Below are 57,671 nucleotides of genomic sequence, written 5' to 3'. Positions count from 1 at the left end.
GGATAACTAAGTTACTACACTTTTTGCAAAACCAATTACGTTTTTACCGTAAACTTTGTACGTTTGTCGATAAATTATTCCAATTTAGTATTTTTCTTGAAGTATTATTCCTACTTTTTTAACATTTAAAAAATTGAATACCAGTAATTTAGTACTTGTTTAAGGATATCGACGAAAGGATAAACAACGGGGAATATTCACCTCAATACAATTATAAAAAGCTTAAATACCCCTTGTTTTGGAACATAAATACTTAATAATAAGTTGATTGATTAATAAGTTTTAGTCATTTTGTGGAGAGGATAGAAGCGAAAATGGGAAATTATTTACTAGTAGATATAAATAAATGTTATATCATTTTAGAGATAAATAATGAACTTAAACGATGATATTGGTATTTTTATCCTGTTTTTGGTATTGAGAGTCCTTTAATCTTTCGTAGAATTTGGAGATGATATTTATTTAATTATTTCCGTTTATTCCTAAACGCATTTTTTTGATCATTTCTTCAAAATATAATATGGACCAAATGATCTTATTGGTATCAGAATAAGGGACTAACTCTTTTATTGTATTTTCTGTATATTCAAATGCTCTATCTGCAATTTCATTATTTTTTTCTACAACTTTAAGATTGTCTGAATCTTCTTTGATTCCAACATCAGATAAACTTGTACCTGGTTGGTTAGACAACGATAAATATGGTAGGACAATGAAAATTTCTCTAGTGCGTTCAATATATAGTTGTATCAAATCTCCTTTATTCAAGCTTTCCAGTTCATCAATTGTATGAAATTTATTGATGAGCTTATTATTTTCAAAGAATACTCCTTTTCTTCCGTTTTGAGCATAGGTGCTCAAGCTTATTATAATCAACGTGAGTGTAATTATTTTTTTCATTTAATTCGATTTGATGGTTTGTATTTATTGTGTGTTTATTGGATTACCATGTAATTATTGATAGGTTTTTTTAGCCTGAAATCTGGATTTCCTTTATCCAGAGGATCACTAAAAACTTCTTCTGGGCTTTGGAATGTCTTGGTAAACCTATTATACTTGAGTAGATTGTTAATATCGTCTTTTATTTTGTTTTGAGTGATAACACCACCTTTATGAACATTAAAAAAACTATTATCCATTTTAAATCCTTGTTCTATCATACGTAGAGTTGAAAAGGTTTTATCCAATTTGACAACATCAGAAAAACCAGAAATGTTAGAATCATTTATATATAATTCTGCTAAATTGTTTACTGATATAGCTGCTCTTGTATGGCTAAAATTACTTTGATCAGCCAAGGTGATGATCGTGGCTCCTGTAATATCAACACTTGTAAGGCTCGTAGTGTTTTCAAAACCTATTCTGTTGTGATAACCGTCAATTTCTATTGCATAAGAACCATTATTACTGGTGATATATGGATGGCGTATCGCTATTATATTGGTAAGTTCACCTTTGTATCCTTGCGTAAAATCAAAATCATCATCGTTGGATTTAAGAGAAACTAGATTTTTAGAAATGGTTGCTCCACCGTTCCATTCAAAAGAATCATCAGCAGAAAAACTTACCATAACATTTTCAATAATAGATTTTTTTCCTAAAGCATATAATGAAAGCCCATTTGATGATTTACCTGCATATTCTACTCTTACATATCTTAAAATGGTAGTTTCTTCATCTTCATTCTCACCACCATAAGAAGTGTATAATGGATCAAAATCACCTTTTATATTAGTTTCTTTATTTATGGTATTAGTATTGCCAGATCCAATAATAGTAATTCCTCCCCAATCTCCACTTTTTCTTGAATTTCGGGATTTATTAGAAGTAAATACAATTGGATATGCTTTACTGCCATTTGCGATCAGTTTAGCACCTCGGGATATAACAAGATTGGCTGGATGTTCAGTATCTGCTCTTAATATAGTACCTTCTTGTATAGTGAGTTTAGCATTATTAACTACATAAATATCTCCAGACATTAGATAAACGATATCATTTCTTAAATAAGTATCTTCAGATATAATCTTAGGTAAGATCTGATCATATTCAGGGTAATGCGTATTGTTTGGTTCAAAATTAGTCCAATCTCTAGTCCATTTCATATGGTTATCATAGAATTGACTTTGTGCAAAACCTGAAATGATAGTTACTAATAGTAAAGCGGTAATTAAATATTTCTTTTTCATAGCTCAATTTTTTTGATTCTAAGAATATTTTTGCTCACGGTTAGATGAGATAGGGTATTCAAAAACAAGCTTAATTAGATTAGAAAACACTAGTTATGTCGATTATTAGAATTCAAGATTACAGGAAAGACTAAGTATTAACATTTATTTTGCTATTTGTAGTTTCCAAGACCTATGTATATAAATAAAAAAATCAGCTCATATGAGCTGATTTTTTTATTCGATATGTTTTGAAATTCTATTTAGAAGTTACCGTTAGCTCCTATTCGAATTTTTTTGATAATTTCTTCAAAATATAAAATAGACCATATGATTTGCTCTGTATCTGCATATGGAATAAATTCTGATATTAAGTTACTTGTACTCTCAAAAGCATCGGTAGTTGTTTCATGATGCTTGCCTAAGATTTTTAAGTTATCTGAGTTTTCTTTGATTCCGATATCTCCGAGACTTACACCTGGTTCGTTGCTTAAAGCAAGGTAAGGTATAATAGTAATAATCTCATTTGCACGATCTGTATACAATTTAATAAGTTGTCCCTTTTTAAGATCTTCCAGTTCATCTATTGTATGAAACTTGGTAATTTGAGTTTGTTGATCAAAAAAGATATTTTTTTTTGATTGTGCAAAATTTGTACTTGCCATAAAAAGAGCAAATAATAAAAGAGTAATCGATTTCATTTATTAGGTTGATTGGTTAGTTTTATTCCAAATTTACTGCTTTACGGTGTAATTGCCAAGGGATTCTTTTAAAGAGAAACGGGGGTTTTCATCATTTAAAGGATCTTGAAATAACTCCTCTACATTTTTAAATTGAGTAGTAAACATATTGTACTTAAGGATTTTTTGAGCATCATCTTGAGATGCATATTTTACCTTTACAGCTGTACTATGAACATTAAAAATACTGTTTTCTAAAGAAAATGATTTTTCAAGATCTGCATAAGTTTGATAAGATTTGTCAAACTTAATAACATTAGCAAAGCCTGATATACGAGATTCGCCCATGCTTAATCTTGCTAAATACTTGGAAGAAATAGCCGCCGAAGTATGTTGGTAATTACTTCTGTCAGAAAGATTAATTAATGTAGCATTTCTAATTTTTACAAAAGACAATAATTCTGGGCTTGAAAAGCCTTGTTTTTTGTCATACCCATCTATCTCAATAGCATAAGAACCACTAATATCTGATATGTATGGATGTCTTACTGCCAAAATATTGAAGAGCTCTCCTTGATATCCTTGAGTAAGATCAAAGTCATCATCTTTTGCTTTATATGAAATTAGGTTTTTTAAATTGGCTAATCCTCCGTAACATTCATATGAATCATCTGCAGAGAAACTTACCATAATATTCTTGATAATAGAGTTTTTGCCTAAAGCATATAATGATAGCCCATTAAGTTCTTTGGACTGGTTGATTTTTTTTCCTGCATATTCGATACGTATATACGATAGTATAGCAGTCATTTCATTAGGCTTTGTTCCTCCATAGACAGAGTATTGAGGTAAAAAATTTCCTTCTAATACGCCAACTCCAGAAGGTGAACTTGTTTTTCCTGATCCTGCAATTACGATTCCTCCCCAATCTCCGGCTTTTCTGGATTTTGGTGCTTTGTCTGAGGTAAAGATAATAGGGTTTACTTTAGAACCTTTAGCAATAAGTTTGGCGCCTTTAGTTATTACTAAACTTGTTTCATTTTCAGAGTCACATCGAATGATCGTCCCTTCTTGAATTGTTAACGTAGCATTATTGGTAACATAAACATTACCTGACATTAAATATACAGCATCATTAGACAAATATGCGTCATTATCGATAATGGTGAGTAATTTTTCTTCTGGTTTAGGATAATCTTCATGATTAGGATCAAAATTTGTCCAACCTTTTGTCCATCTCATTTGATCCTGATTAAGCTCTTGTTGTGAGAAAGATATTAAGAAACTGAAAAGAAAAACGAATAAGGGTAGGGTTTTTGGTTTCATAACAATGGGGTTATTTGGTTTTTGGAGTAAAGTTATCATTGTAGGATTCCTACGTGATAATTAAAACTTTACTAAATAGTTAATTCGATTTTAATAAAATTATTGTATTACCCTTTCATTTTTTGTTAACATAAATTAACAAAAAGAAGAAATGACATACATTTTATAAAACATTATCTATTGATTAGTAATAATTTATATAAAACATTTCCAAATAAATAATCCCTTGTTTTTTTGAAGTTTTCTACCCTAATTTAGAAATAAATTTATGGTGAAGCTTTACCTTAATATTAATTTTTGGTTTTAGAACTATCTTTTTTCTTTTTCTTCTTTTTGAAAAACCCTCCTAATATATCTTTTGCAGTTTCTTTAAGCTGATCATCAGAATTTGTATTATCTGTTTTAGTAGAATCTTTACTTTTATTTGAACCTCCTAATAAATCTGTAATGGTTTTAGTTCCTTTTCCAATAATTTGCTCTTTTGCTTTTTCTTTTTGTTTACTAATGATTTGCTGTGTTAACTGAGATATAGCCTGATTTGTATTAAGACTTATTTTTGGATTAGTAAAGTTACCTGTAACTCCTACAGGAAGTGCAATTGTCATTGATTTTGCTTCTTGTTCATTAAGCTGCGACACTAACCCACTAATATCATTTCCTAAATACTTGGCAGGAACATCTAGTGAAACATTGTAATTCATATTAGAGTCAAAACCATGGCTGCCACTTGCTGTAATTTTTATATCATCAATAGTAAAATCAAAGGGCTTTACATTAATTTGCCCATCATCAAAGCTTAATTTAGTTTTTATATCCTTAAGATTTAGTTTGTCAAGATTTAAAAAATTAAGTTCGCCGTCAAGTTTAGATAATAATGGAGTCCCTTCGGCATTTACTTTAGCATTTAAAATTTCTGCCAGGGCATTTCCCTTTAAAGAGGTTAAAACTGGTGTCAGGTCATTTTTAAGGTCTCCATTAAGTTTTATTTGGGTAGTGAGTGCTCCTGTTAAAGCTTTAGCAATTGGAGCCAGACCTTTTATCAATTCCAGACTATTAAATGATTTAGCAATATTGACCTTACTTAAGTCTAAACTCATCGCAAAAGACGGTACTTCTGATTTAGTAGAAACATTACCATTAAAAGCTAATCCTCCATCAAAAATATTGGAGGTTACATTTTCTAGATAGGCGGTTTCATCTTTAATTTTTACACTTCCTTTGGTGTTTTTTAATTCTAAATTGTCGTAGATTACTTTTTTAGCATCAAAGTTAAGTGTGGCATTTAGAAAAGAAGGGATTTGAAGAGCTCCTTCTTCGTTTGCGACTTCTTTTTCTTCTTTTTCATCTGTATCGGATTCTGCTACCATAAAATCATTAACGGCAAAAACATTAGAATTTACATCAAACTCACCTTTAAGATCTTGTTTGGAAAATAAGAAGCCCATCAGGTTATGAATTGTTCCTTTAGCTTTAAGGTCTGATTTTCCGGTATTAGCATCCAGCGTATTAAGTGTTATGACGTCAGGATTAAAACTAACATCTGCATTAGAAATCTTAATTTCATTAGGTGTTTCTGGTGAAGAATAACTAAATCCAGAAATACTTGCATTTCCAGAGCTTTTTACATTTTGATACTGCTCTTTTTCTAGAGATTGCATATCAAAATGAGTTTTGATATCAGCTTTTACAATTCCATTAAGATCTTGTTCTAATTGTAGTGGATATGCCTGATCGAGGTTAGACAAATTAAGTGTTCCGTTAACGGCCATATCAACGATCATGTTTCCCGTAAGATTTAGTAAACTACCTTTGGCAGCAAAGGTGTCCTGATCAATTCTAAAAGTAAGATTACCGATCTTAACAAAAGTGTCATCAACTAAGCCGGTATCATTTTTAATTTGAGTATCGATAGTTATATTACTTACGCTTTTTGGTAAATCAGGATATTTGAAAGAAGCATTATTAGATAAAATCGTAATGTCCATTTTAGGAATGTAAGTATCATCCGCAGTTCCCTTAATCATACCTTGTATAGAAAAATCTCCCGAAGTCTCTACTCCGTCCAGGTTTTTTGCATAAGTTTCAGGAATCACAGCTAAGAAATTTTTAAAATCAGAACTAGGTGTTTTAAAACTTAAATCTACTTCTGTATGCTTTTCAAAAAGCTGAACAAAACCATTAAATTCCAATGGTAATTGATTAATTAACGCTTTGTTTTCCATAAAAGAATATTTTTGATTCTCAAGATCTAACTCAATTGCTGCGTCTAACTGTAATTTGTTTTTATTTAGGTATTTAGTGTCTCCTAATCCAAAAGAAGCTTCGGTATCAGAGTGTGTATTTAAAATTACCTTTTCGCCAGAAACCGCTCCATCACCTTTATGATTAAGATCTGTTAATTCTAGAATAGTACCGCTCTGATCATCTTTATATAGAATATTACTATGGTTAACCTCATAATGTTCTAAGGCAAAGGTAAAAGAACCGCTTTCTTCTTCTTTTGGAGTTGGTTCTGGTGTTTCACTTTGTTTTCTTGCAATATCAAAATTAGAATTACCTAATGAGTCCGTCTTAATTGCAATATGAGCTTCATCAATGATAAACTCTTTTACACTTATTGGTTCTGAAGCATCTTTAAATAATTCGTTTATCGACATATCCAATGCTATCTTTTTTGAATATACCAATGTGTCTCCCTCAAAAGGTTCATAATTAATAATAGATAACTCATCGATCTCTACAGATGCTTGAGGAAAACTTCTTAAAAGACTAATGTCAATATCAGCAAAATCTACCTTAGCATTCACATGCTCATTAATCATATAGCGAACCTTATCCTGAATGGTTCCTTTAAATAAAAAAGGTATTGAGATAATAGCAATTATAAACAATAGTAAAACTATACCGAGGATTTTGAGGGCTTTCTTCATGATAATTAGGGTTTTGTATCAAAGTAACGATTTACAAAGATAGTATGTTGCTTTTCTAGAGTTAACTATTTGTTAGATTTTAATATTCTAATCTTAATTCTTCACCATGTTTTAATTTGAATCTTTTTCTCAAGAAAAATACTGTCATATACAAAAGAGGTGTGTCTAAAGTAGCTACGATTACTTTAAAAAGAAAACCACTCATCACAAAAGGAATAAAATTATCCCAGGAAAAAATCCCATTGAGGCATAAAAGCGAAATAATCGTAACGCTGTCAACCAGTTGAGAAAGAAAAGTAGAGAAATTGTTTCTTATCCAAAGATGTTTTCCTTTGGTAACGCGTTTCCAGAAATGAAAAATTTTGATGTCAATATACTGTGCAAAAAGATAGGCAGTCATTGAGGCAAACACAGAAATCAGACTTTTACCAAATACCAGGTTAAAAGTGTCATTGTCAACCTGAATATTAGGATCAGTTCCAGGATCAATGTAGGCATTTACAGCAGAAGCTGAGTATATTATTAATAATGAAAATATAGAAGCAAAAATCCCTGCCGTAACCATAAGGTTAGCCTTTTTTTTGCCATAGATTTCACTAATAATATCTGTGATTAAAAAAGTTAAAGGATAAGGTAATAAGCCAACACTTATAGTGAAGGTGTAAATGCCAAAAAAATCCCATTGAAAAAATTTTTGGAAAATAAGATTGCAAACAACAAGAGAAGAAATAAATAATGCACCAAGGATTATGTAAATTCTATAGGCTGCTATTTTGTCTTTGAGTTCTAAGGTATTTTCGTTCAAAATGAATTGTGTTATGAATACTTCACGCAAAAATACGGTGAAGTGGTTTTGTTTTGTTTAATTTGCTCTTAAAAATAAGGACTTCTGATCAGAATCTAAATATCCGATATTGAAAACATCTCGTCTTATACATATTTCATTAGGAAGTAACATAGGTGATCGCCTGGATTATCTTCAAAAAGCAATACATAAAATCTACAATAATATTGGAGATATTGTTTCGATATCTTCTGTGTATCAAACCCCAGCGTGGGGATTTAGTAGTGAAGATTTTTATAATGCCTGTATCTCTGTTCAAACATTTTCTACAGAAAATGAAGTGTTAGATCAATTATTAGAGATAGAAAATTTTTTGGGAAGAAAAAGAACAGATACTAAAGGATATGAAGCACGCACTATAGATTTAGATATTATTTTTTCTTCTGAAGGGATTATAGAGACAGCTTCATTGACTGTTCCTCATCCCTCATTACAGGATAGAAAATTCGTACTTGCACCGTTAGTAGATATAGGATCTAATATAGAGCATCCGATATTAAAAAAGACAGTGGTACAGATATTAGAAAATACTAAAGACACTTCTCACATTGAAAGAATTAATGACAAACTCATAAATCCTAAAGAAGCTTATGATTTATCGAGATTTCAATATCTTACTATAGAAGGTAATATTGGTGCTGGTAAAACTAGTTTAGCGCAATTGATAGCAAAAGAATTCAATGCAAAACTTATCTTAGAGCGTTTTGCAGATAATCCTTTTTTGCCAAAGTTTTATGAAGATATGGAGCGCTATGCATTTCCTCTAGAAATGTCTTTCCTGGCGGATCGTTATCAGAGGTTGCAAGATGATATAGCTCAATTTGATCTTTTTAAAGATTTTGTGGTAAGTGATTACGATGTTTTTAAATCCTTAATTTTTGCAAAAGTTACTTTGCAAGAAGAAGAATTTACATTGTATAAAAGAGTCTTTGATTTAATGTGTAGAAATCTATCTAAACCAGGATTGTATGTGTATTTGTATCAGAATACAGAAAGGTTGTTAGAAAACATCAAGAAAAGAGGAAGGGATTATGAACAGAAAATCCCTCCAGAATATTTAGAAAAGATTAATAAAGGATATTTACAGTTTATAAAATCTCAATCAGAATTTAATGTAAAAGTTATTGATGTTTCAGAAAAGGATTTTATAGCCAATCGATATGATTATATTTCAATTCTTGAAGAGATTGCTATGTAATAATTAAAATAAGTTGTTTTCTATATTTTGTCCATCTATAGAAAACAACTTATCCCAAAACATTAAACTTTTTCCTGAAGTTGTTTGGCTACTTTTTGGACTTCATCCAATACTCTTAATAAGTTACCACTCCATAATTTTTCAATTTCTTCTTCCTTATAACCTCTTTTAACAAGTTCTAGAGTAACATTAAATGTTTCGGAAGCATCACTCCAGCCATCAATACCGCCACCACCATCAAAGTCGGAGCTTATTCCTACGTGATCGATACCTATTTTCTCTACCATATAATCAATATGATTCACAAAATCTATAACATTCACAGCAGGAGGGAGATCGTTCATTTTCTTTTCTTTTTCTCTTCGGATAGATAACATTTTCATGTAAAAGTCATAGTATTTTTCTTTTTCTTCTGTACTTAACTTCATTACTTCTTCTCGTTCTATCCACTTGACACCCATAGAATCAGCTATCTGTTTAGCAATTTCTAATTCTTTTTTATTCCTTTTTTCAAATTTTTCAGTATTCAAATAAGATGTAAAAGCCACGGTTTGCACAACACCACCATTTTCTTTTAACCATTGTAGTTGTTCATCATCAAGGTTTCGACTGTGATTACACAACGCTCTGGCTGAGGAATGCGAAGCAATAATAGGAGCTTTTGTGAGCTCGATCATTTGACGCATAGATTCTTTTGATGGATGTGAAACATCAATCATAATTCCCGTTTTGTTCATTTCTGCAATCACTTGCTTACCTAGATCACTAAGTCCGTTATGTAACCAAACCCCATCAGCTTCACCAGTATTAGAATCGCATAATTGGCTATGCCCGTTATGCGAAAGTGACATATATCTAGCTCCTAGATCATGAAACTTTTTTACATTGTTAATATCAGTTCCTACTGGATACCCATTTTCAATACCTATCATAGCCACTTTTTTACCAGAAGCATGAATACGACGTACATCATCTGAGCTGAGAGCAAGTTCAATTTTATCAGGAGCGATTGTATCCGTCAGTCTGTGAATAGCTTCAAATTTGGACATCGCGATCTCATGTGCTTTTTCATAACCTGATGGAGTCAAAGAATCTTGACCAGTATAAACAATAAACCAGGCAACATCTAACCCTCCTTTATTCATCTTTGGTAACGTGACTTGAGAAGAAAGATCCTGAGTATAATTAATTGAATCGGTAAAGTTTTTAATGTTGATATCACAGTGTGTATCTAGGGTAATAACATTTTTATGAATTTCTTTGGCTTTAGTAACTATTTGCATTTCTGTTAGGGTATCATTTTTTGGTTTTTCCTGTTTGCAGGAAATAAGAAATAACATCAAAGCGGTAAAAATGGATATGTGTTTCATTTTAGATAGAGATTGTGTGTTAATGTATTATTAGGTTAAACTTACAAAAGATATCTCAGATTATTTTATGTAGAACAAAGGCAATTTGCAAAAATGAGATTTTGTATTGAGGCGCTTATTTTTTGGTTTAAAAATAAAAACTGTTTGAAGAATTAATCCTCAGACAGTTTTATATATCAAAGAAGCCTTGCTGAATTTATAGCCGTATTTCTATAGTTTATTAAACAGATCCCAAATTACCACACCGGTACTTACAGAAATATTTAAAGAATGCTTACTTCCGTATTGTGGAATTTCAATGATTTCATCACTTTCAGAAACAACTTCTTGTTGCACTCCTTTTACTTCATTACCAAAAATAACTGCATAAACTTGATTCGATTCTGGAGTGAAATCTTGTAACATTGTGGCATTTTCTGCCTGTTCTATAGATAAGGTTTTTACATTTTGTTTCTTAAGATCACGTATAAGAGTAAGTGTGTCTTTTTGATGTTCCCAATCCACAGTATCGGTTGCACCTAGTGCCGTCTTTTGAATATCTTTATGCGGAGGTGTTGCCGTAATACCACAGAGATAGATTTTTTGAATAAGAAAAGCATCTGCAGTTCTAAAAACAGATCCAATATTATTTAAGCTTCTAATATTATCCAGAATGATAATAAGAGAGCTTTTTTTTGCAGCTTTGAATTCTGCTATGGTTTTACGATCAAGTTCGCTGTTTTTTAGTTTACGAGCCATTCTTTAAAGATGCAAATTTTACTAATGAATTATCTGAGTTTATTCAGAATTTGCCAAAGGTATAATTTTCTAATGCATGTTAGGAGTTTAAAATAAACTTAAAGTATAGATAATATGTTTTTTATAATTTCTAAGTCTTTTTGTATTTTTTTTAGCTTCTTTATTATTCGTAATGATTTTAAAAATTGATATTAATCAACTTTTTTATTGATAGATGTAGTCATTAGTATCAGAGATAACACATATATTACTTAGATGTTTTAATTTTTCTTTAGGATAAGACAGGCTATAAATAAACTACAAAATCTAACATCCTATATTTTGTTCAAAACAGAGGTTACTTTTGTCTTTTTGTTTAATTTTATCCTGATAACCAACTTATAAAATCATGGAACAACATGTTAATACACAACAAAAATTATTGAAAATCTTAAGAATTTCTACTTTCCTTATTTTTATTGGAAGAGCCTATCAACATATTGTTTGGGATGCACCTTATCGAACATTTTTGTGGGATGAAGCTATCTTAAAGAATATTGTTGAAAATGTTTTTGGGGTTACTTGGAATGAGTATGTGACCAGTCTTTCTGCGGCCAATAATATCTCGCTTTCGATTAAAATGGTTGGTGTTTTTTATATCCTTTGTGCTATAGTAACCTTGCTTGTAAAACCAAATATGAAGAAGCTCGGTAAATTCTTTTTACTAGGTGGAAGTATAGGGCTTTTTGTTTTAGCAGTTTTATATTGTAAAGAGAAGTTTTTTCATGTAGGGCAATTTTTTGAGTATGCAATTCAGTTTATGAGTCCTGTATTGCTTTATCTATTAATGTTTACCAAGGTGTCTTTTAAAAAAATAAGATTAATTGCACTAATTGCTATTGCCCTTACTTTTAGTTGTCATGGTTTGTATGCGATTGGATATTATCCCAGACCTGGAAGCTTTATTGATATGACCTTAAATACTTTGCCAATTAGCGAACCGGGTGCACATTTAATGCTAAAAATAGCAGGAGTTCTGGATTTTGTAGTAGCTATAGCTATTTTCATTCCCAGGATATCATATGCAGCTTTGGTGTATGCTTTTATTTGGGGAGGATTAACTGCGATGGCTCGACTTGTAGGGCATTTTCATGTTGAATTCTTAGCAAATTCTTTTAGTCAATGGACCTGGGAAATGTTGATTAGACTACCTCATGCGTTGATTCCCTTATTTGTCATGATAGCCGATAGGCCTGAAGTCAGATTCTTAAAAGGAAATCTATTTAAAAACAAACCTCAAACGGCATTGTGATATTAGAGTTTTGTTGATTTTAATAAGATATACTAAACTAAAAGTTATTCTTATGTAAAAAAAACTGCCTGAAGTTAATTTTTCAGGCAGCTTTAGTTTACTAAGAGTATGGGAAAACTACTTCTTAATAAACTTAGAACTCACTTCTCCTTTTTTAGTTTTAATTATTACAAAATAAACTCCTGCATTTAGATTGTCGATATTATATGTTGTGTTAGCAGATTCAAAACTAACCTCACTGATCTTTTTCCCTAAAATATCCTTTATTACTGCTTTCGATTTTTGATTTTCGTTATAGTCAGGATAAGCTATATGCAATAATCCAGATTCTATAGGATTTGGATATACACTTAGATCAAATGAATGAATATTTGCATCGTCTGCGGTATTTACAGTTTGTATTGATCGAACAGTTATAGCATGTGGGTTATCAATGACAACAACATTTCCTCCAGAAGGATTCCAGATATCTATATTTGTGGGTAGTGTAAATAAGTTACTGTCGCTTAATTGTCCGACACTAGTTGCGTTATCCACTTTGATAGTTCTCAATTCGATTTTATTTTGATCTATCCACAACCATTTAAATTGATTAAATGATCCCGCCGCTCTGGTCCAGTTTTTGGTATCCGAAGCATTTCTTAGTGGAGCGCCCCAACATCCTTCACCAACATATACTGCTCTTTTAGGATCGTTATCAACTCGTATAAAACCTTCATCACTTCCTGCAGCTGTTGAAGGCTTAACAGGCCAGGTTCTTTTTACAACATGAGAATCACTCTCCATGACTAATTGAACTGCATGAGTATAAAAAGGTATAGACCAGGCATCATATTGGTCATTTTGTTCGGATTTACCAGGTTCGTGTGGTCTGGTTGATCTATGATACTGTGCTATTGCCCAAGTATGATTTGCTGCATTAGCGGTAAGATCATTTGCTAACCAGGTTCCTTGTGTTCCAGCAGGAGTTACTTCTGTATTGAGTGTATATGTTCTCATTAGATTTCCTCCAAAACTTAAGGCATAGTACTCTCCTCCAGCTGTGGTTGGTATATCAAATAAATCTCTGATATCGTTAGAACTTTCATGATTACCTCTGGCGGCTACTACAGGAATCATTCTACCATCAGATCCTACAGTTAATTGCCAGTCATTAAACCAGTTTTGCCATTGAGAGCTAGAAGAAGAGCTCGTCATGTCTCCACCAAATAACACAGCGTGTGGTCTGATTTTGGCCACCAATCTATTGGCATTTTGTCTTGGAGTGCGATTATTTCTAGAATCTCCTCCCGCAATTATAGATAGTCTTGTAGTAGGGTCGTTAGGAGCGGTTTTGAACCAGTATCTTTTGGATACACCTTCACTATCTTTGATTACAAAATAATAAGCAGTATCTGATTGTAATCCTGTTAGCCTAGTATAATTATTACTCATCCCTTTACTGGAGACAGTTCTATCAACAGCTTTGCTCAGAGGATATGAGCTGTAACTTAAACCAAAATCAGTAGGGCCATAATGTACAACAGGATTTGTTCCTCTCACTTGATTCCATCCTATAACCATTGTTGTAGAAGGATCATCTCTCCAGGTGAGTCGATACTTTTCTGTAGAAGTACTTACAGAAATTACCTCAGTAAATGTTGCGGTTACTGTTTTATCAGCATTCATAGTTAAAGACTCAGGATTGGTATTACCCGTTAGGTCACCGCTCCATCCTGCGAATTCCCAACCTGAAGTTGGTGTTGCGGTTACTGAAGCAATTTCTCCAGAATTATACGTTCCGCTGCCACTTACAGTTCCTTGACCAATAGTATTAGTGGTTAAGGTGTATTGTACAACATTGGTAGTGGTTATATTAATAACACTACTATTAGCTGAAACATTACCCGCAGCATCTTTAGCTCTAACAGTAAAACTATAAGAGGTGTTGGCTGTAAGTCCGGTTACATTATAACTAGTAGTTGTAGATGAACCAACAATTGTAGTTCCTTGATATATATCATATTCTGTTACACCGATATTATCTGTAGAGGCATTCCAGCTCAGATCTACAGATGTATTTCTGATATTGGATGCTGTAAAGTTTGTTGGCACAGAAGGAGCCTGAGTATCTACAAATTGAGTGTAATTAGCATATATAGAATATCTAAAATCACTTTGAGATCCAGTGCCATAATTTGAAGGCATATTGTTTCCGCTTGTAGACCAAGTTGTTCCAGCAGCACTATATCTTCCCGGGCTTCCTGTTACATAAGCAACACCAGGATTGGTAGAAAGCATCCAAGCTAACCATATAGTTTCACCATTACTAATTGTAACAGGGTTTTCTAAAGCTATGGTTTGCCAACCTGTGGTTGAATTAATGGTTGTTATAGAGGTTTGACCTATTTTGTTAGCAGGAACTCCGTTGTTATCTGCGTAAACACCTAGTTGCATATCTCCTGAGCCTCCTGTGACATGAATAGCTATGCTTTGCAGTGTTCCGTTTTCGGGCATAGTGTAAGGCATTGCTCTTCGATCTGCATGAGTAGATGTACTGGTTCCCACAGTTGTAATTCCTACTGTAAATAATTGAGTAGGAGTAGTGGTGGTTGTAACATTTAAAGAACTGCTATTTCCTGAGGTGTTTCCGGCGGCATCTTTAGCATTTACAGTAAAACTATATGCTGTTTCTGCAGTAAGCCCTGTCACACTATAGTTAGTTGAGATAGGGATTCCGATACTGGTTCCATTCTGGAATATTTCATATCCCGTGACACCTACATTATCTGTAGAAGCAGTCCAGGAAAGATCTATAGTTGTTGAACCAATATTAGAAGCTGTTAGATTCGCAGGAATGCTTGGGGCTTCATTGTCTGGTACAGATGAGATAATACTTAAATTATCTACAGTCATATCACTGGTAAAATTATCACCCGTAGTTCCTTTTATTTGTAGTTTTATCACACTACCACTATATGCAGCTAAGCTTACGGTTTGAGTATTCCAGTTATTTCCTTGATCCCCTGTTAAGCTCCATATGGTTATCCAGGTGATTCCATCATCAGTAGATGCTCTCATTTCGAGTGTACCCATAGCTGCACCGAACATATGATAATCAAACTTCAGTTCAGGATTAGGTTGATTGATAAGGTCGATACAAGGACTTGTCAACAGTGCTACTTTATTAGGGAACCCTGTTCCATTTCCTGTTGCTTCTGTGTAGATATAATTGGTTCCATCAGATGCAGCAGAAGGTCCAGTATTGTTAGATGGGGTTCCTGCACTATCAACGATCCAATTAAGATCATCATTAGTTTCTTGTGTCCATACTCCAACACCGGATTCAAAATTTTCATTGTAAGGAAAACTAACTATTCCTGCACAAGCTGGTGGTGCTGTAGTAGTTATATTTACAGTATTACTATTTCCTGAGGTATTTCCTGCAGCATCTTTAGCATTTACAGTAAAACTATATGCCGTTTCTGGAGTAAATCCAGTTAAATTAAAGTTAGTTGAGGTAGCAGTTCCGATACTGGCTCCATTTTGGAATATTTCATATCCAGTGACACCTACATTATCTGTAGAAGCTGTCCAGGAAAGGTCTACAGTTGTTGAACCAATATTAGAAGCTGTTAGATTCGCAGGAATGCTTGGGGCTTCATTGTCTGGTACAGATGAGATAATACTTAAATTATCTATTGTCATATCACTGGTAAAATTATCACCTGTAGTTCCTTTTATTTGTAGCTTTATCACACTGCCGCTATATGTAGCAAGGCTTATAGTTTGAGTATTCCAGTTATTCCCCTGATCTCCGGATAAGCTCCATATGGTTGTCCAGGTGATTCCATTATCAGTGGATGCTCTCATTTCGAGTGTACCCATAGCCGCGCCAAACATATGATAATCAAAATTCAGTTCGGGATTAAGTTGATTAGTAAGGTCGATACAGGGACTGGTTAACAGTGCAACTTTATTAGGAAACCCTGTTCCATTTCCTGTTGCTTCTGTGTAGATATAATTGGTTCCATCAGATGCAGCAGAAGGTCCGGTATTGTTAGATGGAGTTCCTGCACTATCAACCACCCAATTAAGGTCATCATTAGTTTCTTGTATCCATACTCCCACACCGGATTCAAAACTTTCGTTGTAAGGAAAACTTGCTATTCCGGTACAGGCAGGTGGTGCTGTAGTCGTAATATTTACGGTATTACTATTTCCTGAGGTATTTCCAGCAGCATCTTTAGCATTTACAGTAAAGTTATAGGTTGTCTCTGCTGTGAGTCCAGTTACATTAAAATTAGTTGTAGTAGCAGTTCCTATGCTGGTTCCGTTTTGGAATATTTCGTATCCGGTAACTCCAACATTATCTGTAGAGGCATTCCAGGAAAGATCTACAGTTGTTGAACCAATATTAGAAGCTGTTAGATTGGCAGGAACACCTGGAGCTTCATTATCAGGAACTACATTAGTGTTTACTCCATTTGCTACTAAAGAAAAATCTTGAGAACCATTGCTCAATGTGCCTTTATGCGTTATGGTAATGGTATATGTACCTGCTGCCAGAACAGCATCGATTTTTTCAACATTATCTCTAAAATTATCTCCTCTCTGGGCTGGATCTGTATAGTTATTAAAACTTGCATTAGGAACCATTACCCAAGGTGCATACGTGTTTCCGTTACCAGTTACTCGCACATCTAAATCATTTACTAAGACTGGATTGGTTCCTGAACCTGTAGTTCCAGCAGGATCATTCCATACAATGGTTAGTGCTAATGGTGTTGATCCATCAGAAGTGATGGTTTTTGTATACGTACTTCCATTATTAAGTGTTAACTCTTCTATGATAGAAGAAGTTCCATTATTACTAATTACTTGTGCTGCTCTTTCAGCATTTACTAGTCCCCAACCACTGGCAAAATCAGGTCCGTCATTTGCTCCTATTTCATCAGCAGTGTCTATGATCAAAGCTTTTGCTGTAGCTGCTTTCATATATACATTATTGAGGTTTTTATAATGCTGTTGTAGTAAAGCTATTGAACCGGCTGTAGCAGGAGTTGACATAGAAGTACCGCTTTTTGTACCATAATCTGTATTACTTGCAGAATCTGAAGAATAGACTGTTGTACCGTTATTAGTAATATCGGGTTTGATTCTCCAATCATCAGGCGGACCATATGAACTCGAACTTGACATATTTACAGATCCTGGCCCTGTGTAATTTAAAACATCATTTGAGTTACCAACCACCAAAAGGTTTTTAGATACCTGAGTGCTTTTAACCACACCATAGGTATTTCCACTATTTCCAGCTGATTTACAATGTAAGTAAAATGGAGCGTTGTATATAACTTCGTCCATATCTCTGGCAACGGCGTTATATTCTCCTGCAGTTCCACCTGGAGTATTAGAATTATTAGCTAATATTCCTCCAGCGGCAGCAAAAGAAGCTGTTTCAGCAACCATTCCAGAAGCAGTATAGTTTTTTATCGATGCACCAGAAGCCATTCCCCTGGCATTTGAATCTACACCTGATGCAATCAGAGTACCTCCGGTATGTGTCCCATGACTGGTAACAGAACCTCCATCACCGCCATTAGAAGCTCGACCTCCAAACTCTACGTGAGTGGGTCTGGCATAACCGCTTTCCCATACTCCAATCTCGATTCCATTACCAGATAGATTTAAGCCAGAAGACCCTCCTTGCCAAATTTTGTCAGTACGCCCAGTAATTGCGGCATTTACATTATCATCATATGCATATATGGGGGTTCCGTTCTTGTCAAATCCAAAGAGCACGCCTAAACGGCCATCTTCAGTAATGCTAGTGACAGAAATTTTTTGCTTAGTAGCTCTAGCTATATTGGCTATGTCTAGGTTGTTGGATCTGACTATAATCTTTTGCAGATTTTGCAGATTTGTCTGTTTTTTTATATTCTCTCGATCATTACTATTTTGGGCATTTAAGAATACTGAAAATAACAACAATGGAATGAGGAGGAATATATTCTTCCTTGATTTCATAAATAGAGTTTTTAAAAAATAAAATTTGTGTTAGAAAATTGGTTTTAAGATTTTATAAGAAAATCTTTATGTCTGAAATGACATTAAGGTCGGGGATAAATAAATTGTTCTTTTGTAAACAAAGATCTTTTGAGTTTGCATAATTTTTAAGTTGATTTAAAATTAAATTGGTTATAGCGTCTATAAATTAAGACGCTTAAAAGTACAACTAGCCCCTAGTTTAAATCTTTCTTTTTTTTAAAATAAAAGTTTTGTTATCAGTTGTTTATGCTGAAAAGCCTTTGTGGCGGGCAATTGAGAAGTTTTGTTTTTTTTGATTTTATTCAAAGATTATTGACCGAATAATGAGAATGAATAAATAAGTCAAAAGGAAGATTGATTTTTATCAATTTGTGTTTTGATTTATGTCAAAAAAATATTTTGTTTATTCTTTTTGAGAAGGAAAATTTTCTTTGGTTTGAATTTTTTAGCATAAAAAAACTGTCCAAAAAAAGTTTTTTGGACAGCTTAACAGGTTGTGGGGTGAATGTATTATTTTTTTATTATCTTCTTTGTAATACTTCCTTTTTCTGTTTCGATATGAATAAAGTAAATCCCGGAGCTCAGATTGCCTGTGTTGTATTGAGTTATTCCAGATTTAAGGTTGATTTTGTCAATTTCTTTCCCTAGAAGATTTCTTACTATTGCTTTCTGCTCTTTGGTTTCTTCGTGTTTTATAAATAATACTTCGGATTCTATAGGATTTGGATATATGTTGAACTTTTTTTCTAATACTATGGATTCAACATTTAAAGGATTACTATCGACACCGTGAATTATTAAGGAGAAATCTTGTGATCCATTAGTTAATGTTCCTTTATGAGTGATTGTAACTGTATATGTTCCTGCAGATACTGATGTATCTATTTTTTCTACATTATCTCTAAAATTATCACCTCTTTGCGCAGGATCTGTATAATTGTCAAAGCTGGCATTAGGAACCATTATCCAAGGAGCATACGTGTTTCCATTACCAGTAATTCGAACATCCAAATCATTAACCAGTACTGGTGTGTTACCCGAACCTAGCGCTCCAGAAGGATCATTCCAAGCAATAGTGAGAGATAAGGGGACAGAACCATTAGATGCAATTGTTCTGGTGTATGTTTCTCCGTCGTTCAAAGTCAATTCATCAATAATTGAAGTGTTACCATTATTACTGATTACTTGCGCAGCTCTTTCAGCATTTACCAGTCCCCATCCGCCTGCAAAATCTGGACCATCGTTAACTCCTATTTCATCGGCTGTACCGATAATTAATGCTTTTGCAGTTGCAGCTCTCATATAGGCGCTATTAATGTTATTGTAGTGTTGTTGTAATAAAGCAATTGTTCCTGTTGTAGCTGGTGTAGAATAAGAGGTGCCCGAACTTGATTGGTAGTCATTATCTCCAGTATCAGTTGAAGAGTATACACCTACACCATTATTTGTAATGTCGGGTTTGATTCTCCAGTCATCAGTTGGTCCGTAGGAACTAGAGGAAGACATAGATACTGAAGATGGACCAGTGTAGTTAAGTACATCACCACAATTTCCTACTACTAGTAGATTTTTTGCGATCTGTGTAGATCTCATGATTCCGTAGTTATTTCCATCATTCCCGGCAGATTTGCAATGTAGATAGAATGGCGCATTATAGGTGAGATTATCAATATTACGAGCATTAGTATCATATAAACCACTGGTGCCAGAAGGCGAATTAGAGTTGTTTGCCAGAATTCCGCCTGCAGAAGCAAAGTTTGCAGCTTCCAGAATTAATCCAGAAGCAGAATAATTTTTAATGGTTGCTCCAGAAGCCATTCCTCTAGCATCCGGATCAACTCCTGTTGCGATCATAGTACCTCCGGTGCGAGTTGCATGACCAGTAATAGAAGCTCCATCACCAGCCGATGCACGTCCGACCAATTCAACATGGGTATCTCTTGCTTTTCCACTTTCCCAAACACCTATTTCGATACCTGCTCCAGTTAAATTAAGTCCTGAAGAACCTCCTGTCCATATTTTATCAGTACGACCTGTGATAGCGGCATCTGCATTATCATCAAACGCATATACTGGTTCCCCATCTTCGGTAAAAGAATATAATACCCCCAATTGCCCATGCTCATTTGTCACTTGCAAAGGAACATCCTTTTTGGCTTTAGCTCTATTAGTTTCGAAATCAGTTTGCACCTTTTGAGTTAATTCTAAAAGTGCTTGAGTATTGGTTTGTGTTTTGATGTATTCTCTATCCCGATTATTTTGTGCTTTTATCCATTGAGTAAAACACAAGATTAATATGAGTACAAAAAGATTCTTACTGAATGTCATAAGTTTAGCTTTTTAATTTAATAAAGATAAGTTTGTTGAGGTATCGGGTATTAGATTCTTAATATTAACTATGTTAAAACTTTTTTGATGTATAGTTCTATAATAGAAGACGTATAAAAAAGCATTTACCCTTATGTTTGTGCACTTTTTATTTTTTACTAGACAGATAACTTATTTTGTTTTTTTAAATGTGAATAAATATGAATAACTCATATGAGCAACATTTCTAAAGAAAAGAGAGAATACCTACTTTAGCAAAAGTTATTAAAATAGATGCTGAATGGCTGTGAAAAAAGAGAAAAAAGTAACTCCGTTAATGAAACAATACAATGCGATCAAGGTTAAATATCCTGATGCGCTTTTGTTATTTAGGGTTGGAGATTTTTATGAAACCTTTGGAGGAGATGCAATTAAAACAGCTGCAATTCTCAATATTGTATTGACTAAAAGAGGAAATGGTAGTGAGCAAGAAACAGCGCTTGCAGGTTTTCCACATCACTCTTTAAATACATATTTACCAAAACTGGTTAAAGCTGGTGAAAGAGTAGCAATTTGCGATCAATTAGAGGATCCAAAACAAACCAAAACCATTGTTAAACGTGGTGTTACAGAATTAGTAACTCCGGGAGTTGCTCTTAATGATGAGGTTTTACAAAGTAAAACCAACAATTTTTTATGTGCTTTGCATTATGGAAAAAAGGAATTAGGAATTGCTTTTTTAGATGTTTCAACAGGAGAGTTTTTAACAGCGCAAGGTGATGTTGCTCACATGGATAAATTGATGCAGAACTTTAATCCAAGTGAAGTTTTAATTACTAAACCTAAAAAACAAGATTTTTGTAATGATTTTGGTCAAAATTATCATTCCTTCTTTTTAGAAGATTGGGTTTTTAAGACAGATTATGCGCATGAAACTCTGAATAATCATTTTGGAACTACTTCATTAAAAGGTTTTGGTGTAGATCATTTAGATAAAGGGATTATTGCTGCAGGAGTGATCTTACATTATCTAGGAGAAACTCAGCATCATAAGCTACAACATATTACGGCAATACAGCGTATTGCTGAAGATCAGTATATCTGGATGGATCGTTTTACGATACGTAATCTTGAATTATATCATGCTAATGCGGCTAATGCAGTAACACTATTGGATGTTATTGATAAAACGATTTCTCCTATGGGTGGTCGTACCTTAAAACGTTGGTTGGCATTACCTCTTAAGAATAGTTCAGGGGTTCATAAGCGCCATGAAGTAGTACAATATTTTTTAGATAATCCGGTATTACTTGAAAAAATTCAACATCAAGTTAAACAGATTGGAGATATTGAACGATTGATATCTAAAGTAGCTATTGGTAAAGTAAATCCACGAGAAGTAATTCAACTTAAAAATTCATTAGAAGCTATTGTTCCTATTAAATCACAAGCTTCAGGTAGTAATAATGAAGCTCTAAAAGTTATTGGAGAAAATCTAAGTGATTGTGAATTGCTTCGTTCAAAGATTAAGGAAACCCTTAATGAAGAAGCACCTGTTAACATATTAAAAGGCAATACTATTGCTGATGGGTATCTTGACGAATTAGATGAATTACGTTCTATTGCATATTCTGGAAAGGATTACCTGGATAAAATGCTGGAGCGTGAGTCAGAAGCGACAGGTATTACATCATTAAAAATTGCTTCTAATAATGTTTTTGGATATTATATTGAAGTAAGAAACACGCATAAGGATAAAGTTCCTGATACCTGGATTCGTAAACAAACTCTGGTGAATGCTGAGCGCTATATTACAGAGGAGCTTAAAGAATATGAAGCTAAGATCTTGGGGGCAGAAGAAAAGATTCTTGCTCTGGAGCAGCAATTGTTTAATGATTTGGTCATTTGGATGAATGAATATATTAAACCTGTACAACTCAATGCCTCTTTGATAGGTCAGTTAGATTGTTTATGTTCTTTTGCGCAATTGGCAAAAGAAAATCAATATGTTAGACCGTTAATAGATGATTCACACGATTTGGAAATCAAAAATGGCCGCCATCCGGTTATTGAAAAACAACTTCCGCCAGGAGAACAATATATAGCTAATAATGTGGTATTGGATCGAGATCATCAACAAATGATCATGATTACGGGGCCTAATATGAGTGGTAAATCAGCTATTTTGCGACAAACAGCATTGATTGTATTATTAGCTCAAATGGGATGTTTTGTGCCTGCAGAAGAAGCTAAGATAGGAGTAGTTGATAAAATATTTACTAGAGTAGGAGCTAGTGATAATATTTCGATGGGAGAATCTACATTTATGGTAGAAATGAATGAAACGGCTAGTATTCTTAACAATATTTCTGATCGTAGTTTGGTGTTGTTAGATGAAATTGGTAGAGGAACCAGTACCTATGATGGAATTTCAATTGCGTGGGCTATTAGTGAGTTTCTACACGAACATCCTGCAAGACCTAAAACGTTATTTGCAACACATTATCACGAGTTAAACGAAATGTGTGAGACTTTTGCAAGGATAAAAAATTACAATGTATCTGTTAAAGAGCTTAAGGATACGGTATTATTTTTGCGTAAACTGGTTCCAGGAGGTAGTGAGCATAGTTTTGGAATTCATGTTGCTAAAATGGCTGGAATGCCTCAGCAAGTATTGCACAGAGCAAACAAAATGCTTAAAAAACTTGAAAAATCTCATAGTAGTGAGGAGTTAACAGATAAAATTAAAGATATACAAGAAGAAGACGAACTGCAATTGAGTTTCTTTAATATGGATGATCCATTGCTTGAAGAAATCAAAGAAGAAATCTTAGATATCGATATTGATACACTTACTCCTGTAGAAGCATTGATGAAATTAAATGAGATTAAACGTATGTTAACCAGGAAGAAAGCATCGCAAGTGTAAATTTTTTAATACTTTTTTGCAAAAAGACTTTGGTATTATAAGAATTGTATTAAATTTGCATCCGCAATAACGAATTGCCGAGTTCTTAAAAATAACTGCGAAAGTAGCTCAGGGGTAGAGCATCACCTTGCCAAGGTGAGGGTCGCGGGTTCAAATCCCGTCTTTCGCTCTGAGACAATATATATACCAAGCTGAAGTGGTGGAATTGGTAGACACGTTGGACTTAAAATCCAATGGCCTGTAAGGCCGTGCGGGTTCAAGTCCCGCCTTCAGTACTCAAAAAGCTCCTTTTTTAAAGGAGCTTTTTTTATTTCCATAAGTTTGATCACTTTTTATTTCCATAAGTTTGATCACTTTTTATTTCCATAAGTTTGATCACTTTTTATTTCCATAAGTTTGATCACTTTTTATTTCCATAAGTTTGATCACTTTTTATTTCTCAATTGATGGTTGGTTTTAAAGAAATCTACACTTTAATAGATCAATTTTTTTAACAAGAAAATCTTTTTAAGTCATAAAGCGATTATTATCATAAACACATATGATTTTCCTTTTTCCTTTGGTATATAATAAATAGTTTTGTTAGAAATCATTTTGAAAATAGAACATGGCTTTAAACACTAAAAAAATACCGGTAACTATTATTACGGGTTTTCTGGGATCAGGTAAAACGACTTTAATACATAAAATCGCAAGAAATGCAAATGGCAGGCGATTAGCTATTATTGTTAATGAGTTTGGTGAGCTGGGAATGGATGGAGAAATCCTTAAAGGTAATGATTGTGGATGTGAAGAAGAAAATATATTAGAATTAAGTAATGGATGTCTTTGTTGTACGGTACAAGAAGAATTTTTGCCTACAATGCTTCAGTTAATGGAACGTAAGGAAGATATCGATCATATTATTATTGAAACTTCGGGATTAGCATTGCCAAAACCACTATTAAAAGCCTTTAATTGGCCGGATCTAAAACCGCAAATTACGGTGGATGCTGTTATTACTGTTGTTGATTGTGTTGGACAAGCTACAGGTGAAATTTGTGATAGGGATAAAGTACAGTCTCAACGATTAGATGATGAAAACCTAGATCATGAATCTTCTATTGAAGAGTTATTTGAAGACCAACTATCTTGTGCAGATCTTATTGTGATGACTAAATCTGATTTAATTAATGAAGAAGAGTATGTTCAGGTTAGAGATATTATTCAAAATAGAGTAGGTAACAATATAAAATTAATCTCAGCGGTAAAAGGTGATATACCTGTAGAAGTATTATTGGGGATTGATGCCAAAACAGAAGATCGTGCAGATAGTATACATTCTCATCATGAAGAACACCATCACCATCATGACCATGATCACGACCATCACCATCACCATGATCACGAACACGATGAAACCATAAATTCTATAGTACTTGAAGTAAAAGTACCGCATACGCCTAAACAATTAATTGATACACTAAAATCATTGGTGATTGATCATCATATTTATAGAATAAAGGGGATTATTCATGTTCCTGGAAAACCAATGCGTATGATCGTTCAGGGAGTAGCAGATCGTTTTGAAAATTACTTTGACAGGAAATGGGTTGAGGGAGAACTCAAAGCTACGCGTTTGGTAATTATAGGAGAGAAAATAGAAGAAGAAAAACTCCAGAAGGCATTAGAAGAAAAATTAATGGTAGGAACAGAAGTTTAGTATTATGAAAATATATACACGAAAAGGAGATACCGGTATGACTGGTGTTTTTGGAGGAAAAAGAGAATCTAAAGATTCTGCTAGGATAGAATGCAATGGAGCTTTAGATGAAGCTAATTCTACTATTGGATTGCTTCGATCAAAACTTGGGAATACTCATGAATGGCAATCTAACCTTCATAAAATCCAAAAAGATTTAATGGATATGATGTCACATCTGGCGAGACCATCAGATTCAAAAAAAGTAAACCCAAACCCAAAACCTGTTGATGGAGCAGAGTTTTGTGAACAGTGGTTAGATGAGATGGAGTCCAAAATAAGTTCTCCGTCCGATTATTTTTTACTACCTGGAGGAAATGAGATTTCGGCACTTTGTCATGTATGCAGGACTCAAATAAGAAGAGGAGAGCGTAGATTAATAACCTTGATGAGAGAGGATCCTGATTCTGTAGAAGAATATGTAGTAGCTTATATTAACAGGTTATCGGACTTGTTTTTCACTATGGCAAGAGCAGAAATGGATAAAGCAGGTGTAGCAGAAGAAAAATGGCAACTTTTCTTATATAAAAGAAAAAAGAAAAAAACAGAATAATTTGCAAACCATTTACGGTATCGCTTTGGGGCCTGGAGATCCAGAACTTCTAACCCTAAAAGCATTAAGAATCTTAAAAGAAGTCGACCTTATTTTTTATCCAGGCTCTGTTGCAAAGGGAGTAAAAAAGAGTTTTGTATACCCAATTTTACAATACCATGGTTTAGAAGATAAAGAACTCAAAGGTTTTTTTCTTGAAATGTCAAATGATAGAAAACAGGCTTCTGAGGTTTATGAGGCAACAGCAAAAGAAATAGCAATTGCCTCAAGCTCTGGAAAAAAAATAGCAGTTGTATGCGAAGGCGATATAAGTCTGTACGCATCTTTCTCTTATTTATTGACAAAGCTTCAGGAGTTACAAGTACCAGTGTCTTTAATCCCAGGAATTAATTCATTTTCGTTGGGAGCGGCAAGACATCAGCTTCCATTAGGTTTGTTAAATGATAAGGTAGCTGTAATCCCAAGAATAAGGAATATTCAAGAAATTGATAAGTACTTTCAGGATTTTGATACTTTAATCTTAATGAAGATTAGATCAGTATGGAAAGACATTCAATTAGAATTAGCACAGACACCATGGAAATGTTACTATTGTGAACGTTTAGGAACCAATGAAGAATATATAACAACAGATTTAGCGATGTTGACTCATAGAGAAATACCATATTTCTCACTATTAATTATAAAAAAATGATCAAAGTTGTAGGGCTTGGTCCAGGGCATTCAGACTATATAACGCCAATGGCTTCAAAAGCCATTTCAGAAGCTACAGTGATAATCGGTTATCATTATTATTTTCAATTTATTCAACACCTAATTCATAAAGAAGTTTTATGTATAGGTAAAGAGTTAAGTGAAGAAGAAAAAAGAGCAGATATTGCAATAAAACATGCCTTAGAAGGAGAAAATGTTATCGTGATAGGATCTGGAGATGCCAGTATTTACGCTATGGCGTCAATTGTTTATCAAAAGGTTGCCGAACAAAAATTAGAAATACCTATAGAAACTGTTCCTGGGATTTCAGCTTTTATTACAGCAGGAAGTAAACTTGGAGCTATATTAGGACATGATTTTTGTTGTATTTCATTGTCTGATTTAATGACACCTTGGACGACTATTGAGAAACGTATCTATGCTGCAGCACAAGGAGATTTTGTAACCGGGTTATATAACCCTAAGAGCAAAAAACGTTATTGGCAACTACAGGCGTTAAAAGATATCTATCTTAAATATCGGTCTAAAGAAACTCCAGTTGCAATATGTAAACAATTAGGTAGAACAGAAGAGGATATTAAAATTACAACCTTAGGACAGTTAGACGTTGATGATGTTGATATGTTTTGTGTGGTGTTGATAGGAAATAGCCAAACCTTTAAATATAAAGATCATTTAATTACACCTCGAGGATATCTCAATAGAAAACCAGAAACAGGAGTAGAGATTCAACAAGCAAGTTTTGCAGAAATAATAGATAAGATCCCTCAAAACGAGCTAGCAAAAGATGCACTATGGGCTGCTATCAGGTGTATACACACATCAGGAGATTTTGAATACATTAACTATTTAGAAACCTCAGAAAATGCTATTAAAATCTGGCATGAATACCTTCAAAATGGAGGTATGATTGTTACCGATGTTACTATGGTACAGGCTGGAATTACAAAAGCATATACAGGAAAGTATAAAAACCAGATCGTCTGCTTATTAAATGACCCAGAAGCATTGCAATTAGCAGAAGAGGAAGGGTTAACACGATCACAAGCAGGTATAAAACTGGCTGCAAAAAAATACCCTAAAGCATTATTTGTAATTGGTAATGCCCCAACAGCATTAATTGAAATTGTTGATCAAATTCAAGAAGGAGTTATATCGCCAACTGGAGTTATAGGAGTACCGGTAGGGTTTATTAATGTGATAGAATCCAAAGAAAGATTAAAAACAATAACTCATATCCCATACGCTTTGATCACAGAAAATCGAGGAGGGAGCAATTTTGCTGTAGCTATTGTCAATGCATCGTTTACTCTGGAAGAAGCCAACGTTTTAAATATATGAAAACGCAATCCCAACGTATATTTAATAAAGAAGAACAAGAGCTCTTAGAAGATATATTAGTACATCGAAGAGATGTTAGAGGAAATCGTTTTTTAAATACCTCAATTTCTCAAGAAGCAATTGAAACTATTTTAGAAGCAGCTTTGGCTGCTCCTTCTGTAGGGTTTTCGCAACCTTGGGAATTTGTATTGATAAGAGATCAAGAAACAAAACAAGCTATAAAGAAAAGTTTTTCAGAAGAAACTGCTTTAGCTGCTAAGCTTTTTTCAGATGAAAAACAAAAAGAATATATCCAGCTTAAGTTAGAAGGAATTATTGAATCTCCTTTAAACATTGCAGTATTTTATAAACCCAAAGAAGGACCAGTTTTAGGACAAACCAGTATGCCTAATATGGGAAAATACAGCGTGGTTTGCGCTATACAAAATATGTGGTTGATGGCAAGGTCTCTCAATATCGGAATGGGTTGGGTGAGTATTCTGGATCCAGAAAAAGTAAAAGAAATACTCAATGCTCCACCAGAAAACCAATTAATAGGATATTTGTGTTTCGGGTATACAGATATGTTTTATAATCAGCCCGAATTAGAACTTCGGAAATGGGATAGAAAAAAGAATTTGAACGAAGTAGTGATCAAAGAAAAATTTGACTAACAAGCTCTTAAAAAAGAGGTAAGAAAATGAAGATCTTTCATGTAATCGGTATCGGAAACAAAACACCGGATTTAACTCTTGAGCAAAAGGATATTATTAGTAGCACAAGGGTTTTTAGCGGTGGAAAACGTCATTATGAAATCGTTAAAGATTTTCTTCCAAAAGATTATGAATGGATATCTATTCAATCTCCAATGTCACGAGTATTTGAAGCTTACGATGAAATAGAAGAACCAATAGTAGTTTTTGCTTCTGGAAATCCATTGTTTTATGGGTTTTCTAATACTTTGAAAAATAAATATCCTAAGGCGAAAATCATAACCGAGCCTTATTTTAGCTCAATTCAATTATTGGCAAATGCTACCAATACCAATACCAATCATTTGCAAACAGTAAGTGTGCATGGTAGAGGCTGGGAAGCATTAGACACGGCTCTTATTTTGCAGCAAGAACTGATAGGAATACTTACAGATACAGAAAAAAATCCAGCAATTATCGCTCAAAGAATGTTGGATTATAGATATGATAATTATGAAATGTATGTTGGAGAAGATATTGAAGGAATAAGAGAACAGTTTTATCAATTAACATTATCTGAAGCTTCAAAAAAAGAATTTCACCCTTTAAATTGCGTAATCTTAAAAAAGAAATTTCATAGGAAAATTGATTTTGGTATTGCAGATTCAGATTTTATGGGATTACCAGGCAGACCCAATATGATTACTAAAATGCCAATACGATTAACAACCTTACATTTTCTCGATATTCTTAATAGCCATACTCTTTGGGACATAGGTTTTTGTACAGGTTCCGTAAGTATTGAAGCAAAACTTAAAAACCCTGGTATTGAAGTAATAGCTTTTGAAAAAAGAATAGAGTGCGAGGCTATTATGAAAGAGAATCAAAAACGATTTGGTGTTCCAGGTATTGAAGCAATAATGGGAGATTTTTTTGAACAAGATCTAACTTCGTGCCCAAAGCCAGATACCGTTTTTATTGGAGGACATGGAGGTAGATTAGAAGAGTTTTTTCTCAAAATCAAACCTTTTTTAAAACTTGACACCAATATTGTTATTAATGCTGTAAAAGAAAATTCAATAGAAATGTTTAAAAAGGGTTGTAGCAAGATAGATTATACAATTATAAATACTCATAAAATAACATTAGATAATTACAATCCAATAACTCTATTAAAAGCAAAAAGAATCAAGAAGTAAACAATGAACATACATCTACTTCTAGTATCTTTGGTGCTACAGTTTCAAAATCTTTTTTAAGAAGAATATGTCAGAACAGATTACAAAAATTGCCATACTTTGCTTTACAGATCAAGGAATAGCAATCGCCAAAACTTTACAAAAAGAATTTTATCGTTCTAAGCTTTTTACAACTAGGGTTATCGAGGAAAATAAAGATGTTAAGAAGATTGATTCTGTAGCAGAATTAATGAATAACTCTTTTCAAAATTATGATGCTTGGATTTTTATTGGTGCTTTGGGGATTTGTGTGCGAAGCATCGCTCCTTATATCGGTGATAAAACTACAGATCCTGGGGTTATTAATGTAGATGATCAAGGCAAATTTGCACAAGCAGTAATAAGTGGGCATATTGGTAAGGCTAATTTGATAACCAATCAAATAAGCAGGATATTAAAAGCGCAACCTGTAATATCAACATCCAGCGATTTACAAGAGCTTTGGGCATTAGATACTTTGGCAGAGTCATATGGTTGGAAAATGAAAAGTTCTATAGCTCTTAATACCTTGATTTCTTTGTTTGTTAATAGAAAACCAACAGCGCTTATTTTGAAAGTAAGAGATAAAGGAACACAATATTTAGAAAAGACAATTCCTGATTTTGTTGATGTATATTATTCGGTACAAGATTGTGATACAACTCAATATGAATTAGTCGTGTACGTAGGGTATGAATTGATTCAAACAGAAGTGCCTACACTTTCATTTTATCCACCTTGTATCTCATTAGGGAGTGGTTGTGCAAAAGAAATAGAACCTTTGCAATTGATTAATGAGCTTGAAGAAGAACTTAAAAAGCAAAATATTGCAATAGAAAGTATTTGTAGTATTGGTTCGGCAGCAATAAAAAATGAAGAACAGGCATATCTGGATTTTGCAGAGAAATATGATATTCCTTTTATTACTTATACAGGTGAAGAACTCAATACAATTACCGTAGCCAATCCATCTGAAGTTGTAAAGAAAAAAGTAGGTGTCTATGGAGTGTCCGAAGCAGCTTCAGCTTTAATAGCAGATCAATCCACCTGGTTAGTAGAAAAAACAAAAGGAATTACATCTTCAAATAAAAAATTCACGTATGCTTTAAGTTTACTTTCATCATATCAACGAAAAGCTAGTATTGCAATTGTTGGAGCCGGTTCTGGGGATCCTGAATTACTCACGTTAAAAGGACAGTACATTCTAGAAAATGCGGATTGTATATTGTATGCAGGGAGTTTAGTGCCAGAAGCATTAACTCATATGGCAAAAGAAGGAGCTCTGGTTCGTAACTCTGCTTCTATGACACTAGAAGAACAAATGACGATTATTGATCAGTATTATGATCGAGGAAAATCTATTGTTAGATTGCACTCCGGTGACCCTTCTATTTATGGAGCGATACAAGAACAGATGACTATTTTTGACGAAAAAGGTTATGATTATTATATCGTTCCGGGTATTTCATCTTTTCAAGCAGCTGCGGCCTATCTAAAATCAGAATTTACGATTCCTGAGGTAGCACAAACAATTATTCTAACTAGAGGAGAAGGAAATACACCTATGCCTGAACATGAGAAAATAGCAGATATGGCTAAGTTAAGAGCCACAATGTGTATTTTTCTAAGTGTGGGAATTGCAAAAAAGATACAAACACAATTATTAGAGTATTATCCAGAAGATACTCCACTGGCGGTATTGTATAGAGTAAGTTGGGAGGATGAAGAAGTTTGGGTTGGTAAACTTTCAGAATTGACAAGCATTATAAAAGAAAATAAATTAACCAGAACCGTAATGATTGTGGTCGGTGAGGCGATAGGAGCTCGTAAAAATCGTTCATGGCTATATGATGATAAATGGCATCATATTTTCAGGAAAAAGGAAAAGATAAATCAATCGTTATGATACTTGTTTTTGGAGGTACAACAGAAGGTAAACTTGTTGCCAAAACTTTGGACGAATATGATATTAAATATTATTATTCAACTAAAACCCAAGTAAAATATAATGGCAAAGGAACGCCTATATTTGGAGAAATGACTTTTGAATTATTAGAAGCCTTTTGTAAGGAAAAATCGATTACTCATATCATTAATGCATCTCATCCTTTTGCCAGTCAATTACATCAAACTGTAGCTAACACTTCTTTAGAACTTCCTATAGTTCGTTTTCAAAGAAAATTTTCACCTAGATCAGTCCACAAACTAGTACACTATGTAGATAATTTTGAAGAAGCTTTGAATCATTTTAAAAAAGGAAGCTATAGAACCTTATTAGGATTGTCTGGCGTACAAACGATATCAAAATTAAAACCCTTTTGGAGAGATCATCAAGCCTGGTTTCGTATTTTGGATAGAGATTCTTCAAGAGCTATTGCTGCAAAATCAAATTTTCCTGAAACTCATTTACTGTTTGGATATCCCCAATCTAAAAAGGAAGAAATGCTGCTATTTGCCAAAATAAATCCAGAAGTAATTTTCACAAAAGAAAGTGGTAGTAACGGTAAGTTAGAGGAAAAAATAGAAGCATCATTAGCATTAAATATTCCGATAGTTATTCTTAAAAAACCAAAAATTTCAAATCGGTATCTTTGTATAGATACATCTGAAGAATTGATCAAAGTACTCACATAATCTTTGGGAGAATTACAAGACATACCTGATGGACCATTGCGTAGAGGCTATACTACAGGAGCCTGCGCAACCGCCTGTGCTAAAGCTGCATTAACAAGTCTTGTTACCAAACAAAAAGTCAAAGAAACTGAAATCCAATTACCTATAGGAGAAACGGCAATGTTTCAGGTTAATCAGATAAGATTAACAAAAGATGAAGCTTGTTATGCTACTATAAAGGATGCAGGTGATGATCCTGATGTAACTCATGGTGCAGAAATTATAGTTACTGTTGTATTAAACACTTTTGGGAAAATTATTTTTGAAAGAGGAGAAGGTGTGGGTTTGGTTACACTTCCTGGATTAGAAATTCCAGTGGGAGAACCAGCAATTAATCCTGTTCCTCGAAAAATGATGTCTACGGTTTGTAAAAAAATATTATCTGATAATCAGATTGAAACTTATGGAGTTACTATAAAAGTAGCGGTGACAAATGGAGAGCAATTAGCTAAAAGAACCCTTAATAGTCGTTTAGGGATTTTATATGGGATTTCTATTTTGGGGACATCTGGTATTGTAACCCCTTTCTCAGCAGCATCTTATATCGCGAGTATACAACAAGGAGTTGATGTGGCAATAGCAAATAAAAAAACAGAATTACTTATTAACTCCGGAGCCCGTAGCGAGAAAATGCTAAGAGCTATCTTTCCCGTGATTGATGATATTGCCTGTGTTCATTACGGCAATTGGATACAAGAGATTTTTGAGAAAATTCATGATTCTCCTCAAATAACCAAAGTATCTATGGGTATTATGCTAGGTAAAGCAGCAAAGTTAGCCCAAGGCAAAACCAATACTCATAGTGGAAAAACAACCTGGGATAAGGATTTTATCTATCAATTGACACTAGAAGCAGGGTATCCAGAAGAAATTGCTAATAAAGTTTTATCACTAAATATGGCAGGACGTCTTAGAGAAATTTTTACTTTTGCGGCTGAAGAGAATTTTTACCAAAAACTAATTGCTCGTTGTCATTATTATTGTCAGAAAATAGCTCCCAACGTGCAACTCCATCTATATTTAATTAATAATGATGGTGCTTATATAGAGTATACCGTATGAATATCATGAACCTTACCCGACCTTTGATTGCAGGGATTTTACATTCTTTTGAACCTGATCACATGTCTGCTGTTTCTGTATTGGCAGCAGAAAATGCTATCAAGAAAAAAAAGGTGTCTTTTAAAACAGTATTTACTGCTTCTCAATGGGCATTAGGGCATTCTGTTACTCTATTAATGTTTGGAGGGATTGCATTAATTTTCAGAGCTGCATTACTCACTTTTGTTGAAAGCATTTCTTTTTGGGCTGAGTTTTCTGTTGGTCCAATTATGATCTGGTTAGGTGTTATGGCCATTCGCAGAAATCACAAGATCAATGCGATGATGGCGGATCATAAAAAAATAGAAGCTCACGAACATGTTGCTAATAATCCTATCCATTTACATGGGAAAACAGGAGAAGAAATTGCCATGAATCCAATTAACAGATCTTTTTGGATTGGTATGTTACATGGATTAGCAGGTACTGGAGGAGCATTGACTTCAGCATTAATTATAAGTGCTGATACAATCTCTGATGCAATACTAATATTAATAATTGAGTCTATTGGGATTATTCTATCCATGGCTGTATATAGTTATGTCCTGATTTTTACGATGAGTCGGTTTATAGAGCGTAATATGTCTGTGTTTAAATGGATGAATGGTGTAATAGGTGTGATTTCAATTATAGTAGGATTAATAGTGTTGCAAAGTGTTCTTCTTTGATTGACAGACAATTATTTTAAACATTTATATATATAAACTCAAGATGAGTTCATTATCCTTTCATTGAGTTTTCGGCAAAAAAACCTGCTTGGATCCATCGTTTTTTCCACATTGTCCAAAAAATATGTACCTGGTTAAGATCAGCAATATTTTTACTTGCAAACAACTCTTTCGTTTGATTGATTGTATGACCAGCTATCAGGTATTGAAGGAATAAAAACTGACCTTGATTTATATCATGAAAAAACAATTTATAGTCGTGTCTTACTATTACGCAATAGGTTCTTTCTGGTAATGGTAATTCAGGTTCATTACCATTTGCAAAAGAAGAATAGTACCATTTAATTGGAAACTGGAAATCAAACACATAAAACGAAGGGATTAGTTGTAAATTCTCCTCTAAAGTTTTATCGGTTGCCAAAATATAATTTTCTTCAACTTTTTCTTCAAAAATAATATTGATTGTATACTCGAATCGAGCTAATTCAATCATGAAATCCGGCCAATCTTCTTTTGTAACCTCATTTTTATCAGGCCTTGTCTTCTCTAAATAATCAGGAAACTTTTCTCCTAATAGAATTAAATTATAATTGTTAGAAGGGTGTTCTTGTAAATATTCATCAACAAAAGCGCGAAAGAGATCTTCACCCAATGCATATTCTAGAGCACTAAATTGTTTGGACATGCAATCTCGTAATCGAGCAATGTAACTTCGTTGATAAATTGCTAGATGTTTACTTGCGCTAAGTCGCTTGGATGATTTTATTAAGGACTCAAGAATCTTTTCGTTTGATCGTTGTCTCTGCTCATAAGGATGAAGAAGTGAATGCTGTATCCATTTTTGAACATCTGCTAAAGGAAAATTAGTTTTTTTAGTCATATTGTATTCCCGTTTGGATTTAGCATATGGTAATATGAGTTTAAAATATATCTATTCTTTTACCAGATTACTAGCAACTTTATTTACCATGAAATTAACAGGATTTGATACTGCAATTTGTTGTTGCGGTCTAGACAAGATCTCTTTTGATGTAATTGCCTTTCCTGACATGAAATTTTTGGCCTTCATCATTTCTGCATGATATATATCAAAAGCAGGAATATTACCATCCCATTCTAATAGAGTAGATACCCCATTTGTTTTTTGCCAGACAAGTCTGAACAACTCCCAAACCTGATCAGTTACCTCTCGATCGTGAGTGTCTATGATATAATCCCCACAATGTTGGTGACCAGCAAGGTGCATTTGTACAATACGATCATGAGGTATGTTTTCAATATAATCTGTAGGATTAAAATCGTTATTAAATCCAGATACATATACATTGTTAACATCTAACAACAAACCACAATCTGTTTCTTCTGACATATATTTCAGAAACTCCCACTCAGCCATGGTAGAATGTTCAAAAGTTAGATATGTACTGGGGTTTTCCAGGATCAAAGGTCTTTCTAGATAATCTTGTACGATATGAATGCGCTCACAGACGTGATTTAATGATTCTTCGTTTAATGGTACCGGTAATAAATCATGAGAATTGACCGTTAGCACGCCAGTCCAGCAAAGGTGATCACTAATCCAGGCGGGTTCTATTTCATCTGCTAAGGATTTTAATCTTTTTAGATATGTAAAATCTAATGGATCCGTACTCCCTATTGATAAGGATACACCATGCATAACTACAGGGTACTTTTTAGCTATTTGCTTAAGTATGTGTCGAGGGCGGCCATAGGAATCCATGAAATTTTCAGAAATTATTTCAAACCAATCCACTTTGGGAGAATTTTCTAAAATGTAATTAAAGTGTTGGCTACGAAGTCCAAGCCCTAATCCTAAGTTAGGTAAGTCTAAATGCATAATTAATCACAATCACAGTTTTTTATTGTTTGAGGTAATTCTTTGGCACTTTTTTTCATAAATTCCTCTCTACGCTGTTTTCTTTCTTCTTCTCTACTTTTCTCATCAAAAGCATAAGAACAATAACGATCACCACTTTGTCCACAAGATGAACCTCCTCCTCGTTTTGCAACAAATTCTGTAGTAGGACCGTATTCTTGACCTTCTGGTGGAGGGCCTACAGTTCTATTTGCTTTCTTCATACGTTCTTCAAAAAGTTTCCTCGCTAATTGCCATACACTTTGTCCTTTGTTTGGTCCTTGAGTGATATAACGAGATGCCAGAATAGGTGTTCCGCAACTACCTTGAAAAGAACAATCATTTTCACCTGGATGGCAAACTTCACTATCAGACCCAAATAGACCACATCCACCTTGCCCTTTGCAATCATTCAAGGTGTGACAAGGATGCCGATTGGTGGCACAGTCTCCAGTTCCAGCACAATTATTTTCACCAGACCACCCGTGACCTTTGCAGGCGTTTAATCCCATACAGGCATGTAATTCTAATACTGGTTTTGCTTGCGGTATTGTTATTGATTTATCAGACATTTTTTTCTATTTAGAGGTGTGTAAAGGAGTTTTATTTACTTGATGATCTAACCCTACATCTGGAAGAGCCAGTAAATATTGAGGATCTGTAAAAAGCCAGCCATAACTACTGTCCATTTCAATTAACTTTTGTGCTAATTTTATAATTTGCTCTTTAGGCCGAACCTCTTTTTGATCTTCAAACGGGTAATATTCGAAGGTAACACTACCTGCATAATTTTTTATTGCACCACCTGTTTTTTTGGCAAATGTTTGTTGATTCACATCACGACCAAATTGGCTTAATAACCAGATCATTGATTTGTGAATTCCCATCATGAATACTTCATATTGTGTTGGTAATTCTTGATGATAACAGGTTTCGATCATCAATAATATATATGTGTAAATGGCATTAGCTAATTGTGATTGTTGGTATAATACATTTGAATATTCATCAGTAACTGGATTTACTGCCTGATCATATACGAAGTAACTGAAGAAATTGTCTAATCCAGTATGTTTGCTGAATTTTTCTTCATAATGATCTCCCAGTGTGTATAGTTCCATGAATTTGGCAAAATGTGATAACTCTTCTTCGGCTGGATCATCATAGTCTTCAGGACTAAATACCACTTTTCCATCTTTTATAGGTAAAGGTTTTGGTTTACCATTAATGATCTCCAGTTGATCTCCTCCTTTGTGACCTTCTCCTTGTTCGATAATCTCGTTTAAGGCTGTAATAGCACTACCTTTATCCTTTACTTCAACCATACCTCCACTATCGTCAGCACTTGGAAATTGAGGATTGTGCTTTCTATCATAATAAACGGTATTTATTGTGTTTTGTGCATAATAAGGTTGTGTGGGTACCAATTGTGGATATCCATTATCTGTGAGTCTCCAATCAATTTTACTATTTTTTATATACTTTATTATTTTATCGTAAAATTCTCCAATGGTATCATTATGATCCCCCTTAAATCTATTAGGGCTTTCGATTTTAAGAAAACTAATCAATTGATCAATTGATAAAGGTGCCCTGTTGATTTTAAATTCATTCGGATTCCCAAATAAAGATGTTGGGTAGGTAAGATTTTTACCTGCTTTCATTAAATCAGGAGGAGCAACACCGGCTTGTTTGACATTCGAGGAAAGAGATAAATGTAACATTTCTTCTACTACTACAGACATGATTAATGCAGCTGCTTTATTGGCATAGACCAAAACATCTAGCGTTAATTCTTTAGCTATTTTTTCGTCTTGAACCTGTATAAGAATTTTATTATACAAAGCATCTTGATCTTGTGCTCGATTAATAGAATAATAAGTAGAAAGATAACAAGGAATTGTCGTCAATTCTATAGCAATCGCATGATCCATTGCTTTGCTAAATGTCTTATTAGTCAGTTCACCTTTTGGAAGTGTATACATTTTGTTGTTTGATTAGATTTAAAAAAAGATATTCAACTAAGAGTGTATATTGTCAAGCCTTGAAAACCTTAAATCTCTTTTTATTAAGGTTATAAACAAATCTAGCCAAACATTACGTATTATTAATAGGTGTAAATACCTGATTTAATTCGCACGATAATTTTACCAATATTGATCTTTTTAATAAAATGAAACCTTAAAAAAATAAAGAATTCAATCTTTGGTAAAAAAGATTCTTTATCCAAAAGAAAACTCTTTTGAAGAAAAAAATATAACTATTACCAACATCATATAAATCCGTATTTTTACCATCAGTTAAGATCAAAATCTCACAAATCACTAATGCAACCAAAATATAATTATCCATTTACAGCTATACTTGCCCAAGAAGATTTAAAATTATGTCTTTTACTTAATCTGGTAGATCCAAGTATTGGTGGAGTTTTGGCTACTGGTGATAAGGGCACAGCCAAAACAACTATGGTTCGTGGATTGAGTCAATTAATGGGAGAAGATTTTCCATTTGTAAATTTACCTATAGGAGCTACTGAGGATCGTGTATTAGGGAGTGTAAATCTGGAAGCATTAATCAATCAAAAAATAACAATTGTAGATAAAGGATTATTAGCACAAGCACATCAAGGCTTTTTATATATTGATGAGGTAAATTTATTGAATGATTACCTGATGGATATTTTATTGGATGCTTCTGCAACAGGTGGTTATCACCTGGAACGAGAAGGTATTTCTCAATGGATGAATAGCCGTTTTTGCCTGGTAGGAACTATGAATCCCGAAGAAGGAGCTTTACGCCCACAGCTGTTAGACAGGTTCGGACTTAGTGTTACCATCCAGACACCTGTAAATAAAAAAGTACGCTCTCAGATTGCCATGCAACGCCTTAATTTTGATAGTGATCCAATTGCATTTTATGCAAAATATGATAAAGAAGAACGAGCAGTTAAAAATCAGGTGCTTTCGGCAAAACAAAAATTACATACTATTGAAATCCCGAATACTGTTCAAGAGCAATGTGCTCAATTAACAATTAACAATCAGGTAGAAGGAATGCGTGCAGATATCTTGTTGCTTAAAACAGCAAGAGCTTATGCTGCTTATCATAACCATACAGAAGTAACTTCAGAAATGGTAAATAGTATTGCTCCTTTTGTATTACAGCATAGAGCAAAAGAATATACACCTCCGTCAAATCAAGATAAGGAAAATGATACAGATCCGGAGAATGATGATAGTACTCAAAAAGAGACTACCACTCAAAACGGGCAAGATACTTCTGGATTTCAATTACCAAAAGCAGTACAACAAGGATTAAAATTTTCTGCTTCAAAAGCAACGAAAAAACAAGAGATACAATTAGATACATTACAGAAATTATATGTGATGTCACAGGCAGTTGAGCGACAACCTGAAATTTCGGTAGTACAATCGGTAAAAAATTATCTTAGTAAAGAAACATTTACTACTATATATAAGCGATCTGCAAGAAAAGCCGCTGCACGAATCATATTTTTAGTTGACACCAGTGCTTCTATGGCACTTGATCAACAAATGGCATACCTAAAAGGAGTAATAGATAAAACCATTACATCAAATCCAATGCAAAAGGTACAGTATGCTATTGTGGGTTTACAGGATACAACAGCAAGAATCATTCAGGATTTTACTTATAATACTAAGCAAATATCTGATCTCAATTACCAATTAAAAACAGGTGGTAAAACAAATCTTGGAGCTGCCTTTTTTAAAGTTTATGAACTACTTAGATCAGTAAATATGCAAACAGTACAACTATTTGTGTTTACAGATGGAAAAATAAATACGGGAGCTGCAAATCCATTTCAATATGCTGTCACGATGTATAAAATGTATCTTGCACGAGTTCAAAAAACTACAATTATTGATACTGAGACAGGATTTGTGAAATTGGGAAAAGCAAAACAACTAGCTCAACAACTGAAACTTAATTATTCAGTAGTTTCTGATTTTTAATATTCTTACTAATGTCCAAAGCATTTTTAATAGCCGCTCCATGGAGTAATTCAGGAAAAACGACACTTACTTTAGGGATGCTGCGGTGGTTTCTTAATCAAGGATATCGAGTACAACCATTTAAATGCGGACCGGATTATATAGATACTATTCATCATAGCACTGCCGCTAGAAAAATAGCAATCAATTTGGATACTATAATGATGCCTGAAGATCATATGGTCGATACTTTTAGTAAATATCAACAAGAAGCAGATATAAGTATAGTCGAAGGAGTTATGGGATTGTTTGATGGGGCTGTTAAAGATCAGGGGAGCTCTGCTGCAATTGCAAAATCATTGAATATTCCTGTGATTCTTGTTGTTAATGCCAGTAGTATGGCATATACCATAGCACCTATCCTGCACGGATTAAAAACATTTGACCCAGAAGTTAAAATTGCAGGAGTGATTTTTAATTTTGTAAAGACCGAATCACATTATGCATTTCTCAAAGAAGCATGTGATACTGTAGGAATCCCTTCTTTAGGGTATATCCCACCAAATGATGAAATTTCTATTCCTTCCCGTCATTTGGGATTGCATATAGATCAAACTTTTGAAAATGTTATAGAAAAAGCGGCTTCGCATATTTCTGAACATATTTCTTTACCTGAAATTTTAGAATATACTAATGACTATCAGAAAAAATACCAAAATAGTCCTACGATAAAGTCTGAAACTAAAAAGTATAAAATTGCTATTGCCAAAGACGAAGCTTTTAGTTTTACATACCAGGAAAATTTAAAGTGGCTAGAAAATATTGGAGAGGTTATCTATTTTAGTCCTATGCGAGATACTAAACTTCCCGAGGTTGATTGTATCTATTTAGCTGGTGGCTATCCCGAATTATATCTTCAAGAACTATCTCAAAACACTGCGATGCATATTCAAATAAAAGATGCGGCAGATAAAGGCGTGAAAATTTATGCCGAATGTGGTGGTATGATGTATTTGGGTAAAGAAATTATTGATGAAAAAGGCATAGGATATAAAATGGTAACTATTTTTCCGTTTATCACCTCTATGGAAAATAAAAAACTATCTCTGGGATATCGAAAAGTAGTATTTAATAATACCGAAATTTGGGGTCACGAATTTCATTACTCTCAGATCATGAATGATGATACGGTACCTACTATTGGTCAAATTTATTCTGCAAGAGAAAAAGAAGTTTCTACAAAAATATATACCTATAAAGATGTATACGCAAGCTATATACATTTGTATTGGGCAGCGTTAAAACAAGAAGAAATATGCATTTAGTAGCTACGATACCAGGAGGATGGAATCCCAATGATGATGAGATTTTTTATATCGATCAGACGCCTGGGGATATTGTATTTTTAAGTGCAGGTGATACTGAGATTAATACCATGAATGAAGCGTACAAACAATTGTATGAAGAAGCAGGTGATGTGTTACCAAGTTTACGAATGACTAATCTGGTATATCTCAAGCAAGAATTAACAATAGATACCTATCTGGAAGAAGTTCTGGAAAAAGCTAAGGTTATTGTATGTAGTATGCTGGGCGGTCTGAGTTATTATAAGTACTTGGTAGAATCTTTAGTTGCACTGCAAGAACGAATAGGTAATGTTGTATTGTTTTTACCAGCTCATGAACCGGATTTTGAATTGATGAAACTATCCTCTGCAGATATACAAATTGTACATCAATGCAGGCAATATTTGAAGGAAGGAGGGAAAGATAATTCGGTGGCGCTTTTTAATTATTTGCAAAACACTTTTTTTGATACTAACATTCCTGTTATTTCTGCTCAATCAATCGCCGATGTATTTCTTTATACTCCTCGTTCAGAAATGATTACTCAGGAAGACCTGGAAGCTTTTATAGATAACTCCAAACCAACAGTGGTGTTACTTGCTTATCGCACGCATTATCTGTCTGATAATTTATCTCCTATAAAGGCCATGAGCAAGACTATACAAACTAAAGGGATGAATACTTTTGTAGTTTTTGCAAGTAATCTAAGAGATACAAAATTATTAGAGCAGGTAGAACAGCTAATGACATATTCTGGTAAGCGCACCATAAATGCCATTATTAATACTACTGGGTTTACCATTAAACCGATGGATGGTTCAGAATTTATTTTTGAGAAGCTGAAAATACCTGTATTGCAGGCTATATTTTCTACTGCTAATAAAGAAGTTTGGGAAGATGGTCTTTTTGGATTACCACCTACTGATATTGCTATGAATATAGCATTGCCAGAAATTGATGGTCGGATTATAGGTCGTGCTGTTTCTTTTAAAAAAGAAGCAGAAAAAGATATATTGACAGATAGTTCTATCTTAAAATACGAGGCTTATCTTCCAGCTTGTGAGTTTATGGTCGAATTAGCTCAAAAGTGGACAACACTACAGTGTAAAAGGAATGAAGAAAAGAAGATAGCCGTTATTTTACCAAACTATCCTAATAAAGATAGTCGTTTGGCAAATGGAGTTGGACTAGATACACCCCAAAGTTGTCAAGTACTATTACAAGAATTGAAAGCTGCTGGATACAATGTAGGAGAGCAACTACCCGAGAGTGGAACCGAGATTATGCATTGGATAACGCAAATAACGACCAATGATGTATCTACTGCGATGACCAGACCACATGCATTGGTTTTTGATTACAATGATTTTCAACAATGTTTTTCTGACCTATCAGTTGAATTACAAAGTAAAGTAACAGAGCAATGGGGGCAACCAGAAGATGACCCCTATTTTACAGGAACTGGATTTATCGTTTCAGGATTTTTATTAGGAAATATTTTTGTAAGTATTCAGCCATCCAGAGGATACAATCAAGATCCACAGGCAATTTATCATTCTCCGGATTTACCACCAACTTACCAGTATTTGGCATATTATTTCTGGTTACAACAAAATTATCAGGCCGATGCTGTCATTCATTTAGGGAAACACGGTAATTTAGAATGGCTACCTGGTAAAAGTGTATCACTAGATCCTGCAACTTGTTTTCCGGCAGCAGTTTTTGGAGCATTGCCTCATTTTTATCCCTTTATCATTAATGACCCAGGAGAAGGAACTCAGGCCAAACGGAGAAATCAAGCTGTAATTATAGATCACCTTATTCCTCCCATGACACGAGCAGAAAGTTATGGTAGTTTAATGAAATTGGAACATCTGGTGGATGAATATTATGAAGCTGCCTCTCTAGACCCTAAACGCTCTCGTGTACTAGAAAAAGAAATAGCCGAATTGGTTAAAGAAACTAAGTTAAGTGTAGATTTAGGAATTGCTTCAGATGATGTTGATGAGTTATTGGTAAAATTAGATGGTTATCTATGTGAATTGAAAGAAGCACAGATTAGAGATGGATTACACATTTTTGGAAAAGCTCCAGTTGATGAACAGCTAATAGATTTACTAATTGCCTTGCATCGTGTACCTGGATATGGAAAAGAAGGGATCACTCAATTATTAGCTAAAGATTTAGGTATTAAAGAAAATATACTGGAGATTCCTTATACAGAAGTAATGGAGCTAACAATTGAAGGAGTTTTTTGCAAAACTGCTGGTCAGGTCGTTGCTCAATTAGAACAAATCGTAAAAAAATTACTGGTTTCTTATTTGCAAGAAAACGTATTGCCAAAACAATACTCATTGACAAGCTCGATGCTGGAACATATAAAGTTAGATACGTTACAGAAAGTTAAAAAAACGACTGATGAATTAGATTTTTTAATTAATGGATTAAATGGACAATACGTACCATCTGGACCATCTGGAGCACCTACTCGAGGGCGATTGGATTTATTGCCTACCGGACGAAATTTCTACTCAGTTGATGTGCGGACTATACCCACAGAAACAGCTTATCGTCTTGGAGAGAAAAGTGCACAATTAATTATAGATAGGTATTTACAAGAAAATGGAGATTATCCTGAAACTATTGGGATTTCGGTATGGGGGACATCTACAATGAGAACAGGAGGAGATGATATTGCACAAGCATTTGCCTTGATGGGAGTTCGCCCGATTTGGAAAAGTGCAAATCGCAGAGTGACAGACTTTGAAGTAATTCCTCTGATAAAATTAGGAAGACCTAGAATTGATGTTACATTGCGTATTTCTGGTTTTTTTAGAGATGCTTTTCCAGATGTGATTAATCTATTTAATACTGTAGTTACCCGACTTGCTCATTTAGAAGAACCAGTAGAAGACAATCCAATTCGCAAACGTTTTTTAGAAGAGCAACAACAATGGCAAGAACAAGGATTGGAAGAAGCAGAAGCTTCGCAACGTGCTTTGTACCGAGTTTTTGGATCAAAACCAGGTGCATATGGAGCGGGATTACAAGCGGTAATCGATGAAAAAAACTGGCAGACTCAAGAAGATCTTGCTAAGGTATATATTAATTGGAGTGGATATGCTTATGGAAACTCTAAAAAAGGAGTATCTGCTCACGAATCATTTCAGTATAGATTACAAGCCATGCAGATTGTTATGCAGAATCAAGATAATCGAGAACATGATATTTTGGATAGTGATGATTACTATCAATTTCATGGAGGATTGGCCAATGCCGTAAAAACTGTAAAAGGGAACGATGCTGAAATTTATTTTGGAGATCACTCCAGGCCCGAAACCCCTAAAGTAAAAACACTCAAGGAAGAGTTATTAAAGGTGTATAGATCTAGAGTTGTAAACCCAAAATGGATTGAAGGAGTGCAACGCCATGGATATAAAGGAGCATTTGAAATGGCAGCAACTCTGGATTATTTGTTTGCTTATGACGCTACAACTAATTTGATTGATGATTTTATGTATGAAGGAATTACAGAAAGTTATCTATTAACTCCTGAAAATAAAGAGTTCATCAAACAAAATAATCCTTGGGCTTTAAAAGATATGAGTGAACGGTTATTGGAGGCAATACAACGTGGGATGTGGTCAAACCCATCAGATAAGATGAAGCAACAATTAGAAAGTTTGTATATAGAAGGCGAAGGATTGGTAGAATAGAGTATAACTGCAACGTTTTTATAGCTAAAAAGCCTTTGAAAGTATTTTAAAGTTGTAATTCACAACTATAGAAAGAGCAACCTGGTTGAGCCAGACTGCTCTTTTTTCTATTTATAATTAATGATTATACTTCTTTTAGTCGTTCTTTCAATACGGTAAATAAAGTTTCTTGCTGTTTTTTATCTTTTTGGTTTTCTTTTATAAAATTTACATAGGTAGTGGTTGCTCTTTTTAACTCTGTTCGAACTTCTGCTATGTTTAAGTCATTATTATGTGACAGATACAAAAGATAATAAACTATTCTTTTTAAAGTGTTTTCTGTTTCTTCAAACAGATTTAGTTCTTTATAAGTGTTTGCAATATTGTTACATGAAATAATATATATCTGCATAAAAGGAGTATTATTACGGATACAATCAGATTGATTCATGTTTAATATCTCTGCTCGATATAATGCATTTTTATACCCTAATAATGCTTCTTTAAATTGACCTTTATTGAATAAAACGTTAGAAGTAGTTGTCTTAGCTTTCCAATAATTTTCGATATGGTTAATGCATATTTCGCTCATTCTATATTAGATTTTTATTGGCAAAGTTCCAGTTTACGACCTCCCAAAACCGTTCTACAAATTTTGGACGTGCATTGCGATAATCGATATAATATGCGTGTTCCCAAACATCCAATGTTAAGATTGGTATCTTGTTTTCAATTATCGGAGTGTAGGCATCTTTTAGAGGTAAAATTTCTAGCTTTCCTTCTTGATTTTGCACGAGCCAGGTCCAGCCTGCACCAAATAATTTAATGGCGGTTGTAGAAAATTGTTCTTTAAATTTTTCAAACGTACCAAAATCTCTTTCGATTAGTTCTTTAATCTTCCCAGTTGGTCTTTTTCCTTCATTAGGAGACAAGCAATGCCAAAAAAAACTATGATTCCAATGTTGAGCTGCATTATTGAAAAGAACCGAATCGTTGTTTTGAAACCCGTGTTGGATTATTTTGGGCAAAGTCATTTCAATTAATGGAGTGTCTTTGACTAATCTATTAAGATTGTTTACATAAGCAGCGTGATGCTTACCATAATGATAATCAAAAGTTTCTTCGGTAAATATGGGGTCGAGTGAATTCTTGTGGTACGGTAAATCTGGTAGTTCTAATGTGATTTTCATGTTTATTTTTGATATTTATATCTTTTCGTTTTTAAAACTTTTATCGCTTTTGTGATTTCTGTAATTTTTGACAATTCAGAAATTCCTTTTCTAATATCCTTTTGCATAAGCTTCTGATTTATAACATTACGACTTAACTGCTTTTTTTGAGTTTCTAATAATTCTATAACATAATCCATTCTGATCTTTATTTTTTAGAAATATAAATTTATAAAAGTTAGTCTAAACTAACAAAATAAATTAGCTAAATGTAATTTATGAAATTTTAATACGAATAGACCTAACGTATGTGTTGAAAAACGGTTATTAAATACGTATAAATAAAGATTATGCTAAGATGATTACTTTAGATGACCACAGTTACTGAGATTAGGATTTTTGAAATTAGGTCAAGAGGTAATTAAACAGAATAGTGTATTGTAAACTTGTGCTACTTTATTGAAGAGTAAACAGAGGATAATGAATTTTGAAGTAATTCAGTTTTTCCTGTAGTGAATTATTATTTAAACTTAGAATTTTGGGCTTCTAATTATCCAATTTTCTCTAACATTTCGTCAAAATCCTTTACCCATTCTGGGTGAGTACTCCATTTAATATTTTGACCATCTCCTCTTCTTCTCGGAACAATGTGAAAATGTAAATGAAATACTTCTTGTTGCGCTTCTGCACCAGAATTACTAATGATTTGAATATTATTTAAACCTAATTTTTCTTCAAATAGTTTTGAGACTTTTTTTACCAGAGAGATAACTTCGTTTAGTTCTTTTTCCGGTATATCAAAAATATTGGTATAGTGTTTTTTGGGAATCACTAAGGTATGGTACCTGCTAGCTGGGTGAATATCTAAAAAGGCATATGCGTGTGATGTTTCATATACTTTCCAAGATTTTGCATCTCCTTTTATAATGCTACAAAATATACAATCGGTCATGATTTTATTTTATAACCAAGTTAATAAGTGGTCATCTGATAAAGATCTTACAATACAATTTACCTTAAAAATTATATCCCCAGTACTTTTTTAATCTTACTACTTAAAGAACTTTTAGTTTCACCTGGTTTTTCATCTTCTTCAAAAAGAATTCCTTTTACATTAAGATGATGTCCTACCTGTTCTTTACCATAATCTTGTTCAAACCCAATGACTTGTTTTCGGTATTTGCAGAGCTGACAATTCATGTTAGCCATCCCCGTTTTGGCTTCTTCTAATCGTTCATCAAAGGCTTTCATTAATAATTCATCAGTACCAAAGGGAGCAGTATATACATATTCCTGGTCAGAAGAAGCATTCATATCAGTTACGTGACCATAGATACGTTCTAACAAAACACCGGTAAAAAAGAAAAACGGAATTACTATAGTTCGTTTAAAACCAAGTTTTTCGATCATTTGAAGAGATTCATCTACTTTGGGATAAGCAGTACCGCTATATGCAGTAGTTGCAAATCCAAATCCCATACCTTCCCATAGCATACTGGTGAGTTTGCAAACATCACTATTTGCATCAGGATCAGTAGTTCCTCTACCTACAACTACTAGACAAATCTCTTTGCGATCCATAGGTGTTAGTGTAGTTTCGGTCTCTTCGATACGTTTTGCGGCAAGATCTAATAAAAAGGAATTGACACCAATGTGTTTTCCCATAACAATAGTTAGATCATCATGATATCCTTGTATGGTATTTAATTCATACGGAATATCATTTTTTGCGTGAGACCCAGCAAATAAAATTACTGGTAATGCATAAATTTTTCTGATTCCGTTGAGGTACATACGTTCTACAGCGGCTTCATAAGTTGGATGGTTGAATTCTAAAAAACCATAATCTACTTCGTAATCATTTTCATAACGCTCCTGAAGAATGGTTACTAATTTTTTAAATGAAGTAATGGCCGCTTTTCTTCGACTCCCATGTCCGCAAAGTAATATACCCTCTTTCACTCGTTTGTTTTTTAGAATTTTTTATTCATTACATAATGGGGTTTGCACCAATAATTAAAACAACCGGCATTTGTAATGTACTATTTTTTATTTGTTCTTCAATACTACCCAAAGTACCTGTAATAATTTCCTGATTAACTCTAGATACATTGGAGGCTGCATTTACAGGAATGGTATCATCTTTACATACCTGCAGTAATTTAGGGATAATTCTATTAAGGCTTTTAAGTCCCATATATATAGAGATAGTATTACCAGCTTTAAGCATATGAGCGATACCATTCAATTGCTCAAAAGAATAATCTGCGGTGTGAGCTGTACAAATGAGCATAGCATTTGATTTATTTCTTTCGGTAATAGGGATATTAAAGATATTTGCCGCGGCTAATGCTGCAGAAATCCCAGGAATAACTTCAAAAGCAACATTTTTTTCTGTAAGATATCTTGCTTCTTCGGCAGCTCTGCCATAAACATAAGGATCTCCAGATTTAAGACGCACTACTTTCTTACCTTCTTGATAATATTTGTGTAAGAGTTCATTGATTTTTTGTTGTCTCTCTAGTTGATTAGAAGTATCTCCATATTTGCGACCTACATATATCTTTTCTCCTTTTAAATTAATATCCAGAATAGTATCAGAAACCAAATTATCGTGAAGAATCACTTCAGCTTCTTGAATAAGTTTATGTGCTTTTACGGTTAATAAATCCGGATCTCCAGGGCCGGCACCTACAATTGTTACGGGGTACATAATTTAAATTAATTTAAGAGGATCAGGATGTAGATACGTATATTGTAACAGTGCTTTACTCTTTGCATTGGATATGATCTTATATTTTATCATTTCTTGTTTAGCAAAAATAGGTGGTGTTAAACCAATTTTACTTGCAGCAAGTGAATAAAATTCTTTACGTAAAGGATGATGATCTGCACAGCCATTTATAACTTCTCCCCACACATTTTTTTCAAGTACAGCGTTAATCAACCCAATACAATCATCTCGATGAATAACATTAATGGGGGCATCACCGTTTTGAACATTTTTTTTATTCGCAAGAAATCGACCCGGCAAACGATCATATCCTATAAGACCAGATAATCTTAGTATCGTTAAACGATCTCCAAGTCTTTTTTGTAATAGTTGTTCAACCGCTGCGACCGCTTTTCCGGATTCCTTCTCTGGTTGGATTTCAATAATTTCAGAGATTTCGTCATTTGTGTTTTGATATACCGAAGTAGAACTAATAAAAATAACCTTTTGCGTTTCTGAAATGTGAGAAAGTATACTTTGAATTTGTTGTTGGTATATTTCTATAATATTGGGAATACGTTTAGGTGGAAAATTGATGATGACTACTTCACTATCTAATAAAAAATCCGAATAAATTTCCTCAGTGGCTTCACCTAATTTTAGTAAGAAGGGAGTTATTTTCTGTTCTTGAAGTTTAAGAGTTTTACTTTCTGTAGTAGTAGAACCCTTAACCTGTATTCCTTTTGATATTAAATCAATAGCCAGAGGGAATCCTAACCATCCACAACCTAAAACACTTATATTTTTAATGTTCATCTTCAATTCTAATCTGATCTGGAGACATGGATAAATAAACCTTCAGAATATGTGCCCAAGTATTATGATCTTCTTCTTTTATCCAAAAGGTAACAAGATGTTTCCCTTTTTTATTTTTAAGACGTATTGCCTTGGTAAAGATAGTTCTTTTTTTTAGCCAGATCACTTCTGAAATACTTACTTTGCGATCAGCTATTTCTTCAGAAATATCTTTTGGAATTCCGGCGATGGTTAGTCTTAATTGAAGCTCCTGCCCCATAATAGTTATTTCATAATCATCAGAATAATCTACTTGATGCACTGTTTTTATTTCAATAACTTCATCATATTGTTGTACAGCAATAGATTTAGGTTCCTGAAAGAGATATTGAAATAATGGGTATAAATGTTGATCAGAAGCAAAAGCTCGTGCTACGAGAACATCACCGTGTTCTTCATCTACTTTGTTTTTAAAAACAGGAAGGGCAACTGTTTTTTCATTCTCAGTGAGTAATGAAGACCATCCTTCTTGATATAAAAGATAATCTTCTGCAGGTTGATCTAAAACTGTATGTGATTTTATAATAGTAACTGCTTTTTCAGGAGTTAAGTTTTTGTACCAAAAGTTACCGGGCTGTACAATCCAGGTAGGAGCATCCTCACATCGACCATTACATCTGGTTTTTATGGTATGGGTTTCATCCCAAAGTTCTTGATTTCGGAGATAGGCTCTTGCTTCACGTATCGCTATTTCACTTTTTGCTTTTCGACAAGATCCTCCATCACAAAACTGAAAGGTAGTTGATACTTTTGGTATGTTTTTTCCCATGTTTAAAAGAAATATGTTACACTTAATTTAGCTAAAAAAGGATTCCCTGGAGTAAAATGAAAATCATCAACGGGAGCGGGTTCGTTTTGAAGTTGTGAAGAATCATAAAACACGGCTTCTGTCCACTCTTGATCAAATATATTTTCTATCGATAATCCAATTTCATAAGAGGGTTGAGTATAATTAATTACTGCATCTATCAAAAAGTAATCTTCTGCTATAACAGATTCATCTTCTATTAGTGGTCGTTCTCCAAGAAATCTATATCTTAGAGATCCTTTAATCCCGTTTTTAAGTTTTAAAGTAGCACCTCCTGTTGAGGTAAATCTAGGAGCAGATGGTATTTTATTTGCTTCTTTCGGTTCATCTATCAGAGTTCCATAACTATAATTTAGATCTGTATCTAACCAGAAAAAGGATAATGGTTGATATCGAAAAGAAGCGTCACCTCCGATTCTTTCTGATCGTCCTTTGTTTTCAAACTCAAAACCATCAGAAACAAAGACGAACTCAGCATTACTTTTAAGATACCATGCGGCAATATTAGCGATAAATCGATTTCCTATTTTAAATTCTGTACCAAGATCATATCCAACTGCTTTGGGTAATGGATGTATGGATTTTTGATTTACAGCTGCCTGAGAATAATTAGAATGAAAACCAGAACTTGCCTTTGCATATAATTGTACTTTTTCAGTAAAATCGTAGAAAAGGCTTATTTTAGGACTAAGTCTAAAAGCATCAGTGTTACCCTTGTTAGGTACTGGTATTAGTTCTTCTAGTCTAAAAGTAAAATAATCACCTCTCAAACCTACTAAAGCAGAAAGTTTATTTGTCAGTTTTAACTGTTCTCTTATATATGCACTATAATTGGTTTCTTTAACTTTGAATATGTTGACTGTTTCCAAAATCTCTCTTCTGATACTATTGTTTAATCCAACCTTATTATCATTATATAATACACTTAGTCCAAAATCTGTTTTACTATTTAGATTTCCAATGTTAGTGTTTAAAGAAAGTTTTCCATTATAACCAAGCATATTGCGATTTTCGAACTGATGTATCATATCTCCATTTACTGGATCATTTTGAAAAAATGTGAAATTAGAATAGAGATTATAAATATTCGATAAGTAAAATACTTGATTTTTAAGGGTTACCTTATCGGATAAAAGAGACTCTAATTGGAAGTTTATATGAACACGTTCTGTATCTCCACCTTCAGTATCGTCAATAGCATCAAATCGATCAATAGCTCCTGATTGAACTGCTCGTAAAGGGATTTGCCCGGAAGCATTCCAGTTACTATGAAAAGTAGATACAGAAGTAGTCAAAGTATTTTGATCATTTATATCTAAGGTGTATTTGGAAAAAGTATTTAATCGCCTCAAGTTTTGCGGGCTGTCAAAAAAACTTTTGTTGTAGGTGCCTTCGATAGCTATATAGGCATTTTCATAATTTTTGGATAAAAAGTTTTTTTTGTCCAACAGCGTAACTATTCCTAATGCTCGTACAAAATCATACTGACCGTATTCAAGTTTGATTGAATTTTTATTAAGCCTTCCTTTTGTAGTATATGAAGCAGCACCAGAGACAGCAAAGTTTCCTATGGCCGCTTCGTGAGGACCTTTATAATAGTTTGCATCTCCTACAGTTTCTGGGATAAGGAAATGTAAGTCAGCATATCCTTGTCCATGTGCATGTGAACTTAAATTAACAGGTATATCATCTACAAATACGGCAAAATCAGTACCGTGATCATTATCAAAACCTCGTAAAAAAATTTGTTCTGCTTTTCCTCCTCCTGCGTGCTGAGCAATAAATAAACCTGGTACTGTTTTTAATAAATCCTGGGCACTATTTATAGGTCTTAGTTTTAAGGAGATTTTAGATACTTGATTTACACCGATTTCTTTCTTTTTGTCAGATTGTATAATTACTTCGGATAATTCTGTAGTAGAAATGGGAAGACCTACGTTTAAAGTTTGTTCATCATCTTTTAATGTAATTTTTTGAGTAATCGTAGAATATCCAATTGCAGAAAATTGAATATTATGTTGACCAGTGGGTAATGTTATTTGATATCGACCATCTATATCACTAATGGCTCCATTATTTTGCTCAGATATTTGAATTGAAACATCAGGAATATTATAACCAGTATTGGCATCTTTTATAATTCCTTTTAAAATAGTGTTGTTGGATTGTGAAAAGCCGGATAGCCCCATTAATACCAATACACCACAAAACATAATTTTTTTCATTAAAAAGTTAAGTTAAGTGGGAAAAGTTATAGAGATAAAAAGAATCGTTTCGTAGCTTTAAAAAAGATTCTAAGTTATATCTAACTCTTTACCCGAGAGTTATTATTAATAAATGATAAAATATGGCAGGTCTCCTGACTTTACACAATTACAATCACCTTCCCATAGGATTACTACAGTGGTATACCGATTGTAATTTTTAAGTATGTATTACAGTTGCGGGAACAGTTTTGGATTTTCACCAAATTCCCTTTTCATCTTTTATTTCTAAAAGAACCATAAATCGGGAGCGAAGATACTTTTTTTGTTTAAATAATAGATCTTATAAAATCTACACGTTTTGTTAAAGTTGCTTTGGGAAGTATTTCTATTTTAAAATTTAATTCTTCATAAACCTTGAGAAGCGACTTATGGATTTTTATTGCTTCATTATTGGATTGTGGTCGTTGCGGATCATTGACATAAATCTCTTTCCAGAAAGGAGCTAAAAAAACGGTAGAAGCGTAGTGTGTTTTGTATGGAAAACTCAATAAGTATTCGGGTATGAGAGAAGAATTTGCCTTTAAATAAGCAATGGTATCTGGTAATCCACGATCTACAAAAATATTTTGATTAATAGGAGTGTTTAACTCTTCCATCGTTTGATGATATACCAAATCCACAAAACCCATAAGATCTCCCCAAGGCGTTTTATCTGTTTTTTGTTTTTGCTGTTCGGTAATTATTTTTCGAGATATTTCATCGTGACAGTGAAAACCACTTTGTTTAAGTGCTCCAATTAGGCTTGTTTTTCCTGTTCCAGGAGCTCCTGTTATAATAATCCTTTTATGCATTATAAATACAATAATATATGATACTTATTAAGAGTACAAATGCAAATGCTACTTTTTGATTAATAGCAGCCACGGTTTTTATTTCCTGATCTTTTATTTGTCGGTCATTAGTTCCTATATATGGTTTGTCAACTAATTTACGATGATAATAATTAGGACCTCCAAATTTACAATCCAGAATGGCAGCCAGTGCAGCTTCTGGATATCCGGCATTGGGGCTAGAGTGTTGTTTGCCGTACTTTAATACAAAAGGGATTTTATGAATTTTTGCGGTAACTATTAACATTAGTAAAGCAGTTAATCTGGCGGGTACATAATTAACAACATCATCCAATTTAGCTGCAAACTTCCCAAAGTTAATATATCGTTCGTTCTTGTAACCGATCATAGAATCCAATGTGTTGATCATTTTATATCCCATGGCTCCAGGTATACCAAATAATGCATAGTAGAAAAGCGGGGCTATTACACCATCACTAAGATTTTCGGACATAGTTTCAAAAACTGCTGTTTTTATTTGTTGATCATTTAATTGATCTGTTTCTCGTCCTACAATCCAGGATAATCTTTTTCTACCTTGATCTAATCCTTGTTGCAATGCTGTAAAAACAGCTTTGCCTTCATCGATCAAACTTTTATTAGCTAGAGAATAGAATACAAATATAGATGTGAAACTATAATAGAGAAGAGGATATGATATTATAAGTTGTAGAGAACCATAGAAAAAAAGCACTACCATAGCTACTAAAACAAGAGTTAGCATCATCCCTTTCAGAAATGTATGAGGAGAAGTATTTAATTTTTTTTCGCCAAATGAAATGCTATTTCCGAATAACCGTATTGGATGAGGAAGCCACCTAGGATCTCCTAGAATCAAATCAAGCAGATATCCAACGAATAAAGGAATTATTATTAAGTACTCCATTCTTGTAACGCATTAACTAATAATTCATTTTTTTGAGGATCTTGACTCGCAATACGGATATAATGACCATCCAATCCTTTAAAATTTGAAGCATCTCTAATTAATAATTGATGATTGTATGCCAAATAATCTTTGAGTTTTGCCGCATCTGGTGTTTTTAATTTTACTAAAAAGTAATTTGTTTCAGAAGGAATTACGGTAAACTGATCTAGGGTATTAATTTTTTCTTGCAAAGCTTTGCAATATTTTAGAAGTATTGACATATCAGGAAGAGAGGTGTCATAATTATCAAAAATGTATTTTCCAGCCTCGATTGCCATCGTATTAACACTCCAAGGCATTTTGGATTGTTGAAGTCTTGCTTTGACCTTATTATTACATAAGATATAACCTAATCGTAATCCTGGTATAGAAAACAATTTGGTGAGAGATTTAACAATAATGAGATTATCAAATTCTTTTAATAAGGAAATACAAGAATTGATCTTAAAAGTAAAATCGATATAAGCTTCATCAATTACAAATATGGTATCAGAAAATTTAATCAATAATTCTCGTATTTCTGAAATCGAATTACTCAATCCGTCGGGATTGTTGGGGTTGCATATATATACTACATCTTCCTTAAAATTAGACTGTAGTAATTCTGAACGATTATAATGCTTAAGATGTACATTATTTTTTATACAAGCATCTTGATATTCAGAAAATGTAGGAATATTTATTGCCGCTTTTTTGCCATAAAACAAAGTTGCAATGATATAAAATGCCTCTGTTGCTCCGTTGGTTATTAGTACGTTGTCAGATTTTAATTGATGATGAGCGGCAATTTTTTCTGCTAATTCATCAGCATTAGGAGTTGGATAATTTGCTATAGAGGGTAGTTGCTCCTTAAGATAGTCTATTAAAGTGTTGGCAGTTCTTTCATACCAAACATTTGAACTAAAATTAGCCTTAAATTCTGTGTTGTAACGATATCCATCATCACCGTGTCCGTAAATCATTATGTATGTTGCATTTCAGAAATTATAGCTTCTATATCAATATGTTTTTCTAATAGATGAGCTAATTTGTCGTAGTTATCTTCTTTGTAAGTTTTATAATCAAAAGCATTTTCTTCTTTTCTTATAGAGAATTTTTTTAGTAAATCCTCTATTACTACAGGATTATCCAAAATACCGTGAATATAGGTTCCCCAACAATTTTCAGAGATATACCCTTCTGTATGTTGCCCAACTTGATTTAAAGGAACATTATTTTTGCAAGTTGTTTCTCCCATATGAATTTCATATCCCTTACATATTTCTGGATAACCTTTAAATCTAAAGTCACATTGGGTGGTTGTTTTTTCTGTTGTCAATTGTGTTGAAATTGGAAAGATCCCTAATCCGGGAATTGTCTTTACATCACTTTCTACACCTAAAGGATCTTCAATACGAGTTCCAAGCATTTGATATCCTCCGCAAATACCAATAACTGTTTTATCCGATTGATGTGCCTGAAGAATTACTTGAGCGATTCCTTTTTCTCGAAGAAATATTAAATCTTGAATGGTGTTTTTGCTCCCTGGAATAATAATAATATCAGCATTAGCAATATCTTCTGGATCATTTGAATAAAAAAGATGTACCCTGGAATCTTTTTCTAATACATTAAAATCAGTATAATTAGAGATATAAGGAAGTAATACTATAGCAATATTTACACTTCCATCCATAATAGTGGTATCATTCTTTTTTTGTAATCCTACAGAATCTTCTTCTTCAATATAAATATCCATAGCATACGGTACTATTCCTAAAACAGGAATTCCGGTAAGTTTTTCAAGAATATCTTTTCCTTCTTCAAATAAAGAAACATCACCTCTAAACTTGTTGATGATTATTCCCTTTATTAATTTTTTCTCCCAAGGCTCTAATAATGCTATAGATCCATATACACTAGCAAATACTCCACCTTTATCTATGTCAGCTACCAGATAGACATCAGCTTGAGCGGCCTCTGCCATTCGCATATTGACAATATCACGATGTTTTAAGTTGAGTTCGCTAATGCTTCCTGCTCCTTCTAAAACAATTGGGTTGTATTTTTCTTGTAATCTAAAAAATGCTGTTTTGGCTTCTTCAAATAAATGTGCTTTGTTATTTCCTAAAAAGTATTCTTTTATGGTTTGATCACCAATGGGCTTTCCGTGTAAAACTACTTGTGATTTGTTTGCTCCAGACGGTTTTAATAATATGGGATTCATATCGGTCGAGCAATCTATCTTACAGGCTTCTGCCTGTACTGCTTGTGCTCTACCTATTTCTAACCCATCAGGAGTTACAAAACTATTGAGCGACATGTTTTGAGCTTTAAAAGGTGCTGGAGAATATCCTTTGTGTTTTAAGAGTCTACATATGCCAGTAACCAGCATACTCTTGCCAACATCAGAACCTGTACCCACGAACATAAGAGGGCGTGATTTTTTCATTCTTAATTACTAGATGAATTGATCCCAAAATTAATTAAATAATTTGGTTTTAGAGAGTGAAGAACAACCGTCTTTTTAGAATATTATGAAGAGAATAAACTCTATATTAAAGGCTCCTACATTCAAGGAGCCTTTTCTTTTTTTTAAAAGTGTGGATATTATATGTCATTTACCGAATTATTATAATAAAGTACTATGTAAATCATTAATAGCTTCTGCTGTTGTATTTCCATAACCTTTAATGATTTCATATCCTTTTGCATCTCTTAGAATTGCAACATATTTACCA

The 57,671-nt window shown here is 33.6% G+C and carries 44 protein-coding genes, 2 tRNA genes and 1 riboswitch (1 of these 47 running past the window's edge); of the genes, 18 read left to right on the top strand and 28 right to left on the bottom strand.

All coding sequences use genetic code 11. The features are described 5' to 3' along the window. Positions 1-462: 462 nt before the first annotated feature. The 6 genes from U0D62_RS13595 to U0D62_RS13570 form a co-directional block, all read right to left on the bottom strand. Positions 463-900: a hypothetical protein gene (locus U0D62_RS13595; RefSeq protein WP_322287851.1), complete on the bottom strand. Its 438-nt coding sequence runs from the start codon at positions 898-900 to the stop codon at positions 463-465. Positions 901-935: 35 nt separating this feature from the next. Then, a complete protein-coding gene (locus tag U0D62_RS13590; RefSeq protein WP_322287850.1) occupies positions 936-2,189 on the bottom strand; it encodes a hypothetical protein in 1,254 nt (417 codons plus the stop codon). A 242-nt stretch (positions 2,190-2,431) separates the two neighbouring features. Beyond that, positions 2,432-2,869, bottom strand: coding sequence for a hypothetical protein (locus U0D62_RS13585; protein WP_322287849.1), 438 nt, complete (start codon positions 2,867-2,869; stop codon positions 2,432-2,434). Positions 2,870-2,902: 33 nt separating this feature from the next. After that, positions 2,903-4,174 (bottom strand): hypothetical protein, encoded by a 1,272-nt coding sequence (locus tag U0D62_RS13580; RefSeq protein WP_322287848.1) that lies wholly within the window; start codon positions 4,172-4,174, stop codon positions 2,903-2,905. 290 nt (positions 4,175-4,464) lie between these two features. Then, entirely contained in the window at positions 4,465-7,104 is a 2,640-nt protein-coding gene (locus U0D62_RS13575) for an AsmA-like C-terminal region-containing protein (protein ID WP_322287847.1), read from the bottom strand. Between the two features lie 79 nt (positions 7,105-7,183). Further along, the gene (locus U0D62_RS13570) at positions 7,184-7,909 is read right to left on the bottom strand and encodes a queuosine precursor transporter (protein ID WP_322287846.1); all 726 of its coding nucleotides are present in this window, start codon (positions 7,907-7,909) and stop codon (positions 7,184-7,186) included. Positions 7,910-8,018: 109 nt separating this feature from the next. Here U0D62_RS13570 and folK point away from each other — a divergent pair, with 109 nt between their 5' ends. Next, positions 8,019-9,146, top strand: a complete 1,128-nt coding sequence (folK, locus tag U0D62_RS13565) for a 2-amino-4-hydroxy-6-hydroxymethyldihydropteridine diphosphokinase (protein ID WP_322287845.1) — start codon at positions 8,019-8,021, stop codon at positions 9,144-9,146. A 62-nt stretch (positions 9,147-9,208) separates the two neighbouring features. Here folK and U0D62_RS13560 read toward each other — a convergent pair whose 3' ends face one another. Together U0D62_RS13560 and U0D62_RS13555 are read right to left on the bottom strand one after the other, a co-directional pair. Further along, positions 9,209-10,516, bottom strand: coding sequence for a dipeptidase (locus U0D62_RS13560; RefSeq protein ID WP_322287844.1), 1,308 nt, complete (start codon positions 10,514-10,516; stop codon positions 9,209-9,211). Between the two features lie 210 nt (positions 10,517-10,726). Beyond that, positions 10,727-11,254, bottom strand: coding sequence for an RNA methyltransferase (locus U0D62_RS13555; protein ID WP_322287843.1), 528 nt, complete (start codon positions 11,252-11,254; stop codon positions 10,727-10,729). 388 nt (positions 11,255-11,642) lie between these two features. Between U0D62_RS13555 and U0D62_RS13550 the strand changes: the two genes are divergently transcribed. After that, positions 11,643-12,545, top strand: coding sequence for a hypothetical protein (locus U0D62_RS13550; protein ID WP_322287842.1), 903 nt, complete (start codon positions 11,643-11,645; stop codon positions 12,543-12,545). A gap of 117 nt (positions 12,546-12,662) precedes the next feature. On the opposite strand, the gene U0D62_RS13545 is transcribed toward U0D62_RS13550, so the two are convergent. After that, positions 12,663-18,554 (bottom strand): fibronectin type III domain-containing protein, encoded by a 5,892-nt coding sequence (locus U0D62_RS13545; RefSeq protein WP_322287841.1) that lies wholly within the window; start codon positions 18,552-18,554, stop codon positions 12,663-12,665. Between the two features lie 531 nt (positions 18,555-19,085). Next, entirely contained in the window at positions 19,086-20,903 is a 1,818-nt protein-coding gene (locus U0D62_RS13540; RefSeq protein WP_322287840.1) for a S8 family peptidase, read from the bottom strand. 280 nt (positions 20,904-21,183) lie between these two features. Between U0D62_RS13540 and mutS the strand changes: the two genes are divergently transcribed. The 13 genes from mutS (at position 21,184) to U0D62_RS13475 (ending at position 34,490) form a co-directional block, all read left to right on the top strand. Further along, entirely contained in the window at positions 21,184-23,811 is a 2,628-nt protein-coding gene (gene mutS / locus U0D62_RS13535) for a DNA mismatch repair protein MutS (RefSeq protein ID WP_322287839.1), read from the top strand. Between the two features lie 97 nt (positions 23,812-23,908). Further along, positions 23,909-23,980, top strand: a tRNA-Gly gene (locus U0D62_RS13530). A 21-nt stretch (positions 23,981-24,001) separates the two neighbouring features. Continuing rightward, positions 24,002-24,086, top strand: a tRNA-Leu gene (locus U0D62_RS13525). A gap of 332 nt (positions 24,087-24,418) precedes the next feature. Continuing rightward, complete coding sequence (gene cobW, locus U0D62_RS13520; protein ID WP_322287838.1) at positions 24,419-25,513, top strand: cobalamin biosynthesis protein CobW; 1,095 nt, start codon at positions 24,419-24,421, stop codon at positions 25,511-25,513. A gap of 4 nt (positions 25,514-25,517) precedes the next feature. Further along, complete coding sequence (locus tag U0D62_RS13515) at positions 25,518-26,105, top strand: cob(I)yrinic acid a,c-diamide adenosyltransferase (RefSeq protein WP_322287837.1); 588 nt, start codon at positions 25,518-25,520, stop codon at positions 26,103-26,105. 1 nt (position 26,106) lies between these two features. After that, positions 26,107-26,799 carry a precorrin-2 C(20)-methyltransferase gene (cobI, locus tag U0D62_RS13510; RefSeq protein ID WP_322287836.1) on the top strand — a complete coding sequence of 231 codons (693 nt, stop codon included), beginning with the start codon at positions 26,107-26,109 and terminating at the stop codon, positions 26,797-26,799. Beyond that, positions 26,796-28,160 carry a precorrin-3B C(17)-methyltransferase gene (gene cobJ, locus U0D62_RS13505; RefSeq protein ID WP_322287835.1) on the top strand — a complete coding sequence of 455 codons (1,365 nt, stop codon included), beginning with the start codon at positions 26,796-26,798 and terminating at the stop codon, positions 28,158-28,160. The genes cobI and cobJ overlap by 4 nt, the downstream gene beginning before the upstream one ends. Next, the gene (bluB, locus tag U0D62_RS13500; RefSeq protein WP_322287834.1) at positions 28,157-28,813 is read left to right on the top strand and encodes a 5,6-dimethylbenzimidazole synthase; all 657 of its coding nucleotides are present in this window, start codon (positions 28,157-28,159) and stop codon (positions 28,811-28,813) included. Before cobJ ends, bluB begins: the two co-directional genes overlap by 4 nt. A gap of 26 nt (positions 28,814-28,839) precedes the next feature. After that, positions 28,840-30,030 (top strand): precorrin-6y C5,15-methyltransferase (decarboxylating) subunit CbiE, encoded by a 1,191-nt coding sequence (cbiE, locus tag U0D62_RS13495; RefSeq protein WP_322287833.1) that lies wholly within the window; start codon positions 28,840-28,842, stop codon positions 30,028-30,030. 67 nt (positions 30,031-30,097) lie between these two features. After that, a complete protein-coding gene (gene cobM, locus U0D62_RS13490; protein ID WP_322287832.1) occupies positions 30,098-31,954 on the top strand; it encodes a precorrin-4 C(11)-methyltransferase in 1,857 nt (618 codons plus the stop codon). Continuing rightward, positions 31,906-32,682 carry a precorrin-6A/cobalt-precorrin-6A reductase gene (locus U0D62_RS13485; RefSeq protein ID WP_322287831.1) on the top strand — a complete coding sequence of 259 codons (777 nt, stop codon included), beginning with the start codon at positions 31,906-31,908 and terminating at the stop codon, positions 32,680-32,682. Before cobM ends, U0D62_RS13485 begins: the two co-directional genes overlap by 49 nt. A 3-nt stretch (positions 32,683-32,685) precedes the next feature. Beyond that, positions 32,686-33,783 (top strand): cobalt-precorrin-5B (C(1))-methyltransferase, encoded by a 1,098-nt coding sequence (locus U0D62_RS13480; protein WP_322287830.1) that lies wholly within the window; start codon positions 32,686-32,688, stop codon positions 33,781-33,783. After that, positions 33,780-34,490, top strand: coding sequence for a hypothetical protein (locus tag U0D62_RS13475; RefSeq protein ID WP_322287829.1), 711 nt, complete (start codon positions 33,780-33,782; stop codon positions 34,488-34,490). The genes U0D62_RS13480 and U0D62_RS13475 overlap by 4 nt, the downstream gene beginning before the upstream one ends. Before the next feature lie 52 nt (positions 34,491-34,542). Here U0D62_RS13475 and U0D62_RS13470 read toward each other — a convergent pair whose 3' ends face one another. From U0D62_RS13470 to U0D62_RS13455, 4 genes are read right to left on the bottom strand one after another with little or no spacing between them, the layout of a single operon-like run. Then, on the bottom strand, positions 34,543-35,370 hold the full coding sequence (locus tag U0D62_RS13470) for a DNA-binding domain-containing protein (RefSeq protein ID WP_322287828.1): 828 nt from the start codon (positions 35,368-35,370) through the stop codon (positions 34,543-34,545). Positions 35,371-35,421: 51 nt separating this feature from the next. Continuing rightward, the gene (bufB, locus tag U0D62_RS13465; RefSeq protein WP_322287827.1) at positions 35,422-36,348 is read right to left on the bottom strand and encodes an MNIO family bufferin maturase; all 927 of its coding nucleotides are present in this window, start codon (positions 36,346-36,348) and stop codon (positions 35,422-35,424) included. A gap of 2 nt (positions 36,349-36,350) precedes the next feature. Further along, entirely contained in the window at positions 36,351-36,938 is a 588-nt protein-coding gene (locus tag U0D62_RS13460) for a hypothetical protein (RefSeq protein WP_322287826.1), read from the bottom strand. Between the two features lie 6 nt (positions 36,939-36,944). Beyond that, positions 36,945-38,351, bottom strand: a complete 1,407-nt coding sequence (locus tag U0D62_RS13455) for a ferritin-like domain-containing protein (protein ID WP_322287825.1) — start codon at positions 38,349-38,351, stop codon at positions 36,945-36,947. A gap of 342 nt (positions 38,352-38,693) precedes the next feature. On the opposite strand from U0D62_RS13455, the gene U0D62_RS13450 reads away from it, so the two are divergent. The 3 genes from U0D62_RS13450 to cobN are packed head-to-tail and all read left to right on the top strand — an operon-like array spanning position 38,694 to position 45,402. Then, positions 38,694-40,361 carry a VWA domain-containing protein gene (locus tag U0D62_RS13450; protein ID WP_322287824.1) on the top strand — a complete coding sequence of 556 codons (1,668 nt, stop codon included), beginning with the start codon at positions 38,694-38,696 and terminating at the stop codon, positions 40,359-40,361. A gap of 11 nt (positions 40,362-40,372) precedes the next feature. Further along, on the top strand, positions 40,373-41,665 hold the full coding sequence (locus U0D62_RS13445) for a cobyrinate a,c-diamide synthase (protein ID WP_322287823.1): 1,293 nt from the start codon (positions 40,373-40,375) through the stop codon (positions 41,663-41,665). Further along, entirely contained in the window at positions 41,656-45,402 is a 3,747-nt protein-coding gene (gene cobN, locus U0D62_RS13440) for a cobaltochelatase subunit CobN (RefSeq protein ID WP_322287822.1), read from the top strand. The genes U0D62_RS13445 and cobN overlap by 10 nt, the downstream gene beginning before the upstream one ends. A 124-nt stretch (positions 45,403-45,526) precedes the next feature. Here cobN and U0D62_RS13435 read toward each other — a convergent pair whose 3' ends face one another. The 14 genes from U0D62_RS13435 to U0D62_RS13370 form a co-directional block, all read right to left on the bottom strand. Continuing rightward, positions 45,527-45,973 (bottom strand): tetratricopeptide repeat protein, encoded by a 447-nt coding sequence (locus tag U0D62_RS13435; RefSeq protein WP_322287821.1) that lies wholly within the window; start codon positions 45,971-45,973, stop codon positions 45,527-45,529. A gap of 1 nt (position 45,974) precedes the next feature. Further along, a complete protein-coding gene (locus U0D62_RS13430; RefSeq protein ID WP_322287820.1) occupies positions 45,975-46,571 on the bottom strand; it encodes a superoxide dismutase in 597 nt (198 codons plus the stop codon). Positions 46,572-46,573: 2 nt separating this feature from the next. Beyond that, entirely contained in the window at positions 46,574-46,750 is a 177-nt protein-coding gene (locus U0D62_RS13425; RefSeq protein ID WP_322287819.1) for a hypothetical protein, read from the bottom strand. A gap of 350 nt (positions 46,751-47,100) precedes the next feature. Continuing rightward, entirely contained in the window at positions 47,101-47,502 is a 402-nt protein-coding gene (locus U0D62_RS13420) for an HIT family protein (RefSeq protein WP_322287818.1), read from the bottom strand. Positions 47,503-47,573: 71 nt separating this feature from the next. Further along, positions 47,574-48,512 carry a sirohydrochlorin chelatase gene (locus tag U0D62_RS13415; RefSeq protein WP_322287817.1) on the bottom strand — a complete coding sequence of 313 codons (939 nt, stop codon included), beginning with the start codon at positions 48,510-48,512 and terminating at the stop codon, positions 47,574-47,576. A gap of 28 nt (positions 48,513-48,540) precedes the next feature. Continuing rightward, positions 48,541-49,263 carry a uroporphyrinogen-III C-methyltransferase gene (gene cobA, locus U0D62_RS13410; protein ID WP_322287816.1) on the bottom strand — a complete coding sequence of 241 codons (723 nt, stop codon included), beginning with the start codon at positions 49,261-49,263 and terminating at the stop codon, positions 48,541-48,543. A gap of 3 nt (positions 49,264-49,266) precedes the next feature. Beyond that, a complete protein-coding gene (locus tag U0D62_RS13405) occupies positions 49,267-50,079 on the bottom strand; it encodes an NAD(P)-binding domain-containing protein (RefSeq protein WP_322287815.1) in 813 nt (270 codons plus the stop codon). Further along, a complete protein-coding gene (locus U0D62_RS13400) occupies positions 50,069-50,887 on the bottom strand; it encodes a (2Fe-2S) ferredoxin domain-containing protein (protein WP_322287814.1) in 819 nt (272 codons plus the stop codon). Before U0D62_RS13400 ends, U0D62_RS13405 begins: the two co-directional genes overlap by 11 nt. Positions 50,888-50,889: 2 nt before the next feature. Next, a complete protein-coding gene (locus tag U0D62_RS13395) occupies positions 50,890-53,151 on the bottom strand; it encodes a TonB-dependent receptor (RefSeq protein WP_322287813.1) in 2,262 nt (753 codons plus the stop codon). 107 nt (positions 53,152-53,258) lie between these two features. Then, a riboswitch (cobalamin riboswitch) is annotated at positions 53,259-53,447 on the bottom strand. Positions 53,448-53,459: 12 nt separating this feature from the next. Beyond that, positions 53,460-53,984 (bottom strand): AAA family ATPase, encoded by a 525-nt coding sequence (locus tag U0D62_RS13390; protein ID WP_322287812.1) that lies wholly within the window; start codon positions 53,982-53,984, stop codon positions 53,460-53,462. Continuing rightward, entirely contained in the window at positions 53,977-54,909 is a 933-nt protein-coding gene (cbiB, locus tag U0D62_RS13385; RefSeq protein WP_322287811.1) for an adenosylcobinamide-phosphate synthase CbiB, read from the bottom strand. Before cbiB ends, U0D62_RS13390 begins: the two co-directional genes overlap by 8 nt. After that, the gene (locus U0D62_RS13380) at positions 54,897-55,913 is read right to left on the bottom strand and encodes a pyridoxal phosphate-dependent aminotransferase (protein ID WP_322287810.1); all 1,017 of its coding nucleotides are present in this window, start codon (positions 55,911-55,913) and stop codon (positions 54,897-54,899) included. The genes cbiB and U0D62_RS13380 overlap by 13 nt, the downstream gene beginning before the upstream one ends. Beyond that, positions 55,913-57,382 (bottom strand): cobyric acid synthase, encoded by a 1,470-nt coding sequence (locus U0D62_RS13375; RefSeq protein ID WP_322287809.1) that lies wholly within the window; start codon positions 57,380-57,382, stop codon positions 55,913-55,915. Before U0D62_RS13375 ends, U0D62_RS13380 begins: the two co-directional genes overlap by 1 nt. Positions 57,383-57,562: 180 nt before the next feature. Then, a protein-coding gene (locus U0D62_RS13370; protein ID WP_322287808.1) for a hypothetical protein crosses the window boundary here: on the bottom strand, positions 57,563-57,671 show its 3' portion. 80 nt of this gene lie beyond the right edge of the window; 109 of the gene's 189 nt are visible here — the last part of the coding sequence; its start codon lies off the right edge, out of view; its stop codon occupies positions 57,563-57,565.

This window comes from Aquimarina callyspongiae (assembly GCF_034322225.1).
Classification (GTDB): Bacteria; Bacteroidota; Bacteroidia; order Flavobacteriales; family Flavobacteriaceae; genus Aquimarina.
The sequence above is the reverse complement of the archived record's forward strand: the minus strand, read 5'-3'. Positions and strand labels throughout refer to the sequence as shown.

Coding starts and splice junctions, on each gene's coding strand:
- U0D62_RS13595 (WP_322287851.1), bottom strand. CDS start 900: ATGAAAAAAATAATTACACTCACGTTGATTATAATAAGCTTGAGCACC.
- U0D62_RS13590 (WP_322287850.1), bottom strand. CDS start 2,189: ATGAAAAAGAAATATTTAATTACCGCTTTACTATTAGTAACTATCATT.
- U0D62_RS13585 (WP_322287849.1), bottom strand. CDS start 2,869: ATGAAATCGATTACTCTTTTATTATTTGCTCTTTTTATGGCAAGTACA.
- U0D62_RS13580 (WP_322287848.1), bottom strand. CDS start 4,174: ATGAAACCAAAAACCCTACCCTTATTCGTTTTTCTTTTCAGTTTCTTA.
- U0D62_RS13575 (WP_322287847.1), bottom strand. CDS start 7,104: ATGAAGAAAGCCCTCAAAATCCTCGGTATAGTTTTACTATTGTTTATA.
- U0D62_RS13560 (WP_322287844.1), bottom strand. CDS start 10,516: ATGAAACACATATCCATTTTTACCGCTTTGATGTTATTTCTTATTTCC.
- U0D62_RS13555 (WP_322287843.1), bottom strand. CDS start 11,254: ATGGCTCGTAAACTAAAAAACAGCGAACTTGATCGTAAAACCATAGCA.
- U0D62_RS13550 (WP_322287842.1), top strand. CDS start 11,643: ATGGAACAACATGTTAATACACAACAAAAATTATTGAAAATCTTAAGA.
- U0D62_RS13545 (WP_322287841.1), bottom strand. CDS start 18,554: ATGAAATCAAGGAAGAATATATTCCTCCTCATTCCATTGTTGTTATTT.
- U0D62_RS13540 (WP_322287840.1), bottom strand. CDS start 20,903: ATGACATTCAGTAAGAATCTTTTTGTACTCATATTAATCTTGTGTTTT.
- mutS (WP_322287839.1), top strand. CDS start 21,184: ATGGCTGTGAAAAAAGAGAAAAAAGTAACTCCGTTAATGAAACAATAC.
- cobW (WP_322287838.1), top strand. CDS start 24,419: ATGGCTTTAAACACTAAAAAAATACCGGTAACTATTATTACGGGTTTT.
- U0D62_RS13515 (WP_322287837.1), top strand. CDS start 25,518: ATGAAAATATATACACGAAAAGGAGATACCGGTATGACTGGTGTTTTT.
- cobJ (WP_322287835.1), top strand. CDS start 26,796: ATGATCAAAGTTGTAGGGCTTGGTCCAGGGCATTCAGACTATATAACG.
- bluB (WP_322287834.1), top strand. CDS start 28,157: ATGAAAACGCAATCCCAACGTATATTTAATAAAGAAGAACAAGAGCTC.
- cbiE (WP_322287833.1), top strand. CDS start 28,840: ATGAAGATCTTTCATGTAATCGGTATCGGAAACAAAACACCGGATTTA.
- cobM (WP_322287832.1), top strand. CDS start 30,098: ATGTCAGAACAGATTACAAAAATTGCCATACTTTGCTTTACAGATCAA.
- U0D62_RS13485 (WP_322287831.1), top strand. CDS start 31,906: ATGGCATCATATTTTCAGGAAAAAGGAAAAGATAAATCAATCGTTATG.
- U0D62_RS13475 (WP_322287829.1), top strand. CDS start 33,780: ATGAATATCATGAACCTTACCCGACCTTTGATTGCAGGGATTTTACAT.
- U0D62_RS13470 (WP_322287828.1), bottom strand. CDS start 35,370: ATGACTAAAAAAACTAATTTTCCTTTAGCAGATGTTCAAAAATGGATA.
- bufB (WP_322287827.1), bottom strand. CDS start 36,348: ATGCATTTAGACTTACCTAACTTAGGATTAGGGCTTGGACTTCGTAGC.
- U0D62_RS13460 (WP_322287826.1), bottom strand. CDS start 36,938: ATGTCTGATAAATCAATAACAATACCGCAAGCAAAACCAGTATTAGAA.
- U0D62_RS13455 (WP_322287825.1), bottom strand. CDS start 38,351: ATGTATACACTTCCAAAAGGTGAACTGACTAATAAGACATTTAGCAAA.
- U0D62_RS13450 (WP_322287824.1), top strand. CDS start 38,694: ATGCAACCAAAATATAATTATCCATTTACAGCTATACTTGCCCAAGAA.
- U0D62_RS13445 (WP_322287823.1), top strand. CDS start 40,373: ATGTCCAAAGCATTTTTAATAGCCGCTCCATGGAGTAATTCAGGAAAA.
- cobN (WP_322287822.1), top strand. CDS start 41,656: ATGCATTTAGTAGCTACGATACCAGGAGGATGGAATCCCAATGATGAT.
- U0D62_RS13435 (WP_322287821.1), bottom strand. CDS start 45,973: ATGAGCGAAATATGCATTAACCATATCGAAAATTATTGGAAAGCTAAG.
- U0D62_RS13430 (WP_322287820.1), bottom strand. CDS start 46,571: ATGAAAATCACATTAGAACTACCAGATTTACCGTACCACAAGAATTCA.
- U0D62_RS13425 (WP_322287819.1), bottom strand. CDS start 46,750: ATGGATTATGTTATAGAATTATTAGAAACTCAAAAAAAGCAGTTAAGT.
- U0D62_RS13420 (WP_322287818.1), bottom strand. CDS start 47,502: ATGACCGATTGTATATTTTGTAGCATTATAAAAGGAGATGCAAAATCT.
- cobA (WP_322287816.1), bottom strand. CDS start 49,263: ATGTACCCCGTAACAATTGTAGGTGCCGGCCCTGGAGATCCGGATTTA.
- U0D62_RS13405 (WP_322287815.1), bottom strand. CDS start 50,079: ATGAACATTAAAAATATAAGTGTTTTAGGTTGTGGATGGTTAGGATTC.
- U0D62_RS13400 (WP_322287814.1), bottom strand. CDS start 50,887: ATGGGAAAAAACATACCAAAAGTATCAACTACCTTTCAGTTTTGTGAT.
- U0D62_RS13395 (WP_322287813.1), bottom strand. CDS start 53,151: ATGAAAAAAATTATGTTTTGTGGTGTATTGGTATTAATGGGGCTATCC.
- U0D62_RS13390 (WP_322287812.1), bottom strand. CDS start 53,984: ATGCATAAAAGGATTATTATAACAGGAGCTCCTGGAACAGGAAAAACA.
- cbiB (WP_322287811.1), bottom strand. CDS start 54,909: ATGGAGTACTTAATAATAATTCCTTTATTCGTTGGATATCTGCTTGAT.
- U0D62_RS13380 (WP_322287810.1), bottom strand. CDS start 55,913: ATGATTTACGGACACGGTGATGATGGATATCGTTACAACACAGAATTT.
- U0D62_RS13375 (WP_322287809.1), bottom strand. CDS start 57,382: ATGAAAAAATCACGCCCTCTTATGTTCGTGGGTACAGGTTCTGATGTT.